We start from the raw sequence: 50,171 nt of genomic DNA on the forward strand, positions 1-50,171 counted from the left end.
CAGTCGGGTGTTTCATGAACGGTTTGGCGTGACACCGTCGCAATGGCGCATGGATAAAAACGCGGGAAATATTGCGATGCAGCACGCATAGCGGCGTGGGCGTGCACTGCGCGACAAGCACTGTGCACCCACAGACAAGCTGCGTGGCCGGGCCGTTGCTAACTTCTGTCGATTCCCATGACGACAGGAGACAAGCATGAATGCACCGCATGAGACGCGCGCCGAGATCCGCAGCGCGATGCTGATCGATGGGCAATGGCGTCAAGCCGCATCGGGCGAGACATTCGCGGTGTTTGATCCCGCCACCGGTCAAGAGATCGCCCATGTACCGACTGGCGCCGCCGCCGACGTCGATGCCGCCGTTGCAAGTGCCCGGCGGGCGTTTGGCAGTGCTGACTGGCGCGACATGATGCCGGCGCAACGCGAGCGGCTGCTGCTCAAGTTGGCCGATCTGATCGAACAGCACGCTGACGAACTCGCACGACTGGAGACGCTGAACAACGGCAAGCTGCTGGCTTTCGCGCACGGCCTTGATGTGGGCGGCAGTGCCCAATGGTTGCGATACATGGCCGGCTGGGCCACCAAGATCGACGGCCAGACCTTCCAGATCTCCATGCCCTTCCCGCCCGGCACCCGCTACAACGCTTCCACGCGGCGCGCCCCCGTGGGGGTGGTCGCCGCGGTCGTACCGTGGAATTTCCCACTGCTGATGGCTGTCTGGAAGATCGCGCCTGCCCTCGCTTGCGGCTGCACGGTGGTGCTCAAGCCCGCCGAGGAGACGCCACTGACCGCCATCCGGCTCGGCGAACTGGCACTCGAAGCGGGCTTCCCGCCGGGAGTTCTCAATATCCTCACGGGCGACGGTGTCGCCGGGGCGGCCCTGGTCGCCCATCCGGATGTGGACAAGGTGACTTTCACGGGATCCACCGAGGTCGGGCGCCTGATCGGCGCGCGGTGCGGCCAGGATATCCGGCGGGTCTCACTCGAGCTGGGCGGGAAGAGCCCGGTTGTCGTCCTGGACGATTGCGACCCGGCCACGGCTATCCAGGGGGCGTCCGCGGCGATCTTCTTCAATCAGGGGCAAGTCTGCACGGCCGGCTCCCGGCTGTATGTGTCGCGTCGCCACTATGACCATGTCGTCGAAGGCATCGCGAAGGTGGCCGAAGCGATGGTGTTGGGGCCCGGGCTCGATCCCGCCAGCCAGATGGGGCCGCTCGTCTCCGCGCGCCATCGCGACAAGGTGGTGGGCATGATTGCCACGAGCCGCCGGGAAGGCGCAGAAATCGTGGCGGGCGGTGCCGGTGTCGAGCGCGACGGCTACTTCGTGCGACCCACTGTCGTCGCCAATAGTGCCAGCCGTGACCTCGAAATCGTGCGCGAGGAGGTCTTCGGACCGGTGGTTGTCGCGATGCCCTTTGACGATCTCGATGCCGTGCTGGAGGCAGCCAATCGGTCCGAATATGGGCTGGGCGCCAGTGTCTGGAGCAACAACCTGGGTGCCGTGCATCGGCTGGTCGACGGGATCGAGGCCGGCACGGTCTGGGTAAATTGCCACAACGTCGTCGATCCGAACATGCCGTTTGGCGGGTACAAGGCATCGGGCGTCGGCCGCGAACACGGCCGTTCGGCCATCGAGGCCTATACAGAGTTGAAGTCGGTTTGCATGGCGTATTGAGTCGCACGGAGTGCATGGGAGCACGCAGGGAACGGCGTCTGGGCCATTCCCTGCGCAACAACAAGACGCACAGCACAAGAAGAACTTTGAGGAGAGAGACAAGATGACGCAACGCGCGAAGCGGCCCCGTTTGCATTTCTGCGCCGCAGCGGTAACCGCGGGCATGCTGGCCACATCCGTGGCTTATGGCGCCCCCGCCACCCCTACCCCCTCGGCCACCAAGTCAACCCCCACCCCGGTGGCGCGGATCCGCACGGCAACCGCGAAGGTCGACGGCAACTTTATCCAGGCCAATGCCAGCAAGACCCCCGACTGGCCCAGCTACGGCCTGGACTACGCGGAAACGCGGTTCAGTCGCCTGAGCCAGATCGACAGTCACAACGTCAAGGATCTGGGGCTCGTCTGGTCCTATAACCTCGATTCCACGCGCGGCGTCGAATCGACGCCTCTCGTCGTGGATGGCGTGATGTATGTCACGGCCTCCTGGAGCGTGGTCCATGCGGTAGATGTGCGCACCGGCAAGCGGCTGTGGTCGTTCGACCCGAAGGTGGACCGGGCGCTGGGCTATCGAGGGTGTTGCGATGTGGTCAACCGTGGCGTGGCGCTCTATCAGGGAAAAGTATTCGTGGCCGCCTACGATGGCCGCCTGATTGCACTGGATGCGGCCACCGGGCGCAAGCTCTGGGAGAAGGACACCATCATTGACCGCAAGTTCTCGTACACGATCACCGGCGCGCCGCGTGTCTTCAAGGGCAAGGTCATCATCGGCAATGGTGGCGCCGAGTATGGCGTGCGCGGGTACGTCACGGCCTACGATGCCAACACGGGGGACCAGAAGTGGCGTTGGTTCACCGTGCCGGGGGATCCCGCGAAACCGTTCGAGGACGAATCGATGGCGCGGGCCGCCAAGACGTGGGACCCGGCGGGTAAATGGTGGCAGGCCGGTGGCGGGGGTACGGCCTGGGATTCCATGACCTTCGATCCACAACTGAATCTTATGTACATCGGCACGGGCAACGGCTCGCCCTGGTCGCGCAGCAAGCGCAGTCCGGCCGGTGGCGACAACCTGTACCTGGCATCGATCGTGGCACTCGATCCCGACACAGGCAAATATCAGTGGCACTACCAGGAGACGCCGGGCGACAACTGGGACTACACGTCGACACAGCCCATGATTCTGGCGGACCTGACCATCGACGGCCAGCCGCGCAAGGTCATCCTCCACGCGCCGAAGAACGGTTTCTTCTTCGTGATCGACCGGACCAATGGGCAGTTTATCTCGGCGAAGAACTTTGTCGATGTGAACTGGGCCAGCGGTTACGACAAGAACGGACGGCCGATAGAGATCGCCGAGGCGCGCTCGCCCGACAAGCCCTATGACGCGATTCCGGGACCATATGGCGCCCACAACTGGCATCCCATGTCCTTCAATCCGGTCACCGGCCTGGTCTACCTGCCCGCCCAGCATGTGCCGATCAACCTGATGGACGACAAGGCGTGGACCTTCAATGGCGCACAACCGATGCAGCCGGGCGGCAACACGGGCTGGAATACGGCCAAGTTCCTGAACGCCGAGCCGCCCAAGAGCCAGCCCTTCGGCCGGCTGATGGCGTGGGACCCGGTGCAGCAAAAGGTGGCCTGGTCGCAGGAGCAGGTGTCGCCCTGGAATGGCGGCACGCTGACTACGGCAGGTAATCTCGTCTTCCAGGGCTCAGCAGATGGACGTTTCGCGGCCTACGACGCGAAGAGCGGCGACAAACTCTGGGAAACCCCGACCGGTACGGGCGTCATTGCAGCGCCGGTCAGCTATGAGGTCGACGGCAAGCAATACGTCTCCATCGCCGTAGGATGGGGCGGCGTGTACGGTCTTGCCCAGCGCGCCACAGATCGCCAGGGCCCCGGGACTGTCTACACGTTTGCGCTCGGCGCCAGGGCGAAGCTTCCTGACTTCGTCCAATATCGTAGCGATGGGCTGCTGCAGGGGGTGAAGTACGATCCGGCCAAGGTCAACGATGGCGCGGGCCTCTACGTCAGCAGCTGTGTCATGTGTCACGGTGTGCCGGGCGTGGACCGCGGTGGCAATATCCCGAATCTGGGTTTTGTGAGTACCGGGATGATTGAAAATCTCGACAAGATTGTCTTCAAGGGACCATTCATGGCGCGCGGCATGCCCGATTTCACTGGCAAGCTGACCCCCGAGGACGTCGAGAAGATCAAGGCGTTTATCCAGGGAACGGCGGATTCGGTCAGACCCAAGACGCAGGCCGGGCTCAAGTAGGCCTGGCCGGGTAGCAGATATTAAGCGAGGGCCGGTTGCGCTGCCGTATGTGGGGGTAGAGGCGGCTAATGGATGAAGCGCGACCGTCCGCTCGCTAGATCAGCTCTCGGTAAAGCACCGAGAGCGCTTCGCTGCCCCCAGCGCCGTCGCGCCACATGCGCGCGGCAAACGCGTCTTCGAACTCCTCGCTGCCCTCCTCGAACATTTCGTAGACGCTGTCGTGTGACAGCCCGCCTTCGAGCACTTTGAGTGCCGCCTCGACCGCCTGTTGTGCGCGCTGCGGAAGGCGTGGCTGGAGCGCTTTCAAGGCCGCGATCTCGGCGTGTACCTGTTCGTCTGTTTTCTTGGCCATGTCGTTCTCCCTTGAGTCGCCCTCACCTAGTTAAGGCTTGGCATCACCACGGCTTGTGCCGGTCCTGTCGACAAAGACTACCACTTTCAAAGTGCCGAATCATCAACTCGGCGTTTGGTGCGCAGAAAGCTCCGAATCGAAAACTGGATGTCTCGCCGTGAATCCTCGCGATCTGCCTGAGGGGGCTGCGCTGATTGTTGAGCTTACCAACTGGCAAATGCCTGGGACACGGGTTCTTTGTTGGGCAAGATGCTGCGCATTGACGTGCGGGGCAGCGGCTTCGGGGTGCCCTCGGATAATCCCTTTGCCTCCGGCAACGGGTAGCCGCTCAGAAATCTGGGCGCGCGTCGAAGGATCCGTATGTGTGGGGGCTTCAATGTGCGAAACGACCGGGCTCACACCGCCCGCGTTCGAGAACGACCATGCTGACGGAAGTTGCGCCATCTTGGGAGGCTTCGTCTACGGTGGAAATACCGTCCCGGAGATCAATGGCCGCTGTTTCCTCATGGACCTCGCGTGGGGCGGTTGAAGAGCATTGCGTATCGAGACGGGGCCGTGAAGGAATCGTGTGACTGGTCCCTGCTGCTGCCTGGGACGATGTATTCGTTCGGCAGGGATGCTGCGGGCGAGCGCTATGTGCTGGCCGAAACCGGCGCCGGGGGCAGGTACTGCGTGTGCAGCGCAGTCAATGGGTGCGGGAACACGAGGAGCCATCCACAGTTGCGCTGGAGTGCGAGACATTCAGCGGCCGAATTGTTTTCGCACTGCTCCCGCTTGGCACGCCCATCGCGAATCGCGCGGTGTTGTCTGAGCTGATCGGCCTGCTAATGTGAAAGTCGTTGTTGTCTTTTGGCAAGGAAATCTGCCGCGCGCATGGCCTCCGGAAGTTTTCGCTGATACACTCCGCCCCCGTCGAAAACCAATTTTACGGAGTTTGCCAACATGGCCATCAAGAAAGTCGCAGCAACTGCAGTGAAACGCGTAACCAAGAAAGCTGTTGCAACGCCCGCGAAGAAGGCAAGCGTCATCGATCGCGAAGTGAAGGCTGCCGAAAAGCAACTGGCTAAGTTCCGCGCAGATCTGGCCAAGCAAGTTGCGGCTGGCAAGAAGGCCATCGTCAAGGCAGCCGCCGACCTGAAGAAGCTGAAGGAATCGGCACGCGCCGCACACGCAGCAGAAAAGGCCGCCGCCAAGGAAAAGCTCGCTGCCGCCAAGGAAAAGGCCGCAGCAGCCAAGGCAAAAGCAAAGGCCAAGGCCAAGCCCGCAGTAAAGGGTTCCCCGGCCAAGAAGGCCGCTAAGCCGCAAGCTGAGAAGGTAGTGAAGGCCGTCAAGACGGCAAATGCCGCCAAGCCGGCTAAGACCGTCAAGGCGGTTAAGGCTGTGAAGGCTGTGAAGGCTGTGAAGGCTGTGAAGGCTGTGAAGGCTGTGAAGGCTGTGAAGGCTGTGAAGGCGCCCAAGGCTGCCGCACAAAAGCCCGCGGCGAAGCCGGCTGCGAAAGTCCGTCGCGCTAAGGCTGCCAGCGTGAAGCCGTCGGCAGCGCCCGCTACGCAAGCAGCGGCCGCACCGGCACAAGTGGCTACCCCTGCATCGGCTTAAGCGCGCGACCGCCTGCGCATTACGCAGGGCAAAAGACTGAGGCCTTGCGCCTCTCGCATGAGGTGTGAGTCTGACCGAAACAGCCCGATCGGCTTAAGTTGATCGGGCTGTTTTCTTTTGCCCCGCCGATCACTATGCGCATCGAAATGGATCTGCACTTGGCTTGCACGAGCCGGCCCGTACAACGTGGTTTATTCTCGTAAATATTCAATTTATCCGGGGATGAAAGCATGCAATCCACGAATATAATGCCGCATGGGTAAAGAAAATCTGCAACGGTTGATGGAACTGGCGCCGCGTGGCCAGCCACTGGATCCTGATCTACTTCGGGATATGCGTGTCTCCTCACGCGCAACGAGCTATTTGCTGGAAGCGGGCTGGCTACAGCGCCTGTCGAAGGGCGCATACCTGCTCAGAGGTGACAAGCCGACGCGCGAAGGCATGGTGGCATTCGTATCTCGCAAAATGCCGGGATTGCATATTGGCGGCAAGTCGGCGTTGACGTGGCACGCCACGCAAAAGGTGTCAGCCACCACCGAGCGCATTGGGTTGTGGGGGCCACGGCCTTACCGATTTCCTTCCTGGCTCGCCGAGCATCTGGATTTCATGTACCAGACCACCGATCTGTTTGACGGGCACCTTCCGTACGCGCAGGGTTTGATATCCGCGCCGCATGATCCCGGTGTGATGGTGTCTGTTCCCGAACGTGCGTTGCTAGAGCTCGCCAGCGACGCCGGAAAAACGTTGACAGTCCAAGCGCTGGAAAACGCGATGAGCCTGGCGAGCGATCTGCGCCCGTCCGTGCTCGATCAGCTGTTGTCTCACTGCACACGCGTGAAGGTCATCAAACTGGTTCGCGACATCGGACGGCGCGGGAGCTTTTCCTGGGCCGACACAGCGGAGCAGCATGTCGATCGTCTCGGAGCGGACAAGCGTTGGTCCTACGCGTCAAAAAATGGGGAACGACTGACGCTGGACTGAGGCCGAAGGCAGCTCGCCAAGCACTCACTTTCGCAAGAGTTTCCCTTGCGCCGTTGTGGCCTGCCATCTGACTGCAATGAATGATGGAAGCGGCCACACCTTGGCCTGCCGATGAGGACAGCAACACGCGTCCAACCGCGGATCTGCTAGAAACCCCTCAGAAAAGTGTCATAACTACTGACACTGATGGGGCGCTTTCGGCTACCCCGCCATCGATTGCGGCAGATCAATCAAGGGCCGGCGGCGAGCGACGAACATGGTCGCCAGCAACAGCGTTCCGGGGCTCACTGCAAAGTGCATGGTTCAACGATTGCCACACGCCCGTCTTGCGGGTTGGTCGCACGTGCCACTGCCATGGGGTATTCCTAAACCGATACCTCCAGTACTTCGCGATCGCTATCGAACCACCGCGCGGGAAGTGACACACCTGCGTGCTCATCGTCGACATGCAGGTTCCTCAGACCTCCGCGCTTGCGTGTTGTCGGTGAAATTGTGGCGGGTCTGGCGGGCGGCCGTGTACATGGCCAATGCAGCCGCGCATCGAACAACGCTCGGGATTCTCCGCCCCGACGTCGCCGCGTTGTTCCCGACTGCGCAGCCGTCTGACACCAGGCGCACAAGCGAGGTCCAAGCCTCCTCGCACTTCACAGGCGGCGCGTTACCCTGTCACGCGCCGCCTTTTTCTCGTTATGGGTATCTTGCCCGGACGCCGGCTCAACCCGTGACGGGTCCCACAGTTCGTCCCCCCGAGTCGTAGCGACCTGGATGCGTCGCCGGAAGGCTATGCATCGCCCAATGGACGATGTGCGCGCTGATTGAGGCGGCCAATGGCTCCCTGGTGTCGGGGCCCGATCATCGACAGCTGATGCGTCTTGTGATGCAAATCAAGTACCCGATGCTTTGCACTGCGCAAAATGACTCCAGGAACCAGACAGTCAGTTCCTTCGCTTCGTTGATGATCGCCAGGAGGCAACATGTTCCCCGAATACCGCGCCAAGATTTCCCGCCTCAGAATTGAGGACGCGCACTTTGGCAAACTGTTCGCACGCCACAACGAGCTCGACCACCAGATCAAGAACATGGAGTCCGGTGCCGTGCCGGCTTCGTGGCACGAAATAGAAGCTCGGAAAAAGCAAAAGCTAAAGCTCAAGGACCAACTCTACGCGGTCCTCAAAAGCCACGCACCTTGATCGATCACGACCGCTCGCGACCGCTCACCAATCGAACATGGCGACGCCAGGAAGGCTTCGGCCGGTTTCCGACGACTTCCCCACATTCTCAAGATTCCCGATTCCCCCCAAGAACTTGTCATGTACAAGCACATCCTTCTCCCTATCGATGGCTCCGACCTGTCACGCAAGGCGGTGTCGGCGGCAATCACCTTTGCCCGGAACACCGGGGCGAGACTTACGCCGTACTTCTGTATCGATGAGTATCCCTTCTCGTGGCGATCGGACTCATCCCACGAAACCAAACATACATATAGCGGGCGTATGGAAGCCTATGCCCGACATCATTTGGCTTTCGTCGAGTCAAACGCATCACTGGCGGGCGTGCCTTGCATTGGCCGGACCTCCACCGCGTCTTCACCATATCTAGGCATCATCGCCGCCGCGGAGGAATTCAATTGCGATGTCATCTTCATGGCATCGCACGGGCGAAGCGGCTTGTCTGGTCTTCTGATCGGCAGCGAAACGCAGAAAGTTCTGACGCATACAACGATTCCGGTTCTCGTGTTTCGCTAGCGCTACAGCGAGGCGCTGAAACAGCGGATAGCAACTCGTGCTTTCGGTGGCGGCGCAAACCACAGGTTCGTCACCGAAGCTCAACGCCCACGCTTGTCGCCCGCCCCGCCCCATCATTGCGCACTCCCGCCTACGCAACGATTCCACGCCTCTTTGTCCGATATCTCCAGCACTCCTTAGCTGAGCGCACTGCAGCATCCCACGACTGCCGTCGAACAAGTCCATTGAGAAGTTCCCCGCCGCGCATCGTCACGCGAAAACAACTTGATCTCGCACAACCGCAAGGCAATAAGACGAGATCCTATGCCATATCGGTCAGTTCCACATATCAACATTCCTAGCAGTCTTGGGTATCGTACGAACTCGAAAATGATCACTTTATAGGGTTTCGTACGATGGGATATGAGCAACTCGCAGAACTACGCAGCATGCTCGCAGAGAAAGCTCGGAGGCAGGCAGAAGAGAAGGCGTCACAGGATAGATCGCAAAAAAATGTCGTGGACGGCGACGCAAGCGTTCGCGCTATTGACATCCTCCAACGTCGTTTTCCGAAGGCCTTTCCAAGAAGTCCCGCCTCCAAAGTCCCATTGCAACTCGCCATACTCTCCAACCTCCTCGCAAACGCGGAAGATCTTTCCCTTAGCGAAGGAGACATTCGCGCCGCAGTCGCCACGTGGTGCCGTGAACCACGTTACTGGGCTGCGCTCACCGCAGGCGCCCTTCGACGGGACTTGGCTGGCAACCTAGTCGGCATCGTCACCGAAACGGAAGCAAGGCGAGCTCGATACTGGTTGCGCAAACATGCGTCGCCGACACCGAAGCCGGCGCTGACGTTGACGCCTGTCGGGATCCTTCAACTCCGTTACTGGATCTCTGATGACTGGTGAGGGCGAAGCCTCCAGGACGAGTGTGGATAGCGCAAAGCCTGATGGCGCTTGATGCTCAGGTGCAGGACCTGCAGAGAGGCCCCCGTTCTACAAGCTGACAACGAAAAAAACCCGGACTGCGAGGTCGCAGTCCGGGGTGCGGGAAGAAGCCGGATCGGGGAGTCAGGATCCGGCTTGAGCGAGGGCTCCAAGCATGTCGAAGCCAACTACAGTCTACTGGGACGTCGATGTTGAAGATATCGAGCCAGTACGAATGCAGGCCTCGGAGCGCTAGGATCCGTTCGGATCGTAGACAACGTATGTCGACGGACCATTTGATGACCCAACGGGGGCGTCCGGTATCAGGCCTGCGGCGGGCCGAGTACTGATGCCGGTGCCAATCCCACCTCGAGTGCATATTTGATGAGCTCGGCGTCGTTCGAAACGCCAATGCGCTTCATCGCATTGCTTTTCTGGGTGCTCACCGTTTGTTTGCTCCGGCGTAGATAGGTGGCAATGGCCCCCACGCTCATACCGGAGACGAATAGACGAACAACTTCAGACTCGCGCCGGGAAAGTTCAGCGATCGGCCTATTCTCTGGCACGCCATACTCGAAACCTCTCACAACCGCCGCCACGGCCGGTGAATGGTAGTGCCCTCCCGAACTCGCAATGTGAATCGCCGGCAGGAGGTGACTCGTATGGTCCGACTTACTGACAATGCAACGGATCCCAATCTTGATGAGATTGTGGATGACACCTGGATTGTCCAGCATCGTCAGGAGCACGATCCTCAAGTTCGGATACTTCCGAATGATGAAATTCAGCAATTGCATGCCGTCTCCGAATTCGCCACCCGGCATCGCATAGTCGGTAACGAGCACGTCCACCGCCTTGTCATCGAGGCACCGGATAATCTCCGTTGAGTTCGTCGCCGTGGCAACCACGTCGACCGTGTTCCCGGCGACCGACAACCTGACACCTTCGAGAACTGCGGGATGGTCGTCGGCGAGGACGACCTTAAGTCGGTAAAGCTCCATTCGATCACCTGCTTGTCTTACGTCGTTACCATTGCGTAGGCTTCGTGCGGTGGCAACTTTCCGGAAGCCACATCGGAGACGCCCATCGCTAGGCCTGCCAGACGCGAACACTCCCTGTCGAAATCGGCGGCGAACGCCGGTGACTAGCCCACGAGCGCTGGCGCTTATGAGCTGAATCCAGACAGGACGGTTGCCGATCTCTGGCAAATGGGGTCAATGGCGTACCACCGGCGTACCACCGCACGAAATGTGTGGTCGAACGAAAGTCTATGGGACGAGCGCATAGCCGGAGAATCGGACGCTCTCCAATTACGCTGATGGCCAGTCTGACTTATTCGAGAACAGGGAATCTCACGCAGATCCGATTCGAGCGTCTGGCGCTACAGAAAGCTCGGTCTGCAAAGGGCCCTGCAAGGGCCGCATGGGCGCAGCAAACAGTGTGCGGCGGAAGCGTTTTCGCCAGCATTCCACGACGCTGACTGGCGTTCGACTGTCTGGACTCGGGTCTCGAGACGTCTTGGAGCCAGTACCCATTCTAACGACGGCGTCGGATACGAAACAGGCCATCACGCATGGAAAGTTGCCGAACATCAAATCGCAAGTCGGACAGATGTCTTCTGCCCGAGGCATCGGATCATCTTCTCGACAGGTCGACAAGAACAACTCAGGGAAGTGATACGGCGACGGTACGCCCGAACCGCCAATGAAGGCGCTTCAACTGTGCGAACCACCTCGGCTCGATCTATCAGTCGTTGTCTCGCGCCGTGAGCGAGCTCATCGCCTCTGGGCGGCGTGGTAACGGGACATTCATCGTGATTGCCGATCGACGTGCGACGAAACAGCGACGATCCGCCTTTCCCAGGCCGGAAGACGTGACAAAGCAGACGTCATTGGGGCCGTCATCTGCTCAATGTCTTACACGTTGTGCAATCTCAACGACGCGCGACCATGACTGTGGCATCAATGTTTGTGTCGTTGACACCCTTACGGATGCTTCCATGTTCCCTCGTCTTCTTGATGCGCTTCGGTATCTATATGGACGGCTTTTCGACCCCGATAGGCCGGCAGGCAAAGCGTCTGCAACAGGCACCTCGCCAGTCGCTGCCCCGAGTCGCAGAGATCGGCGCCGACAGCGAATGGAGTCGAAGGCCGCGCAAGCAAAGATTCAAGCTTTCCTAACGTCGGTCAATCTTCGGCGTGGGCTGAACGAGAAACAGCGTCAGAAGAACGATGGGGTCGTCGCATACCGTTGGCGAACGGCCGGCGATAGATATGTCTGCGAGTACTGCGCCGCCAATGACGGCAAAGTCTTCCAATGGGACGATCCGCCGCCACTGACAGGCCATCCGGCATCTGGCTGCTGTTGCGCCAACGGCGTCTGTCGTTGTACTGCTGAGCCAATGCCTGGTGAAACCCGGCGAGACCTCGCCGGTTGAAACGAATCGCGCGCTGGAAAACAAGATGTCAATGTACTAATTTGTAAAAACAAATTGATACGTCTTTCCCTAAAATATGCGAGATATGCCAACGCGCAAAATAAGCTTATCAAAAATTTAAGTTAATTTGTTTGAAATCAAAGGGCGTGGAGAAGTGAATCACCAATCATGATGGCATCATTTTCATGGAGGCCCCGTCCCAATGCTCAATTCACTGACCAGCGATCAACTGAACGGTATGTTGCTCGCCCAGAGTGTTCTCATCTACGCCATTCTCCGAAGTCTGCCCCCGTCCGAGAGAGAAGCGATCAAGATCGCTTACGCCGCCGAGTCAGAGCGGTCGACTGAGGAGGTTGAGCACTGGCCGACTAGCCGAGCGTTTCGGCGCGGTTTCGAAGAACAGACCAGCGTCCAACTTGCGCGACTCTATTCGTTTCGGTCTCCCACGACCGTATAGGACATCACGGCCCGCATCAGCCTATTCCATGGAGTCCTTGTTCAAATGGAGTCTTACTCGGTCCTCGTCGACTACGATTTGGCATCTTGGCCAGCGCTTGGGTTGTTCGAGCAATATGGAAAGAACCCTGGATGGGCTCGGTCGGCGTGGACGCGCCCTCGAGGAAGGCATCTCGTCTTTCATTGCAACGCCATCCTTCCTCTGGGACAACGGCTCGTGCAACTCGAACTGCCTCTTGTCGATGACGCCAAAGGCAAGGAACCACATCGCCTCCTCGCCATCCCCTCATCGTTGATCATATGGATCGGTCACGGCGTCGCCGGATATCAGGCGCTTGGCATGTCGCCTCGCGGCCACTACTGGTGGCCGCCCTCGCTCTCCGAATCGATCCAAGCGTAGGCGAGTAAGGAAGCCAGGCTTGGTCAGTGCGCTTCACGCGCCCAAGCCGGGCTGCCTTGTCAAGTTCGTGCCGCCAGGAAGACGGGGTTCGACTTTCCCGTCCCTGCCAGCGCAATCGGATAGTCCGGACCCGAGAGACGACCCATTGCGCATTGATCAGCTGCCTGGCTCACGCGGGACAAAGCTTCGTTCCGTATGTTGGCACCTCGATCGATACCTTCCCTCGCTGCGCCACCCGAAACGACAGCCCGTAAAACGCTGACCAGCATCTCGCTGCCTCACCGAGCCGCCCTCTCTTCGCACGGGAAGATGACGTTCCTGCCGGCGCGGAAGAGTGCCCCCTCCCCTGGCGCACGGTGGTCGTTCCAGGCCCTAATTCTGAGCATGCTCATACATGTACAGCGGAAAGCTACGTTGTAGACGTGAGCTTTCTCCACAAAATCGATCGGCACTTGGAGAAACCTACGTTATAAACATGAGCTTTCTCGGAAGACATTCATAAAATCTAAGGCAAAATATGGGGATTGGATCTCGCCATTGGCGAGATCTGATGGATGCCGGTTCATCCGGTATTTCGTGTCTTGCGCACGCCGATATCCACCGGGAAGGTTGCCGGCTTCGCCCCCCTCTGCGCATTTTTACCACGTCGTTCGCACCCCGTTAGCTTGACTTATGTCAGGGCGACGACGAGTTTCATGTGTAGGAGAGTGTCTTGGGGAATCCAGCCAACAAAAAACCAGCTTCCGCAACGGTCTCGAAAGGCCGCCGCCGTCGGCCCACGGAAACGACGTCGGCGACTGCCGAGCCGCCGGAGGTGGCGTCAACAACAAGCCAGAGCGAGGCGCATCAGCGCCAGCTGCGTGCACTGTTCGCACTTGGCCGAGAGCGCGGGTATCTGACCCACGCCGACATCAACGACCACCTCCCAGACAACGTGAACCAGGCGGCGGCGATGGAGACCATCACCAGCGTCTGCAGCGATATGGGTGTGGCCGTGCATGAGCACGCGCCGGCTGCGCAGACACTTCTGCTCAATGACGCTGCGTCCGCGACGACATCTGATGATCAAGGCGACGAGGAGGCGGAAGCCGTCCTCTCTATCGCGGTCGCTGAATTCGGCCGCTCGACCGATCCCATTCGGATGTACTTGCGCGACATGGGCGCACGTCCACTCCTATCACGCGCTGGGGAGATCGAGATCGCGAAACGTATTGAAGGCGGACTCCAGGCGATGGTTCAGGCGATCGCCGTGAGCCCGTCAGTGGTACAGACCATCCTTGCCGATGTGGACCGCCTCAACGCCGGTGAGTTGTCGATCGATGAACTGGTTGACGGCTTCACCACTGCCGATGAACACAGCGAAGTGGTCGCCGAACCCGAGGATGCACACGCAACCGCTACTGGCAACACCGATGCTGTCGACGATGATCCGCAGGACGACGACACGGCGATCGCCCTAGCCGAGCCGGACAAGGACGACGCCGCTCGCCTTGCCCAACGTAAGCTCGATAGCCTTCTCATTTTCGGGCGCGTACGCGCGCTCTTCCAGTTGTTGCCGGCTGCGCCCATCACTGACGACGCACGAATGGCCGCAGCCGTTGCAACATTGCGTCGTGCCATCCAGCGCGAACTGGGCATCGTGAGGTTCGGCGCAAAAACAATTGACCGGCTATGCGCAACGGTGCGCAGCCAGGTCGCCGAGGTCCAGGCGATCGAGCGCAGCATTCTGGAGGTTGCCGTCGAACGCTGCAGCATGCCACGCGAGTCGTTTGTGGCCAGCTTCCCGGGTCACGAGACCGACCTTGCCTGGACCGAGCGTATCGCAGCAGCGTCACCGTCGTTCGGGTCGGCACTTCTCAGGCATCGACCAATCATTCAGGATTGGCAAGGCAAACTTGTCGCTCTAGAGGCCGATGCCGGGATGCCCCTCCGGCAACTCAAGCAGATCTATCGTGAGATGGGTGTCGCAGAGTCGACAATGCGACGGGCTAAGCGAGAATTGACTGAGGCGAATCTTCGGCTTGTCATTGCCATGGCGAAAAAATACGTCAACCGCGGCTTGCCGCTGTCGGATCTGATCCAGGAGGGCAATATCGGCTTGATGCGCGCCGTGGACAAATTCGAGTACCGACGGGGCTGGAAGTTTTCGACGTATGCCACCTGGTGGATACGCCAAGCGATCACGCGCGCACTTGCCGATCAGGCACGAACCATTCGTGTGCCGGTCCACATGACAGAGAACATTAACAAGCTTCACCGGATAACTGGCGAGATCCTTCAAAAAACCGGACGCGAGCCGTCTGTGGCTGTCCTCGCCGAGCGCATGGAAATGACGGAGAAAAAGGTGCGCTACCTGATCGAGATCGCACGCAAGCCTCTATCGCTTGAGCATCAGATGGGCGAGGCTGGGGATATGACGCTTGCCGACACGATCGAGGATGACGTGGCAAACTCACCGGAAGAGATCGCGAACCGGACGCATCTGCGCAAGGAGATCGAAGCCGCACTGGCAGAACTGTCGCCACGAGATGCCAACGTGCTTCGCATGCGATACGGCCTCGATACGAACGTCGAACTCACGCTTGATCAACTCGGTAAACAGTTCAACGTGACCCGCGAGCGCATCCGTCAGATTGAAGCGAGGGCGGTGCGCAAACTCGCACATCCCTGCCGCGCTGCCAGGCTGAAGGCCTTCCTCGACAAGTAAAGACTCGGCGAACTACCCTCGCCCTTTCGCCAGCCGGACTGTGCCAGCGTTCGCCGCAGCGATTCGGCCAGAAGAAGGATCGTTGTCGCTATCCATGGCGCGCTGCCAGCGCGCCATGGATAGCGCATCCGCGCTGCGCGGGCTTCGCCCGTCGAGAAGACTGTCTATATGGTTCCAGCCGTGGCGTGACGGCGAACCAGGAAAAACCTTGCGTTCATCCGCTGGACAGCCGGGGCCGTTTTCCGCATCCCTGCCTGTCGAATGCATGATGAACGTTAGACTGCGAAAACCCACCTAGTAGTACTCCACCGTGACGAGCATGGTCGCGCTGAACACACCAGCTGCCAACGTACCCAACCGGCGAGTCAGGCGAGCCCGATAAGCCTTGCTGGCGGAGGCGGTGTTCAGCAGGTCCACAAACGCCACGTAGGTACCGTCGAGCGGAACGGGTGTGCCAAGGGCGGCGTCCAGAATACTGATGCCGACACCATTATCAAGCGCATACATCGTCGCGTTTGAAACGACACCGTTAGGCGTGCTCGTCGTCGGCACGAAGGCGATATGAAGAGCGTAAGGGGACTCGCACGCTCGTGCTGCAGTGATCATGAACTCCCGCTCTACCGCGACGTTTCCCGCGGTCCCGACGGCTGGGATGCTCCCGAAATCGACCAGATTGCTTGGCTGAAAATTGAGATTTGCCAGACACTCAACAAAACGAACACTTCCGTTCAGTACATAATTAATATTGTAGCCTGGCGTAATATTTAGACCACTGCGCCCATCCATCTGGAAGACACGGAAATTATTGAATGTCGACAGCCCCCCCGTCGGTGAAGAACCATTTTTCAATACGACCACAGAAAATGTAAAGGGAAATGTCACCGTCTCCCCCATGCCGGCGGGGATTCTCTCATTGAGATGAATAGTGCCGCTCGTCTGGGTGTAAAGATAGCCTGCCCAACGGATTCCCACCGTTGTTCCGGCTGCGGGGCCACTGCCAGTCGGATTGACGTAAAGAAAGACATCTTCGGCGACGCTGGTCCAGTCGTGACTACACGTCACTGTAATCGTACGGGGGGTCGACTCCCATATCACCGCACCGTCGACAGCGTCGGCTGGCACCGGGATGTTGGTCGAGATGGTGCCCGCCACGACTGCCGAACCATTGGCTGCGTTCACACACCTCAGCGCCAGTGCTTCCTGCGACGCGATGAGTAGCGCCAGGCCAAATATTATCGAGATAACTCGTCGATTCATGTCAACACCTTCCGGTTCATTCCGCTGTGGAAGCATATTTCTGGGATTCAGCGAGACGATCGCCGTCGCGCCCATTTGAATCCGCAGAACCGATCGCACTCAGCTATCCCGGGCACAAACGGCATTTGCCTCTTGATACCCTGTCGCATCAGACAGAGGCGCGGCAGCAGGAAGATTCAAAGACAACGCACACATCGAGGCGGTGTCGTCTCCCCACTTGACGATCAGATCGGCTGCGCCGTTGGGCAGGTTAGCCAGGATTTTGCTTCCTTGACTGACCACCCCAATTCGCTGCCCGCCGGCATCCAGCACGGTGGCACCAAAGGGAAGTGGCTTGCCGTCGGTTAGTTTCGCGCGAATCAACACGACCGCGCCAAGGTCCTCGGTTTCGAATCTCGCGACAGTGACAGCGCCAGCCGTCGGACTGGTCAGCGTTGTCGTTGACCGCATGCCTACACTCAGGGGCAGACCCTTGGGATCAATTTCTATTTGGTTGCGCGCAAACGGAATCATGTTCGCTGCCACTGCCCGCCCCCACGGATCCAGCCGCAGGCCAGCGGCAGTCAGGACCTTGGCGCCTCCGGCGTCCTTTGCCTCGACGATCGTCATGGTCTCACCCATGATTGGCGTCAACACAATGCCACCGGAATATCCCACCACACCCCCTGCGATCCCAACACTGGATTGCGTATAGTTCGTGCCTTTGCTGACGCTTGCATTTACGGTGGTGAATGGCGACACATAGGTCGCACTGGCACCCACGGAGGTCGTCGTTGGGTGACCCTCGCCAGTGCTGTGAGCCGCATTGAGGGCATAGCTGACGCGATTGTCTTCACCTAGCGTTCCCGAAACGGACTCACGCAGATTCGTTCCCCCCGAAGAGATGCGCTCGATGGAGGTCACCGATTGCGGAGCGTGGGCGCGCGTGCCAAGCGGAATCCCGGCCGTCAGCATGACGCGATTCACCCATCGGTTCCGTGAGACGTCCAACTCGCGGGATGCCACGACGCCGTAACTGATACGCCGGTACGCGTTGCTGTATCCCAGCGTGAATTGCGTATCGCGTCCGTTCCGATTCCAGTAGTGCTGCGTCGACCCGGCAACAAAGAAGCGGCCCCAATCCCGGGGCAACGCTTGGTTGAGCGTAATCTGGACACGCCCGCGCTGGATACCGCCCATCCCATGGGCTACGTGACGCGCGTCCAGATCGCGGAGTGCCATGGCATCAGCCAGCCCAAGATAGCCCTGGGTGGAGTAGCGATATGCAGCCAACGTCAAATTGGTACTCGTTGGCGCGACCAACTTTGTATAGCTGATCCGGTAGCTCTGCCCGCTGCGGCCGGGTTGGTGTGCGAGCTGGGTCCGTGCATGCGTGACGTCCGCACCCAGAGCGCCAAGGTCGGTGTTCATCGCCACGCCCACCAACCCGGCGGTGTAATCCTCCGCCAAGGTTGCGCCGGCATAGCCGGTGAACAGATTGGAGAAGCCGTGCTGAACCGTCGCCTGTATCAAAAAAGGGTTGCCGTCGGTTTCCGTACTGCGGTACCAGCCGCCCGTGACGCTATAGCGCGTCCTGCCCGGCCGAAGCGCGTTGACGGCCGCGGCATACGGCACCTTCGAGGCATGCACACTGCCATCCGCTTCTGTGACCACAACCTCGAGGTCGCCCCCGTAACCTGTCGCGTACAGATCATTGATCTCGAAAGCGCCGGGCTGGACAGTCGTCTCGTAGATGATATTGCCGTTCTGGCGGATCTGAACGCGTGCCGTCGTCGAGGCGATGCCGCGAACCGTGGGGGCGAAACCTCGCAGGGACTCGGGATACATCCGATCATCGCTTGCCAGTTGCACACCCCGAAAACCGACTGCGTCGAACAACTGGCCGTCGGTGAAGCCATCTCCAAGCGTCAACTGACTCTTGAGCGGCGTGATTGCGCGCTTGAGGTTGGTCTGCATCGCTTGATACCTGCCGCCGGTCCCGTGAGCCTGACTATAGCTACCCATATGATTGAACCGCCAGGGCCCGATGTTCATGCCGCCATTCACGCCCACATAACTCTGGGAATATCGGCTGCCAACGCTCTCGGCGTGATAAACGTTGGCGTTGTACTGCAACTTGGCCGCATAGACACCATCATCCCAGAACCTCGGGTCGATATAGCCGCGGGGGTTCCGAAGCAAGGCGGCCTGCGGAACAGTAATGTTCAGACGTTGCTCGCCGTGGTCAAACTGCGCTGTAGCATTGGGTATCAGATCCTGAAGCGCCAGACAGTCACCGGATGTCAGCGCCGACAGTGCCTCGACGTCCAACGTGGTGAAATCCACGCCGATTCGCTCGAGCAGGCCCCGGTTCATGCAAGGCAGTACGTTCACCTCGTCTTCGCCAAACTGACGCATGGAAACGTCGGTGCGCCCCAGCCACATCTCATTGACAAACAGTTCGGCGCGGTACTGCCCTGGGGGCGTGACATTGCCTTTGTTAAACCGACTGATGTCGAGATTCCCCACCAATCCTTTGTGCATAAAGCCGTCGTTGAACTGCACCTCGGCAATCACAGATTTGTTGTCGTCGGAAGGCAGGGTGGCGGCGAATGCGGAGGTCGCGCCGAGAATCATCATCGCAGCTGTGCTGATGGGGCACAAATTCGGCTGCAACGATCGAGGCCGGGTACGCTTATGCATGGTCGTCAAAGAATTCTATCTACGCGTCCAATCCTGCGACCTGGCGGCCGCATCCTGAGGGTTCGATGTTGTGTTGCCGGGCGTAAGCGGGATCGCGCCAAATCGGACGCCGTTTGTGTCAATTACTGCTTCAATGACATTGCATTGCGGTGGGCGCCACCATAGTCATTGATTGCATGGAATCGGACCGTCTTGCCTGCACCGCCAGACAGTTCACCGCTAAGCGTGAATACTTTCGACGCGCCGGGATCTACCATGCCGACGGTTTCCGCTTTCACGTTCCGCCCGCCGGCAGTAACTTCAATCGACGCGAAGGAAACGTGATATGCCGTCGGGTTGCGCGCCTCGATGCCACCCGGCACCAGCGTCCACTGGATCTGATCCGGTGCATCGACAGCGCTGCCCTGAATCCCGGTCGGGCGGAAGAACAACTTGATACGGGAACGGAAGGCCAACTGCAGTTTGTTCGCTTCTGTGCCGTCGCTCGTCTTGGGAGGAATGTCCAGGACGTTGAGCCAGAACACCAATTCTTTATCCTCGGCAAGCGGCTCGCCGGTATACACGATGCGAAGCGTCTGTGCCTTGCCAGGGTCGATACGAGAGACAGGTGGAGACACCGTGAACGGCGCGTCGATCAAGGATGGATCATCATTGACCTCTCCTCTATCAATCCAGACTTGAGTGAGACTCGGTGTCTTGCCTTCGTTGGTCAACTTGATGGTCGTCTCGCTCTCCTTGGCGTTGTACACCACACGCGTACCTGAAATCACCACCGACGCGTGCGCCTGCATCTGCGCTGCAGCGCCAGTGAAAAGCATCGCGGCGCACAGGACTGTGCGACCAAATCCCGTCGTGTTCATCGCTTATTCCCGGAAGGATTCTGTGGCTACTGGCGCGGAGATGGCGCGAGGCACCATCTCCGCGTGACCTGGCTGGTCATTCGTAGGCCATCGAATACGTGACGTAGGTGTTGACAGTACCGGCGGTAGCTGAGGCAGTCGCGTAGTAACGACCAAAGTACGGCAGCGTGGCGGAACCTGACGCAATGGTGGTCGGATTCGAGTTCTGCGAAGCAACCGAATCGCCAACCTTGATGACGGACTGATCGCCGTTAAGCAATTGAATTTCGACGTTGGTCGCCGTACCGGTCTGCTGCAACAGACGACCGTCAGCATTGACGGTCGAACCCGCTTCGAAGTGTGTACGGACGGGGCCGCTATCCGGCGTACACCTACTCAGCAAGATCGAAAATGCCGTGTCGCCAGTGGTGGCACCACTGGTTCCCAGTGTGGACGCAGCCACTGTCGGGAGCACCACGGTAAAGTTGTTACCGCCCCCGGTACTATTGACCGTACAGGTCTGCGCGGTGATTTCGCCAGTAAATGTAATGGTCCCATCCGAAGCCCATACCTCTGATGCCCATACCCCTGATGCAATGACGAATGCGCCGGCAGAAATAATGGCCGACATGCGTTTCTTTTCCATGTGATTTGTCTCCAGGACGTAGCAAGAAATGTTCGAATTGGCCACTCGGCACGAGAGATGGCTTGCCTTACAACGGCGAGGCAAGTCAGCCGGCGTGGCTGGTTCAGGCAGGATTCTGGAGTCGTCGACGCTGGATTTGAATCGGACGCGTACGATTTTTGATGCCATGCTTCCGGATACTGCGGTTTGCGCTGCGCTATCGGAGCTGCGCGTGCGATTCGTTCACGTCGGCGGTCCTATAGGGGCGAAAAATCCTGGCGCTGTCGTTGCTTCGAGACCTGACGCGCTTGATGACGATGGCAAGCGATGCGTAGACCGCGCTACAGTGCCCGTCCAGTGGGACAGGCAATCGTGAGAAATGCGCGCGAGACCGGCGAGTGCGTTGCGCGCGCTTGCATGCCCGCTTGCATGCCCGCTTGCAAGGGACTGTCGTGAATATCTGTCGAGCCGGGCGAACGTGTCGGCGCCCCCACGCCACCATAGATCAGCGTGCGCTCGATTCCCTTACTGCGCGCTGGAGTACCTGAGTGCGCTTTGGCGTCTGGCGGGCAATGAGCCGGGTTGTGTGTCGTCGCTGCCGACATCCAGCCAAGGACCGCCGGCCCGCTGTGCTGCAGCGTTCATTCACACTGCTGGCTACATAAGCGCGGCCTCAGCAGCGCGCGCTGTCTCAGCGATCATTTCGCGGAGCCAGGCGTGCCCTGCGTCATCGTCTTCGCGGCCATGCCATACCGCGCGCAGGACCTCTCCTGCCGACGGGTAGGGCAAATCGCGGCGGATCAGATCTCCGCTCTTTGCGAGAGCCACGGCCAGGGACGCTGGGACGATGGACAGCATGTTGGTCTCGTGAAGCAAGGCTGGAATGGCCAGCGAATGTGGGACAGTGACCCGAATCCTGGGCGCCTCGTTCAAATTCAGGAGCGCTGCTTCCAAGGCCCGCCGATCAAACATCTCTGACTGACGGGCAAGGCCGCGCTCGACGATGAATCCCCCTACCGCCCCTTCCTCTTGCCCGCCGACGGACAAGGTAACAAGCGGATACTTCGCCAGATCCTGTAACTTGAGCTTTCTGCGCGACGCCGGATGCCCCTTTCGCATCAGGATAGACTCTCCTTGCGACATCAGCGTTTGGGAATGCAGGCGCGGCGGCACCTCGGAGAAAATACCGATCGCCAGATCGATACGTCCAAGGTCAATCTGCTCGGCGAGGTCCAGCCGGGTTGACGGCCGGATGATGAGATCAACGTGTGGCGCAACCTTCTGAAGGGTGCGGGACAACGGTGCCAGAATCACGGCCGTGATGTGGTCATTTGCCGCGATTACGAATCGTCGTCGGGAGATGTCGGGCGAGAACGGCTCGACGCCCAGGGCATATTCGATACGGCGCAGCGCATCAAGCAGGATAGGCGCCATGGCCGTCGCCCGTCCGGTCGGCACCATGCCTTTGCCCATGCGTATGAACAACTCGTCGCCGACGAGTTCACGCAGTCTTCGGAGTGCGTGGCTTACGGCGGACTGGGTGAGATGCAGGCGTTTGCCTGCAAGCACCAGATTCCGATCCTCGTAGACAGCCTCGAATACCCTGAGAAGGTTCAGGTCCGTGCGACCGATGCTCATGATGGCACCTCATTCATTGAATGGCGTTCATTATGCCGTTGCACAACCATCAATTCCATTCAATTCACACCCAGCGCATCATGGTGTCCAACCATCCCTCAGGACACGACACCATGCACCCCGAAACATCGAACCACGACAGGGAAGCGCTGATCACCCAGTGCATTCCCTTCCTCGAAGACGTCAAGGACCTGACAACTAGCGCCAACGTCGAACGCTGGCTCAACGAAAAGTACGGGCCTGACAGCGCATTTTACGAGACGCTGTCCTCCTTGGTGACGAAGGGCGTAGAGGACGGGTGGGCAGCGAACATCGAAATCGAGGGTCCGGGCTATCGCCGTAGCCGAATTGCGGAGCCATCCGAACGAACGCTTCATTTCAGCATCACCGCTGTGTACATGGATAGCACTGGCAATCGTCAGGGGCATGCCGATCACCGCTTCCGGGGCCAATACCACGGTCATCCGTATGGCGAGTTCAACATGGTCGTCCCGCTCAATCCCGGCGCGGCGCTGAACGGGCCGAACGGATGGTGCACGGGCGGGTGGACGGCGCCTGCCCCGGGCAGTCATCACTATCCGGAAGCAAAGGGTGGCGCCGTTATCGCGCTGTTCTTCCTGCCTTCGGGGCGCATCTCGTATCACAAATCCCCGCAGGAGCCACAGTCATGACGCCCACGTCCAACGAATGGTCGCAAGACGCCATCGCGCAATGCGTCGCGTCGGTCGTCAGTTCACGCCGGTCGGTACGGGCCTTCACACCTGAGTCATTGGGACGACACACCGTGGAAGCGATCCTGGCGGACGCCGCCAGTGCGCCAAGCGGGGCGAACATTCAGCCCTGGCGAGTCTACGTCGTTACCGGCCACGTCAAGGACGAACTGACCCGCACGCTCGTCGCGGCCTATCGCGACGGGATCGCCCCGGCGCCAGCGCACTTTCCGGAGCCGTTGCCCTCCACGTTTCGCACGAGGTTGATGGACTTTGGGGCGCGTTACTACGCGTCGCTCGGGATCGACCGTAACGACACCCCGGCACGTATGCGGCAGACCGAGCAGAACTTCTCGTTCTTTGGCGCTCCGGTGGGTCTGATCCTCAGCATCGACCGAAGGTTGATGCCACATAGCTGGATCGATCTTGGCCTGTTCGCGCAGAACCTGATGATTGCCGCGAAAGCACGGGGTATCGACACCTGCCCTCAGGTTGCCTTCGCGCCCTTTCACGAACAGATCGCGTCGCACCTGCATATGCCCGCCGATGAAGTGACGGCGTTCGGTATCGCCATGGGTTACGCGGATCCGCAAGCCAAGGTGAACCAGTTGGAGATGCCACGCGAACGCGTGCAGAGCTTCGCCCGCCTGATGGGGTTTCCAACCGCGCCTTCGGCGTGACCACCTACCCCAACCTGCTGCGGGGCCGACACGCCACGCGCTTATCTGCCCCTTATTTCGCCCTTACTTCCCCCAACTCCCCGCTCCCTACCGCACCACCTAAAGGTAAAGCTAGAGGTAAAGATGTTCCCACGCTTGCATTTCCAGACGCCCGGGCGCAATACCAGGCTGATTCTCCAACTGTCCATGGTATGGATCAATGTCACCGCTGGTGCACTGCCATCCTTTGCTGCGTCGACTTCCATTGCCGTAGAACCGCCTGCGGCCGACCGTCGCATCTCGGCGGATGACTATTTTCATACCGGTGCGGGCGCAAGATATCTACGCCGCGCCGACGCCGACCTCGTAACCACCCCTCTACGTGACAATCTCGTCGTGCTGATGGGTTCAGGCGGAAACATTACCGTGCTATCGAGTACGGAGGGAAAATTCCTGGTCGACGCAGGCATCAGCAAATCGAAGGAAAAGCTACGGGCGGCGCTCGACGGCATGGGACCGGGGCCGCTCCGATACGTAGTCAACACCCATTGGCATTGGGACCACACGGATGGAAACGCCTGGATGCACGAGGCGGGCGCCACGCTCATTGCGCAAACGCATACGTTCAGGCATTTGACCGAGACGACCCATGTGAATGCATGGAACTGGACGTTCGCGCCGGTGCCCCCCGCGGCACGCCCTGGTCTTCTGATCGATGACCGACAGACATTCCAATTCGGGGGCACCACCATTGATGTCGAGAACTTCGGTCATGGCCATACCGATGGCGATCTGTGGGTCTACTTCCGGGACGCAGACGTACTAGTGCTCGGCGACACCTTCTGGAATGGTTTTTACCCCTACATCGACAACGAAGACGGCGGCAGCATCGATGGAGCGATTAAATGGGCGAACCTGGCGGTAGCGCGGACGACGGACCACACGATTGTTGTCCCCGGCCATGGTGCGGTGGGTACACGCACCCAACTGATTGCGTTTCGCGACATGCTGGTGAGCGTTCGAAACGCCGTGGCTGCCTTGAAGCATGAAGGAAAATCACTGGACGAGGTCATTGCCGCCAAGCCGACCGCCTCCTTTGACCACGTATGGGGAAATTTTGTGTTCAACGGCGATCAGTTTACGAAGATGGTCTATGTCGGTCTGTAGGTCGATCGGGGCGACGCCGCGATGCCGATGCAACTTTGGACTACGCATTCTTGCTTGCCCGCTTTCCCTCGCGGGCATTCTCCGGGGCCGCACCTGTTTGCAACGCGACACGGTCAATATGAAGTGGTGGGAGCTTCCTGGCGGCTAATTGCATTTTATCGCCTCGCGCAGCCGTTATGGACCGTATATACGTTGGCGACTGGCGCTCGGCGCTGGCGGGCACTCCTCCCGCCTTGCGCCCTCCGGATCGGTAACAGTGGCAAACCCACGGATGCGCCTAACCATCGTGTCAGACAACGTCTGGTGCCGGATCAAATCGCGCCCCGCTAAGCTGTCCGCAAAGCAAGACGAGAGGCCGGGAGTTGGTATGTCACTCATCCGCATCAGGCGCAGCACCGCCTGGGTCGCCGTCATCGTGTTCCTCATGACGGGTGTTGGTGCGGTCGTTGCCTATAACTTCGTTGGCAGCGAGAAGCGTATCGAGCACCGGCTCACCCGCGAGTATTCCCTTGATGACCCGCGCTTTGCTCGCGAACTGGGCGTCCTCCTTGGCCCGCCCATTCTCGAAGGAAATCGCTATCGCGTCTTGCTCAATGGCGACGAAATCTTCCCGTCTATGCTGGCTGCCATTCGCAGTGCAAAAAGCACCATTAACTTCGAGTCGTACATCTATTGGTCTGGCGCGATCGGCGAGGAATTTGCCCGCGCGCTGTCAGACCGGGCGGAGAATGGGGTGGCAGTGAAGGTCCTGCTGGACTGGGTAGGCAGCGCGAAAATCGACCCAGCCATCCTGGACCAGATGAAGCGCGCCGGCGTTCTGGTCGAGCGATACCACCCGATTCGCTGGTATACGATCGGCAAGCTCAACAATCGCACCCATCGCAAGCTCCTCATCGTAGACGGGATGGTGGGTTTTACCGGCGGGGTCGGTATTGCCCCGGAGTGGACCGGGCATGCCCAGGATCCGCAGCACTGGCGCGACACGCATTTTCGAATCGAAGGACCGGTCGTCGGGCAAATGCAGTCCGTCTTTCTAGACAACTGGATCAAGGTGACCGGAGACGTGCCGCATGGGGAACGGTATTTCCCTGCCCTGGCCCCGGTCGGTGAGGGGCGCGCCCAGATGTTCAGTAGTTCGCCCACTGGCGGCAGTGAAAGTATGGCGCTCATGTATCTGCTCGCCATCACCGCGGCAAGCCACACCATCGACCTGTCGGCGGCGTATTTCGTGCCAGATGACCTGACCCGCAAGGCCTTGCTCGCCGCTCTTGAACGCGGCGTGCGCCTGAGAATCATCGTTCCCGGCACGCACATCGACTCCGAAACGTCTCGTTCGGCGTCTCGCAGTACGTGGGGCCCGCTATTGGCAGCTGGCGCGATCATCGCCGAGTACGGCCCCACCATGTATCACTGCAAGGTCCTCATCGTGGACGGATTGCTGGTGTCCGTAGGCTCGACAAACTTCGACAATCGCTCGTTCCGCCTCAATGATGAAGCGACCCTCAACATTCTGGACCGAGCGTTTGCCGCCCAACAGACAAAGATCTTCGAAGACGACCTTGCCCGTTCACGTCAGGTCTCGTTCGCCGCCTGGAAGAACCGCCCGTGGCGCGAGAAGCTGTCGGACCGCCTGACCGCTTTGCTAAGTTCTCAGCTATGACTTCGATCTTGGACAAAGATCAGAGATGTTACCGCCGCCCGGCCGCCCATCAATGCATCTGCATGTCAGCCCTGTAGGCAAGCACGTCCCCCAAGGCTTCACAGTCCACGAGATTGCCATAGTCGTCGGTCACGCACACGTCGCACTGGGCAAGGAATGGCGTACGGATGATGGTCAGGCCGAGCATGTGCAGCGGCTCGACGAACGTCAAGGCATGGATCTTCATGCGTCGCGGATGGAAGCCTGGCTGTCTTACGTTAAGGGCGTTAAGGGGCCGGTGGCTTGCTGGATCGGGCGTTTTTCAAGCATGGGCCGAAATGCACAGGCGTTCGGTGCGCTACCCCTCCAGAAGGACAGACCACGATGGCGCGTCGCATCCGTGCCGGGGGGGCATCCCTCCAGGGCACACATCGGCCAATGACCGGCCAATAAAACGCCAAAAATGGTCAATGAAACGGCCTATCCGACAAGGCGGGGCGAAGCCGTGCGCGCCGAGTGCGTTGGCGTACGCCAGCAGTTCTTTCGGGGCGCCGCAGGCGCGTCAAATGCAATGCATTCGGGTAGTGCCGCGCGGCGCCGTTCAGCCTGCACCCAGTACGCTGACGAGTTGGTCAAACACCAGCCGGACGCGCGGCGCGACGGGGCCCCGTTGCGGGCGGTACACATAGAGGTCCCATGGGTGTGGCGCAAATTTCTCCAGAACAGGTATGAGTCTGCCTGCGGCGATATGTTCATCCGCAAGAAAGCCGGCAATCTGGCCGAAGGCGAGTCCCCCTAATACGGCATCGCGCTCGGCCTCGGAATCGTTGCTGGCAAAGGTCGGGAGCGACGGCGTGTACTGGCCTTGCACGAACCACCAGGGCCATGGGCGGCCGGTGGTCACGTCGTTCATGACAGTCGTCGGGAGCCCCTCCAGGTCCTGAATCTGTGTCGGCTCTCCAACCCGCGCGATCAGTGCCGGCGTACCGACGACATGGAACGCGTAGGTCGCCACTTTGCGGGCAATGAACCGACTGTCGCGAATGGCGCCGAATCGGACGCCGATATCGATCCGTTCGTCCACCACATCGGCGGGCGTATCGCTCAGGCCCAAGTCGATGCGTAGCCCTGGATGCGCAATCGCCAGATCGGCAAGCAACGGCAGAATCCCAAGCCGGCCGAGCGCCTTGGGCGCAGTCAGACGAACGATGCCCCGGAACTCTTCACTCGGCAGCCCTTTGCGCGGCACAAACAGTGCATCGATTTGCGAGAGGCGGTCGCGCGCGCGTTCGGCAAGTTCCTCGCCAAATGCCGTAATGCGCACCTGGCGCGTGTTGCGATGGAACAGCAGGTCTGCCTGGATGCGTTCGAGCTCCTGCACCGCCCGCGTCACGGCCTGGGGCGAAATGCCCAGGCGAACCGCTGCGTCCTTGAAGCTGCCCGTGTCGGCGGCGGCGAGGAAAATGCGCAGCATTTCCAGTCGGTTGAGCATACCAATACTTCCGATATTTGGAATTGTTAAATCTTAACATTTCCATTTTATGAAACTGATGGACCGCCCATACTTGCCCCATCGCATCAGTTTTCATCACAAAGGAGATGGTCATGAGCGCAAATATCGAAGGCAAGGTTGTTGTGATCACCGGTGCCAGCAGCGGTCTGGGAGAAACCACCGCGCGCCACCTGGCTGCCCGTGGGGCCGCAGTCGTACTGGCAGCTCGCCGGGTCGAACGACTGAACACGATCGCCACCGAGATTCGTGCTGCCGGGGGCAAGGTCGAGGTGGTTCAGACCGATGTCACCCGCCAGGACGAGGTCCGCGCGCTGATCGACACCGCCGTGCGAACGTTCGGCAAAGTGGACGTCCTAGTGAACAACGCCGGCCTGATGTCCATCGCGCCCATGAGCGAGACCAAAGTCGACGAGTGGGACCGGATGATCGACATCAACATCAAGGGCGTGTTGTACGGTATCGCCGCGGCGCTCCCGGTGTTCCAGCAACAGGGCAGCGGGCACTTCATCAACATTGCCTCGGTGGCCGGCATCAAGGTCTTCAGCCCGGGCGGCACGGTCTATAGCGGCACGAAGTTCGCGGTGCGCGCGATCTCCGAGGGTCTGCGCCACGAAGTCGGCGGCGCCATCCGGACGACGACCATTGAGCCGGGTGCAGTCGATTCCGAACTGAAGCTGGGCAGCAGTCATGAAGCCAGCGCGGCCTTCGTCAAGGACTTCTACAAGATCGCGATCCCGTCCGAGGCCGTCGCACGCGCCATTGCCTACGCCATCGAGCAGCCGGCTGACGTCGACATCAATGAAATCGTGCTCCGCCCGACGCAGCAGGAATTCTGATTCCCCGCAGGTCTGCACGATGGCTCGACGCGATCCGGTATCGTCCGGATCGCGTCGTTGTGCGTTTGGCCGATGAGGGCAAAACGGCGGCAGGGCTCGCCTGGCATGACAGCCCCCTTCCACCTTCTCCACGGTTTCCACCTTCCCCCCCCGTTTCTGCCTTTTTCCCCTTGCCGCGTTTCCCTGCACAGCCACTCCGCCCGTCCCGATGTGGGGCGCTGAGCTGTCGAACGTGCGGCCGGCATGCCGGTCGCCTACAGTGGGGAGCAGGTGCGAACAAATAAGGAGCGAACAGTATGGCGAGCCTGACCCTGTCCAGCGGATCGACGATCGACGAGATTGCAAGCCGGATCTATCGCATCGCCACCCCGGTTGCGCTCCCGGATGGGGGCGCATTCTCATTCAACCAATACCTCATCGATGACGACGAGCCGCTACTGTTCCATACCGGCTTGCGCCAGTTGTTTCCTGTCGTCAGCCAGGCCATCGCGCGGGTGATGCCGATCGATCGCCTTCGCTACATTGGTTTCTCCCATTTCGAGGCCGACGAATGCGGTGCACTCAACGCGCTGCTCGCCGTGGCGCCTCGCGCAGAGCCACTGTGCGGTCAGATCGCGGCCATGGTGTCGGTGAACGACTTTGCCGATCGCGCACCGCGGGCGCTGGCGGACGGCGAGACGGTTTCCCTCGGACAGCACAGCGTGCGCTGGTTCGACACCCCGCATCTTCCCCACGCGTGGGAATGTGGCTTCCTGATGGAGACGACATCGGCCACCTTGCTTTGTGGCGACTTGTTCACGCAACCCGGCTCGCATCATCCCCCGCTCACCGAGCACGATATCCTCGGCCCCAGCGAGGCCTTTCGCCGCGAGATGGACTACTTCTCGCACACCAAGCATGCCCGGGCGATGTTGGAGCGCCTTGCGGCGCTACAGCCCACCACGCTTGCCTGCATGCACGGCAGTGCGTGGCAGGGCGACGGTGCAGCATTGCTACGCGCGCTCGCAGACAACGTCGAGCGTGGCTAGGCACGTGACTGGCCCAAACTGCTGGGCGCCCGTGCGGCGCACCCATTGCTTGGTGACGCCCTAGCATGACATTCCTGCAAGACCTACCATGGCAGGTATACGTCGCGACAAGGTCGGAGGCGATACCATGCACACGCGATCTCTTTGCACGATAGCCTGCACTGGCGTCGTCCTCTGGTCCATCGGCGCCTTGGGCGGCGTTGCTAATGCCCAGTCCACCCAGTCCAGCCCGGGAGACGGGCCTCCCGCCGTTACCCATGCCGCATTGATCCAGGAATTGCAGGCACTCAAATCCGTCGGATTCGACGTCAATGACGAAAACTATCCCAATTCACTGCAGCAATCCTTGATCCAGCTGGCGGCGAAACAGCAAGCCGGCGCCGGCATGGTCGCTCCCGGTCTGTCGACCGCACCATCCCTGCCACCCCCACAATTCCGGCCATCCACGCCCCCAGCACATTGACTGGCGGCGTCCCCCGCCCCTCCTCCCTACCCATCGACGATGGCGTCGTACCGCGCATGTGAGCCGGATCGCGAGTTGTTGCATACTCTGCCCATCCGACCATATAGGGATCGCGCCATGTCAAATGTAGGGCGGCTCGTCCGCAGCGCTACGCTCAACGGCTACATCGAGCTGGTGCAGTCGCTCGGCCGCGATCCCGCGGCCCTGCTGCGTGCGGCCGGCCTGTCGGCTCGGCTACTGAAAGATCCCGAAACCCTCATTCCGAGCAGTGCCCTGCGCGAATTGCTCGAAGCCACCGTCCATGCGACCGGCATGGAGGATTTTGCGCTACAGATGGCCGCACGCCGGACGTTCTCCAATCTGGGGCCGATCAGCCTGGTGTTGAAAGAAGCGCCCTCGCCGCGCCAGGCACTCGACACACTATGCCGATATCTGAAGTTACTGAGCACGTCGCTCGTCACGCATGTCGAGGACGTCGGTCAGACGGTGATCATTCGTGAGGATTTGCTGCCAAGTCCCGGCCATGCGACACGCCAGGCCATGGAATTGGCCGTCGGGATGATGTTTCGCATCCTGCGCGAACTGATCGGACCACAGTGGCGCCCATTGCAAGTGTGCTTCACCCACCGACCGCCAGCCAGCCTGACCGCTCACCAGGCGTTCTTTGGCCGCCAGCCGATGTTCAATCAGCCGTTCAATGGCCTGGTGTGTGCCAGTGCCGATCTGCAGACGCCCCGCACGCCCGACCGATCGGGTGCCGCGCAACTCGCGCGCGACTATCTGGAAATGGCACTACGGAATCGCGGTGACGGCACGCGCGAATCCTGCCGGGAGCTGATCATGGCGCTGCTCCCGGGCGGGCGTTGCACAGCCCAGCAGGTCGCGCGCCATCTGCGCGTCGATCGTCGCACGCTGCATCGATATCTGAGTGCCGATGGACAGACGTTCTCGGACCTGCTCGATGAGGTGCGCGCAGAGTTGGTGATGCGCCACCTGGCGGAGAGCGACCAGCCGATTGGCGAAATCGCCAGCCTGCTGGGGTTCTCGAACCAGAGTAGTTTCAGCCATTGGTTCCGCGCCCAGTTTGGCTGCAGCGTGACCCAATGGCGCCGGCAGCAGCCAGTGGACGCGGGATCGCCCACTGCCGCGACCGGTCTTCGTCGCCGCCGCCCCATCCCCGACACTGCCGCCACCCCCGGCACTGCCGCCAGCCCCAGCACTACCGCCACGCCCGCCGTCAGTCGGCCGTAAGCACAATCTTCCCCATATGCTGGCTGCTGGCGATATACGCGTAGGCGTCCGCGATGGCATCCAGGGGGAAGGTCCTGTCGATGGGCAGGCGCAGCCTGGCCGCGCGAAAGTGCGACAACAGATCTCGCGCGCACGCCTGGATACACGCGAGCCGTTCCGACTCGGTACGCGTGCGAAACGTAGCGCCCATTAGTTTGAGCCGATTGAGCCAAAGCAGGTTGATATCGGTTCGCCCGAACTGGCCGCCGCCGAGTCGCGCAAGGTTGACCAGCCGTCCTTTCACCGCGAGGCAACTGACATTCTCCTCGAACACCGTGCCACCGATCATGTCAATGATGACATCGACGCCCCGCCCCTCCGTGGCCGCCATGATGACCTCGCGCTGAGCTTCACGCGACGCGTCGATGCCCACGTCCGCCCCAAACCCGGCCAGGCGCTCGAGCTTCTGCGCTGAGCGCGACGACACGATGACAAGCCGGGCGCCCAGCGCTTTCGCTGTCATCGTCGCTGCCATGCCCACACCGCCCGATGCGCCGTTGATAAATACTGTTTCGCCCGCTTTCAGTTCGCCATTGCTGACCAGCGCATCGTGGGCCGTGATGAACACGTTGGGGAACGCTGCCGCATCGACCCAGGAGACGTCCTCAGGCACTGACATGAGCGCTAGCGGGGATGCCACGACATACTGTGCATGGCAACCACGGCCATGACCCATCACCCGGTCTCCTGCTCGCCAACCGTCAACCTGATCGCCGACATCCACCACTTCGCCGGCGAACTCGACACCGGCGGTCATCGGGTCGCCCGTCCGGTGCTCCCGCAGATACTTGATCTCCCCCAGGTTGATGCCCGACGCGCGTACCCGAATCAATACCTCGTGGTCGCCCGGGATGGGCATGGCGATGTCCTGGATGGCCAGCCGGCCGCCATCGGCGCCCGGCCATACACGTGCTGCTTTCATTTGTTTCCTCTCCTGGTCTGCCATCATTGCGCGGTGAAATGCATGGAACGCAGCAGCTTGCCCTGACGCTCGTGGGACGCGCGAACATCCGCGGCAAGCTCGTCCGGCGTGGCGGTGGTGCCAATCTCCATGCCCAGATCCTGAATCCTGCGTCGCAACTCGGGCGATTGCAGTGCGCTGAGTGTCACTTCACGCATCTTGGCGGCCACCGCGGGTGGGACGCCCGGCGCCGACCAGAGCCCCATCCAACCCACCTCATTGAGCTCGGCGTAACCCAGTTCGGCGAAGGTCGGCACGTTGGGGAGCGCAGAGATTCGGCTCGGAAAAGCGACCGCATAGGCGCGCAACTTCCCCGACTGGATGAACGGCAACGATGTGGCCGGACCATCGAACATCAGGGGAACCTGCCCACCCATCACGTCCTGCAGCGCGGGGGGCGACCCCTTGTAGCTCACAGCCCCCGTCTCCAGCCCAGCGAGCCGATTGAACTGCACCCCAATCGTCTGACCACGCAGGCCGATACCGAAGTTCGCGTAGTCCAGCTTTCCCGGATTCGCCTTGATATAGCTGACCAGGTCCGCAAGGTTCTTGGCAGGCAGCGTGGGATTGCCAACCAGTATCAGTCCCTGGCGCGTGAGTTGCGCGATGGGCACGACATCCCGAAACGGGTCGTAGGACACCTTGATGGCCAGTGGCACTTCCGAGGCAATCCCCTTCTGGATGAGCAGGAAGGTGTATCCATCACGCGGCGCGGACAGCATGCTCTGAACCGCGATGGTGCCCGCGGCGCCCGACTTGTAGTCGACAATCACCGGTTGCCCGAGGGGGCGCTGCAATGCATGGGCGAGCAGGCGGGCGACGATGTCCGCGGTCCCCCCGGGCGGCGCGCCGACAAGAATGCGGACCGGCTTCGTTGGCCAGTCGGCGGCATGGACGGCGCTCGCGGCAAGCAGCGCCGCACCCAGCATTGCCGCACGCTTGAGAATGCGGCGCACGTGGATAATCGTGTCTGTCATGACGGTCTCCTTGTCATCGGCTGCGTCAGTTCACTGCGTTTTGTGCAGGAAGCCCTGGTTGCCGCCCTTGCGGTTAGGTGCAAAGCCATTGGCCCGCAAGGATTCCTCGACGGAGTCATGGAAGACGCCAATCTGGCAGATTTCACGTGCCTGCCTGGCCGTGGCGATCTCTCTGCCCATTTCGCGCGCGATACGCACTAGTTGCTCGATTTGGCTGACAGTGCCCTGCTTGGCCGTACGTCGTGGGTTCCAGAGGACATCCTCGGTGCCGCAGCGCACGTGCAGCCCCATGGCGATCCCCATGACATTGACCGGCAACACGTTGCGCACGTTGCTCTCCACCGTGACCACCGCACCATCTGGCATGGCGCGCAAAAAGTTGGCAAGGCTATAGATGCTCGGCGTATCCATCCCGCCGCCAATGGCAACCCAGTTCAGGACCAGCGGCCCCTTGTAAAAGCCCCGGCGCATCAGTCGCTCGACCGATTCGAAGCTGTTGATGTTGTAGCACTGGAACTGGCTCTGAATCCCGGCGGCGGTCAGGCGCCGTACGTGCTCCTCCACCCAGCCCGGATTGGCAGGGACAGTCATGTTCTTGTAGGCATTGAACAACGCCATGTCCTCGCGCGAGGTGCCCCGGAAATCGGCATCCTCGGCGTGGTCGGTGACGTTCATCTGCGCCGTGTTGACGGTCACTGTCACTTGATCTGGCTTGGGATCCAGGTCCGCGAGCATATGGCGGGTATCGTCAGACAGCCACTTGGCAGCCTGCCCTTCGTCTTCCGGGGCGAACGAAATAGAGCCCCCCACCTGGATGATCATCTCCGGCACCGCCTCGCGTACGCCGGCGATGAGTTCGTTGAACTTGGACAACCGCTTGCTGCCCTTGCCGTCGAGTTCACGCACGTGCAAGTGCAGCACGGTTGCGCCGGCGTTATAGCAATCCACGGCTTTCTGGATCTGTTGCTCCATCGTTAGCGGGATGTCCTCGGGAAAGTCCGAGGGCGTCCAGCCAGGGGCATAGGGCGCGGCGGTGATGATCAGGGGCGGCTGGTTTTCGGGAAAGAGGTGACCGTCGAGAAAATGCATGTCGATGCTCCAGGTAAGCGCGTCGGGGTGCGTGAGGGCCCGCGTCAGGGCCGTCAGGGCGCGTGAGGGGCGCGCCAGCGCTCAGTCGATTCAGTAGGGAATGTCGCCCACGATGCCAGCGCGTTCCATCTTGCGTGGTGCGGGCCAGTAGTCGTTCAGGGCATAGTGCTGCGTGCAGCGGTTGTCCCACACCGCCACATCGCCCTGCTGCCAGGACCAGCGCACCTGATACTCGGGGATGGTGGCGCGGCTGATCAGGTAGTTGAGCAGCAAGGACGCACCCGGCGCCTTGTCGATGCCATGACGCACATTGGCCGGGGTGCTGTAGTTGGTGAAATGCGTGCTGAAGCCCGCCCCGACAAACAGGATCTTCTCGCCGGTTTCGGGATGGGTGCGCACCACTGGATGCTCGACTGAAGGATGCTCCTGCGCCAGTTTCGCCCGCGCCTCCGCAGTCATGACGGCGCCAAAACTGTGCTCGATGCTCGCCCTGGCACGCAGGCCAACGATCTTCTGCCGGATATCCTCGGACAGCTCCTCGTAGGCCTTGACCATGTTGACCCAGATGGTGTCGCCGCCGATCTCGGGGCATTCGATGCACCGCAGTACCGCACCCATGGCCGGATTGGGACGCCACAAGCCATCGCAGTGATAATTGTTCTCGTAGCTGTGGGGGTTGTCGCTCCGGTAGATGCGCACGAGGCCCGGGTGCTCCGGGTCGCTACCCGCCACCGGGTGGTCTTCCAGCTTGCCAAAGCGCCCGGCGAGCGCCACATGCTCGGCGCGCGTGATGTCCTGGCGACGAAAGAACAGCACCTTGTGCGCGAGGAGCGCGGCCTTGATCGCGGCGAACAACGACGGATCGCGCGACGCCTCGCCCAGATGGACCCCAGAAATTTCGGCCCCGATGGCCGGGGTGATTTGCCTGATCTTCATTATCTTGTCTCCTGCACAGTCCGATGAATCCGCGGGTTGGTTCACCGTGTTCTGTGCATCCAGTATCTGCCGCGCCAGGCCATCTGACTTGCTTATCTGGGACATTCATTTGCTAATTTGGGACACAGGTAAAATGCTGGCTACCGGACCAAAACGGACCGGAAAGGTCCAGGGAGGCTCGAGCGTCTGACGCCACCGGCGCACCGCCTGGAAACGTCTGGCGCATGAGATCGGCCCCGTATCATGCGTAGGTGTCAACGATCAGCATGGGTGACGCCTTCCACAACTCACCACAGTTGGCGCAAAATGTGGGGCTTAGCGTGCAAAGCACATCCTGCCCTCAAGGAGAATCCTATGAACACCGCCGTCCAACCCACCCTATCCATTGAACAGAGTGGGAATCCCGTATCCTCGACCGAGCGCGAACGCTTGCTCGAGAACCCGGCGTTTGGCCGCGTGTTCACCGATCACATGGCCACCATCCGCTACACCGAGGGCCAGGGATGGCACGACGCCAAGATCGGTCCGCACGGCCCCATCCAATGTGATCCGTCCACGTTGGTGTTCCATTACGCGCAGGAGATTTTCGAGGGACTGAAGGCCTACCGGCTCCCGGACGGTGGCGGGGCACTGTTCCGCCCGGATGCCAATGCGCGCCGGTTCCAGAATTCCGCGCGGCGCCTGGCGATGCCCGCGCTGCCTGAGGAACTGTTCCTCGAGTCCGTGCGCGAGCTGGTCAAGCTGGATCGCGCCTGGATCCCGTCCGGCCAAGGCTCGGCGCTTTACCTGCGCCCGTTCATGATCGCCACGGAAGTGGTGCTCGGCGTGAAGCCTGCCGCGGAATATCTGTACTGCGTGGTAGCGTGTCCGGTCGGTGCGTATTTCAAGGGCGGCGCCTCGGCAGCGGTCACGCTGTGGGTGTCCGACGCCTACACGCGCGCCGCGCCCGGCGGCACGGGCGAGGCCAAGTGCGGCGGCAACTACGCGGCCAGCCTGCTCGCCCAGGCCGAAGCCACGCGCGAGGGCTGCGACCAGGTGGTGTTCCTCGATGCGGTAGAGCGCCGCTGGATCGAGGAATTGGGCGGCATGAACGTCTTCTTCGTGTTCGATGACGGCACTCTGCAGACACCTCCGCTCACCGGCACGATCCTGCCCGGCATTACCCGCGATTCGCTGATTACCCTGGCCCGTGACCTCGGCCTGACCGTGCGAGAAGAACCGTACGCGATCGACCAGTGGCAGGCCGATGCCCAGAGCGGCCGCCTGCGTGAAGCCTTTGCCTGCGGCACTGCTGCGGTGGTGACGCCCATTGGGAAGGTGAAAGGACGCGAGTACAACTTCACCATCGGCGACGGCACCGCGGGCGAGACCACCACGCGTCTGAAGGCGGCTCTGGTCGACTTGCAGCAAGGTCGTGCAGCGGACCCGCATGGCTGGTTGAACCGCTTGTTCTGACTGACTGGTATTGCGAGGATGCCGACCCAGTCGGCTCACCGGGCATAGCGTCAGATCAAGGCACGACGTGCCGTGGCGGAGGGTTGAAGGACTCCGCCCGGCTCGGTCTGCATCTCGGCCCCGACACAACCGTGAGAGCTGACACGCGTCTTACGGCATTCCTGGACCAGACGAAAAGAAGGTGGAACTGCTCGATGAGATCGGCCGCCCTATCATCGATAGCCGCGCAACAAGGACGGCGACGCACAAGTTACGGCGAATAGCTGATCCTCCGTCTCTCCACCGACTCGATCGCTCTATACGAGCACGGCTTTAGCTGTCGCGCCGACGCTCCGGCGCATCTGCCAGGTAAGCTTCAAAAACGTCCAAGTAACGAGGAGTCCGATGTCCATTCCTTCGAGCATATTCACGATGTCCGGCGACATCGTGGAATCCACCGTGCTGTCGCGCGGGCCGTGGAATCCCGACGCTCAGCATGGTGGTGCGCCAGGTGGGTTGCTCGCGACGCTCGCCGACCGCGCCATGGCGAAAGAGCCAGGCTGGGCGATGGTGCGCCTCACATTGGAGTTCGTCCGCCCCGTTCCCGTCGCACCATTGCGCGCCGTGGTCACGCCGCAGGCGGGTGGGTCCGTTCGACGCGTGCGGTTAGAATTGCTACATGAGGACGTACCTGTTCTGCAAGGCACGGCGGTCTACATTCGACAGCAAGATCTCGACCTCCAGTCCACGACGCAGCCCGCCACGCTCCCCCCACCGGACGCATGCCACACGCCTATTCTGATTCCGGGCATGCGCCCGCAAACATCGTTTCACTACACGGCGATGGAGAGTCGGGTCGCAACGGGAACGGTCACCGAGCCTGGGCCGGCCGCCGTATGGTTCCGCGTGGCGGTGCCGTTCCTTGACGATGGCCCGATTTCTGCCGCATCGCGCGCCATAGCTGCAGCGGATTTCGGCAACGGGATCAGTTGGGCTGTCCCCCTGAATCGCTTTGCGTTTGCGAATGCCGACCTGACCGTCTATCTGCACCGCCTTCCCCAAGGCGAGTGGGTGGCAGCAGAATCTACAACAATCGTGGAGCAGAACGGGATCGGGCTCACACGGACCACATTGCATGACGAGCACGGGCCGATTGGCGTGGCGCAGCAAGGCTTGATCTTCAAACCCGTGCGGGCATAGCACGCATACGCACGCGTCACTGCCCTCCAGGCAGCCGCTGAGGCGCGATTCATCTGACCCGCGCCTAGCCTGGGCGCGCGTTTTGCCATCTTGATCGCGACATATTGCGGACTATAGAGCACTTCAGCCACACTAGTTGGACGATGGCCTACAGACGCCGGCAGGCCTCTCGCTGCGTAAGCGGCGAGAGTGTTCGTGCGTGTTTCTTCACGAACGTTTGGACCCATACCGGATCCTGACGGGCGTAGTCGCGCAGCGCCCAGCCGATCGCCTTTCTGATAAAGAACTCCTGTTCGGGGGCGAGGTGGAGCGCGTATCGGCGCAACCGGTCCAGGTCGGTATCCGTCCGCCACCCAAGTTGGTGCAGCATTGCCGCGCGCCTGACCCAAAAATCGGGATGCTCGAGCCAATGGTCCATCGATGCTTGAGCGATGCCTCCCTGTTTTCGGTCGCTCAGGACGATCTTCCCGATCACGGCATTGAGGCTGTCTACCGTTTCCCACCACGCATCCCGCCGCATCCAGCCCTGCAACATGTCGAGATGGGAGGCGTCGAGTGCCTTGTGATGGTGCCGAAGCAAGTCGATGGCGGTATATCGCAGTTCCCGCTCTGGTTGGTCCCACAGCGCAGCGGCGGTCTCGATGAGTGCTTCCGCTTCACGGGGATGCCTCAAGATCAGGTCTCGTACCGCCGCGCGACGAACGGGTGCCGGCAGGCCAAGAAAAAGGAACTGATCGCGTAAGTAGGCGCGCATCGATGCCGCGACTTGCGCGTTCGCCAGGGCGCGAAGACGGTCCGCCAGAAGCGCAGCCGCCGCCGGCGCGGCCGTTGAAGAGGAGGCAGATGTGCGTGCTGGCATGAGATCGTTTTGTTGGGACGCCTTCATCCGTCAAAGCCAGTAAACACCGGGCGCCCTGTGGCATTGCCTGCCGCATCCAGCATTTCCAGCGAATTCGAGATAGCCTCGAGCACTACGCGCCTCCGACGGATACCTTCCCGTTCTTGTTTATGACAGAGGCGGCAGGCCACCAAGGTCGGTTTGGACGGCCGTCCCTCACCCGCCAGACTGAAGATCTTCGAAGATCTGCTCCGCAAGAAAATCGCAAGGGGGACGCCTGGACTTAGTACTTCGGGCCAGAATCAACTCCAGGGGCGGCAAGTCTGGTAATCCGTGCGACCGCCCGAGAAGCGTGAGGTGCGCAGGAATGGCGCATTTAGCAAGCGCGGCAATCGCCAGGCCCGCATCCACCATGCTCAACAGCCCCAGCAAGCTCGGGCTTTCATACGACGTCCGATGGGGAATCTTGGCACGGTCGAGGCTGCGGATGGTGTTTTCCCGGGCGACACTTCCCGGCATGAACACCGCGATCGGCAATGGCCGGTCCTCCCAGATCTTTGGCCCGTTCGCCTTGGCCGCCCAGGCCATCGGCTCGTGTCGCAAGAAATCACCCGATAGCCCCTTGACCCGTGTGCCGCAGGCCAGGTCAACCGTTCCGTCTTTGACCAACGGCCCCAGGGCACTACTCGGCAACCCCATGACCTGGATTTCTACCTTCGGGTAGGAAGCCGAGAATTTCTTCAGCACCGAGGGCAACAGCGAGGACGCGTAGTCGTCGGGGACCCCGATGACGACTTTGCCGGTCACCTCGGGGCGCACCACCGCCGCCCAAGCTTCGTCGCGTAGCGACAACATCCGCCTGGCAAACCCCAGCAGGACCTCGCCCTCGTGGGTCAACGCAACACTACGTGCCCGCCTCACGAAAAGTTGCCGACCCAGGGATTCCTCCAGGGCCTTGATCTGCATGCTGACGGCCGACTGAGAGCGGTTGACCGCCTCCGCAGCCCGGCTCATGTTGCCGGTCTCTGCAATGGCGACCACGGTGGCGAGCACATCATGATCCAGCGACTTCATAGGTATCAGGAAAACTGAACGTAACGATCAATATTATGCGTTTTTATTGTCGAAATGCCCATGCGATATTGCTCGCACGGATGCGTGGACAGGAAGACGCGACCCAGCCCTTCCGCTCCGCCCATTTGTTCGACGCTTTCGCTCAACATCAAGCGCAACCCGCATGGATACTTCTGGCAAACCGGCCACCCTACTCGATCATCCCCTGCGCGCCTCGCTGGCCGCGGAGTTGCACGCCCGTCCATTCCTGCGCCTGACTGGCAGCGCCTCGGTCACGCACTACGCCATCTACACCGAGAGCGACCCAGCGGTGCATGAGCGCCTGCTACGCGCGCTATGCATCGAGACTGGCATGGCGTCGCCGACGCCAGGCGCCCGGCACTACGCTGCAGAGTCTGCCTTCGGATGGCACCTGAAGTGGGAGCGACACACCGAATTCTCTACGTTCACGTTCGCTGCGCCGCGCAGCGACCGAGCGTACTTCGACGATCTCGCCATCCGGGGCGTGCCGCCGCAATGGCTAGAAATGCTTGGCGGCATACGCTTTCATGCCTTGCGCATGGAATTGCTATCGGCCGGCGCAGGCGAAGCCGTCTGCGCCCATCTTCGGGACTGGCTAGCAGGACCTACCCTCGTCGGCAGCCGCGTACTGGATGGCGGCAAGGTGTTCAGCGACTGGCGTATTGGTGCGGATGGTCATATGCGCATACTTGCCATTGATGACGACTTCCGGGAAGAGCAAGGTGGCAGGCTCCTGCAACGGCTTTACGAGATTGAGACCTACCGGATGATGGCGCTGCTCGCCCTGCCGGTTGCTCGAAGCATGGGCGGTGAACTTGACGAGATCCATGCCGCGCTCCAAGCGCTCATGCGTAACATGAACACGCAACGCGCAGGGGACAACGACGCAGAACTCCTGGTCCAATTGACGGACTTGGCGGCGCGCGTGGAGTCCCTCGCGGAGCATGGCGGGCGTTTCAGCGCCTCATGGGCCTATGAACGGCTCGTTCTGGCGCGCATTCAGGAGTTACGAGAGCAGCGGATCGAAGGCATGCCGATGATCTCCGAATTCATGGAGCGACGCTTCGCGCCCGCGATGGAAACATGCAAGAGCGTCTGGATGCGGCATGAACAGCTTGCCGCGCGCATTGCACGCGCCGTCGATTTGCTGCGCACCCGGGTCAATCTGACCCAGGAGCGCGACGTCACCCGATTGCTCGCCGGACTGGATCAGACCTCCCGCAATCAACTGCACCTGCAGCACGCGGTCGAGGGCCTGTCCGTGGCGGCCATCTCTTATTACGTCCTGTCGCTTGCGGCGGCCGGCTTCAAGGCGTTGCACGTCATGCACCTGCCGATCGAGCCCGAACTGGCAGAGGGGCTGCTGATCGCGCCGGTGGTTTTGGCCGTCTTCTTCATTACCAAGCGCAGCCGGACGCGGCATGCCCAAGGCGGCCGATTATCCCATGCCGGCGGCGCCGTCCGAGCAACGGCCATTCAATCGGCACCTACCCAAATTCTCTAATACCATCCAATCGCTTTGGCACACCTGAGATCATGTTCACTGCCCAATTCCCCGCCAGCGCCGCCACCAGCACCGCCACCAATCCGTTCGCCAGCACTATCCCTTTCCCGGTGCGCCCGCAGACGTCGGGCTTTCGCCCGCCCTTGTCCCTGTCTCCCAGAACACATCGGACGCCGACCGAGGTGTTGATTGACAACTCAAATGATCGACCCGATATCTCGTCTATTGCCGTCCTGGGCTACAACTGATGGCCGACTGACGCAAGGCCGTGCTCGGCGCGGGGGCGCGCCGTAGCACTCCATCGGCATCCAGTAGTCAATCCTGATCGGTCTGCAGGAAAAACTCGACCCGCTCATCGCTGGCGCCGGCTGCCTCACCAAATGTCAACCACCCGTGGCGCTGCAATGCCACCTCGTCACGACGCAGGACGAACGGCGCCTCACCGTCGACGCTGACATGGGTGCCGTTCGAGCTTCTGTCGACCAGCACATACCGCCCCGCGCGCGGTTCGACGACGGCCTGGAAGCGCGAGGCGCGGCGATCCGACACGACAATGGTCATGCTACCGTCGCGCCCGACGGTTACAGGCGCCGACTCGGGGGTCATTTCGACCAACGTGTCGCGATAGCGCAGCGTGAGAAAGCCGCATGCGACGATTCCCTGGCTCGGACCGGCGACCAGAGTGAGGTCAGTCCCCTCTTGCCATATCGCTTCAAACAGTTCCACGGGCTGATCCCGCCCGCGCACCCGGATTGGATAGAGACTGCGGGTGCGCTGTTGCACACTGGTGGACAACTGTCCCACCGTCTCCTTGCTGGTGATGACCTGCCCTCGCGACGCCAGGGTGGTGAGTCTAGCGGCCAGGTTAACCGTGTCGCCGAACACGTCTCCCGACGCCTCCCGCAGGAGCGGCCCATGGTGCAGCCCGATATGGACGGCCATCACCACCCCCGAAACGGGTGCCAGCTCCGAGACGGCCAGTTGCATGTCAATGGCTGCGAGCAGCGCCTTGTCTGCCGAGGGAAACATGAGCATGAGCTCGTCGCCGATGGTCTTGATGACCTGCCCCTGCCAGGCGTCTGCACAAGACGTCATCGCCCGGAAGCAGCGGCCGATCGCCGCGAGGGCCGCCGCGTCGCCTGCCAGTTCGTACAGCCGGGTACTCCCGCTGACATCGGCAAACATGACCGACCCCAACGAGGCATCGCCTTGCGCTTGTTGATCTATTCCCGCCTGGTCCATGCCGGATCTCGTTCTGGTCCACGTCGTTCGACATCCATGCCGCGCCGTTATGCGCCGCAAGGGGCCCGCGCCAACCTATGCGACCCTGTACGAGAATTTTGGCACTGCGATTCAGCTAGCTCAACCAAAAAACGCCTGTCGCCTTGCTCGCGACGCGGATCCCGCGTCTAATGAATGGATGCGGAGCATGCTGGTGGGAGGCAATATGCACTGCGCCGAATGCGACTTCGATAACCTTGCAGGCGCGAAGTTTTGCGAGGCATGCGGGGCGCCGCTTGGACGGCGATGTCCGCACTGTGGCGAAAGCGCCAGCCCCACCGCGAAATTCTGCCGGGCCTGTGGTACCCCGCTGACCAACGCGCAGGCCACCGCGCAAACCACCGCAGCCCATACCAGAGATTCCCCCGACACCGTTGCCGCCAGCGCCGCAGTCGAGGTCCCCGCCACGGGGAGAGACAAGGCTGACAGTACCGGCGATCTCGCCCCGGTTCACTACACGCCACCCCATTTGGCGCAGCGCATCCTTGCCGAGCAGGCGGCTATGGAGGCCAGAGGCGGCATTGGCGGCGAGCGCAAGACCATCACAGCGCTCTTTGCGGACATGGCGGGTTCCACGGCACTGATCCAGGATCTGGACCCGGAAGAGGCGCGGCGCCTCATTGATCCGGTGATCACGTTGATGATGGAAGCGGTGCATCACTACGAAGGTTACGTGGCCAAATTCCTGGGTGACGGCATCCTGGCGTTGTTCGGCGCACCCATCGCCCATGAGGACCATGCGCTGCGCGCCTTGTACGCCGCGCTCAGCATGCAGGAGGCGATGCGCCGCCACAGCGACCGCGTACGCCTCGAGCAAGGCATACCGTTGCAGATTCGAGTCGGCATTCACACCGGTGAGGTGGTCGTGCGCTCGATCCGCAAAGACAATCTGCATACCGACTACGATCCGGTGGGGCATACGATCCACATCGCGTCCCGGATGGAGGGGATCGCTACACCCGCGTCGATCCTGGTGAGCCCCTCCACACACAAGCTCGCCGAGGGATATTTCCAGTTCAAGGCGCTTGGCACCACGCAGGTCAAAGGCGTCCGGGATCCGCTGGGGGTCTACGAGGTCCAGGGGCTCGGCCCCATGCGTACGCGGCTGCAAATCGCGGCGCACCGCGGTCTGGCACGGTTCGTCGGCCGCGAAGTCGAGATGCAGCACCTGAACGACGCCCTGACACGAGCCAGGTCTGGGCAGGGGCAGATTGTCAGCGTGCGCGGCGAGGCCGGGGTAGGAAAGTCTCGCCTCTTCTATGAGTTCAAGGCGCGCTCGCAACAAGGCTGCCGGGTGCTGGAGACCTTCTCTGTCTCGCACGGCAAGGCCTTTGCCTATCTTCCCCTGATCGAGCTTTTGAAGAACTACTTCCAGATGACCCCGCAGGACAGCGAGCGCAGCTGCCGTGAAAAGGTGACCGGCAGACTGCTCACGCTGGACCGTTCGCTGGAACCGCACCTCCCCTACCTGCTCTATCTGCTCGGTGCGAGCGACCCGGACGCGACGCTGGCCACCATGGATCCGGTCCTGCGTCGCCAGCGCACCTTCGAAGCCATTGCGTACCTACTGGTCCGGGAAAGCGTCAATGCACCGTTGCTGGTGCTCTTCGAAGATCTTCAGTGGCTGGACGGTGAAACCGAGACGTTTCTCAATCTGCTCATCGAGCATGTACCGGCGGCGCAGATTCTGCTCCTGGTTAACTACCGCCCGGAGTACGTGCATGACTGGGGCACCCAGCCTTGCTACACCCAACTGGCTCTGGAACCGCTGGGCCCAGCGGAAGCCGAGGGACTGCTCACCGCGCTGCTAGGCGATGACCGTAGCCTCGTGCCGCTCAAGCGCCTGGTGCTGGAGAAGACTGAAGGCAACCCGTTTTTCATGGAAGAGATGGTGCAGACGCTCGTCGAGGAAGGCACGCTGCTCGGCCAGGCCGGCGGCTACCGCATCGCGCAGGCCCCGGGGCTCTTGCATATGCCGACCACAGTCCAGGGCGTCCTCGCCGCCCGGATCGACAGGCTTCCCCTCCCCCAAAAGGCGCTCCTGCAAACGCTCGCGATCATCGGCAAGGAATTCCCGCTGAGCCTGGTCCGGCTCGTGAGCGCCACGGACGAGCGCCAGTTGCGTCCGCTCCTCGCCGACTTGCAGGCCGCAGACTTCATCCACGAGCGCCCCGCCTTTCCCGAGGTCGAGTACGCCTTCAAGCACGCCCTCACGCAGGAGGTTGCCGCCAACTCATTGCTGATCGAGCGACGTAGTGCCTTGCACGAGCGCACCGCCCAAGCGATCGAAACCCTGTTCCCGGAGCAACTGAAAGACCACTGTGGCGAACTGGCCCATCACTACAGCCTCAGCGGCAATGCACCCAAGGCGATCGAGTATCTGCACGCTTCGGCCCAGCAAGCGCTGCAACGGTCTGCCCAACCTGAAGCCATCCACCATCTCAACACGGCGCTCGACTTGCTCAAACGCTTGCCTGATACGCCGGCGCGCGCCCGCCAGGAGCTCACGCTGTTGCTGACGCTTGGGCCGACCCTTATGGGCATCCGTGGCCAGGCTTCCCCTGAGGTTGAAGCCACCTACCGGCGGGCGCTGGCCTTGTGCGAGCAGGGCGAGCAAAGTACGTACTTCTTTTCCGCACAACTTGGGTTGTGGGCCTTCTATCAGCTACGGGCCCAATACAACGTCTCGTCCCCACTGGCAAAACGGCTCATCGGGATGGCGTTACGATCACAAAATCCCAATCAGCTGGCAGAAGGTCATCGCGTTGTCGGCGCGACGGCCTTTCGGCTCGGCCAGTTGGAGCAAGCGCGTTCGCACATGGAACAGGTGTTGGCCCTGCAGCGACCCGAGCCGCCGCAGTACGACTACATGATGGGATATGGCCGGGATCCGGCGGTCCATGCCACGAGTACGCTTGGCTGGATCCTGTGGCACCTGGGCTTGCCAGACCAGGCACGCGACCGCTGCCACGAGGCGCTCGCGATGGCGCGTCAGCGACCCGACACCGTCAATCTCGCGCTCTGCCTGATATTTGCTGCAGAAGTTCATCGGCGCCGCGGCGAGCCCCCACAAACCCGCGACTATGCGAACGCGGCGATCGCTGTGGCCTGCGAACAGGGGTTTCCCATTTACCTGGCCTGGGGGACGGTGCTGCAAGGCTGGGAGATGGCGATGCTTGGCCACCCCCAAGATGGCGTTGCCCAAATCCACCAGGGCCTGGCCGCGTACGCCGCCACCGGCGCGTCGCTCGGCCGCCCGAATCTGCTGGCCATGCTGGCTGAAGCCTGCGGCAAGGCCGGAGAGCCTGAGGTTGGCCTCGCAACGCTCGCCGAAGCCCTGGAGTTTGTCCAAGAGACGGGGGAGCACATCGATGAAGCCATGTTGCACCGCCTGCGAGGGGAAATGATGCTCCAGTTGCTCAACCATGAAGCAGAAGCCGAGGCTTCGTTCCGGCAGGCCGTGGCGGTGGCACGCCACCAGGGCGCCAAATCACTGGCGCTGCAGGCCGCCCTGCGCCTGGCCCAGTTGTTGCAAAAACAAGGCAAGCCGGACGCGGCGCGAGAGGTCTTGACCCCGATCCACAGCAGCTTCACCGAGGGCTTCGATCTCACCGACTGGCAGCAAGGCAAAGTCCTGCTCGATCTATCGCACGCGTAGCAACATGGCACCCCCCCCTCCGCCCGCCATGGCACCCCAGACAGCGAATGCGCTACGCACGCGGTTCCTGGCGCTGTGGTCGCGCGCTGGCGGCAGGCAGGCCGAGGCGGTCTATGCCGCGCTCGCCGACCGCTATGCGGAACCCGATCGGCACTATCACACGCTGCAACATGTCCGCCGCTGCCTGCGCGACCTGGACTGGGCACGCAGCGCAATCGCCGACCGCGACGCCGAGGCCGTGGAGTTGGCGCTCTGGTGTCATGACGTGGTCTATACCGCTGGTGCCTCCGACAACGAAGCGCGCAGCGCGGAATGGCTCCGGCAATGGTCAAGCGCTGGGGCTGAAGCCCAGACCAACGGTAAACAGGGGGGCGCGAACGGCATGACAGAGATCGAGCGCGTTGCGCGCCTCATCCTCGACACGTCGCATACCCACACGCCGTCGGACACTGCGGGCTGCTTTGTTGTCGACATTGACCTGGCGGTGCTGGGTTATCCGCGCAGATGGTTCTGCGGCGATGCGGTGCATCTGCGCGCGGAGCGCCCAGATCTCGATGCCATGAGCTACGACCGCGGCGAACGGGCGTTTCTCGGTACATTGCTCACCCGCCCGCGCATCTTTCTGACTGAGCCGTTTCACACGCGCTACGAAGCCCGCGCCCGGCGCAATCTGGCTTGGCGTCTGGACCAGCCGTCACCGCCGGGCCTGTCATCGCCGCTCAGAGGAACTCTGCCTTGATATCGATACTCGAGCGCTGGCCAATGCTTTCATAGTTCCGGGCAAGCCATGCTTCGGCCTGCGCCCGGCCCTGGTCGCGCAACTGAGTCAGGAAGGACCAGTCCCCGTTGTACTTGCTCGACACGTGCAGCGCGGCCATGGTCTCGTCGGAACGAATCGAGTGGATCAACATCTCCTTCATGTCGTTCCCTTCCACGCGGCCCTGCTGGATCAGGGCTGTCACAAACGCAATCGCGCGCATTTCGCGCATCAGCGACGAATTGAAGCTGACCTCATTGAGCCGATTGAGGATGTCGGCAGCCGTGGTCGGCACGCCCCGGCGAATGATTGGATTGATGTGGACGATCACCACGTCCCGCGTCTGGCATTCGTAGATCAGCGGAAATATCGCTGGATTACCGACATAGCCGCCATCCCAGTAATACTCACCATCGATCGTCACTGCCTGAAAAAGCGTTGGCAGGCAGGCGGAAGCCAGCACGGCCTCCACACACACATCCGCGCCGGAAAAGAGGCGAATCCTGCCGGTCTCGACGTTCGTCGCGCACAAAAACAATCGAATCGGACATTCCTGGCGCAACCCGTCGAAATCCACCTGTTGCTCAAGCACGTCGCGCAGCGGGTTCATGTTGTAAGGGTTGAACTGGTAAGGGGACAACACGCGCAGTGCCATGTCGGCCACGGCATATAGTGGCGAATAGTTCAACCCGAAACTATGGCTGTTCTTCAGCCACGGAATCCATCGAAGTGGACTATACCGCTGCGCCGACTCGGCAATGGCCTGCCAGAACGTATGCAAGGCCTCACGCGCGGCCGCCTCGCCACCCCGCCGCAACCCGTTGGCCAGCACGACAGCGTTCATGGCCCCAGCGCTCGTGGCGCTCACGCCCTCGATGGCGAGTCGGCCATCCTCCAGCAGGCGGTCGATGACGCCCCACGTGAAGGCGCCATGCATACCACCGCCCTGCAACGCCAGGGCTACCGGCTTTGCGTTCTTGCCGTCCATTGCTGCCCCTCCCGCCCTAGCGGCGTGCCACCGCCCGCCTTCGGCGGCGTCTCCGCTTTGCGTTTTGTGTTCAGCGTTTTGCGTTTTGGATGTTGTACAGCACTTGTGCGGGCTGCACCGACCACTGACCCCGATGGCCGCTATCCTGAAAGTGTAGTGAAGAAGTACCGCCTGCTGGCGCTCATCGTGCCCACTTGACCGCCGCGGGAACCCCGTCGGGACATATTGCACCGCAACACCGCAACCAGTATCATGCGCGATTCGAAAATTTTGCGCACACTGGTGACTGCGGGAGGCTAGTCTCGACAGTCCAGGTGCCGGTCTGTGTGCCCTCCACGATTGGTCCGCACCCGAACCCGCACCCGTAGGCACAACGCCAGTGTTATGGCCGCGGCAATTGTCGGCCATCTGCCCAGGAGCACGTATTGACTCATCCGGATCGCGACCTTGAACCCTCCAGCTTGACCCCGGCCGGCGCGAAGCCCTCCCGCCGCCGCCCCGCGGGCAAGAACCAGGCTGCGGGCCCGCTGTCGGACAAGGCGTCCATCGCCCGACAGGACGCAGAGCGTCAGGGCCAGATGCGCGCACTGATCACGCTCGGCCGTGAACGCGGTTACCTCACGCATGCGGATATCAACGACCACCTGCCGGATAACGTGACGCCGGCAGCCATGGACATCATCGTCAGCACGTTCAGCGACATGGGCGTGGCCGTGTACGAGCAGGCACCGGACGCCGAGACGCTCCTGTTAAACGATGCCGCTACCACGACCTCCGACGATCAGTCTGACGAAGAAGCGGAAGCAACGCTCTCGACCGTCGATTCGGAGTTTGGTCGCACCACGGATCCCGTTCGACTGTATATGCGCGAAATGGGCGGCAGCGAATTGCTGACGCGTGCCGGCGAGATCGCCGTCGCCAAACGCATCGAGAGCGGCCTGCAGGACATGATCCAGGCCATCGCTGCGTGTCCGTCGGTCGTCTCGATGATCCTGGCCGATGTGGACCGCATCGTCGCCGGTGAACTGCGCATCGACGAACTAGTCGAGGGCATTACCGAACCCGCGGAGGGCGACGCCGCGGACGATGGTGACATGTCCGATGACGCCGCGGCCGTTGCCGACGATGCGGACACCGACACCCCGGACGACGCCGACGAGGCGTCGGACGATGAAGACGAGGACGCTGGCGGCGGGGATTCTGAAAAAGCGAACGCTGCCCGCCTCGAACAGCTTACGACCGACAGCCTGGCAATTTTTGCACGCGTCCGCGCTCTGTTCGAACAGCTTCCCGAGGGCCCCGTCACGGGCCAGGCCCGCACCGCCGCCATTGCGCGCATGCGCGAGGACATCCAGCGCGAACTGGCACCAATCCGCTTCACGGCCAAAATGATCGACAGCCTGTGTGCCAGCGTGCACAACCAGGTGGCCGAGGTACGGACCCTCGAACGCAGCATTCTGGACATTGCCGTCGAACGCTGCGGGATGCCGCGCGAGGCCTTTATCAAGTCCTTTCCTGGCAACGAAACCGATCTGGATTGGACGCACCGCACTGCGGCGACGTCGCAACAATTTG

Annotated in this window: 42 protein-coding genes (1 of these 42 only partly in view); 25 read left to right on the forward strand and 17 right to left on the reverse strand. The window is 61.3% G+C overall.

Annotated features, from left to right (window positions below; all coding sequences use genetic code 11):
• From CYJ10_RS12480 to CYJ10_RS12490, 3 genes are all read left to right on the forward strand, one after another.
• Positions 1 to 91, forward strand: the 3' portion of a protein-coding gene (locus CYJ10_RS12480) for a helix-turn-helix domain-containing protein (RefSeq protein ID WP_101681803.1). The gene continues 905 nt to the left of window position 1, outside the view; the window shows 91 of its 996 coding nt (coding positions 906–996); the start codon falls outside the window, past its left edge; the stop codon is at positions 89 to 91.
• A gap of 105 nt (positions 92 to 196) precedes the next feature.
• A complete protein-coding gene (gene styD, locus CYJ10_RS12485) occupies positions 197 to 1,675 on the forward strand; it encodes a phenylacetaldehyde dehydrogenase StyD (RefSeq protein ID WP_101681804.1) in 1,479 nt (492 codons plus the stop codon).
• Between the two features lie 103 nt (positions 1,676 to 1,778).
• Positions 1,779 to 3,953 carry a PQQ-dependent dehydrogenase, methanol/ethanol family gene (locus tag CYJ10_RS12490; protein ID WP_257993278.1) on the forward strand — a complete coding sequence of 725 codons (2,175 nt, stop codon included), beginning with the start codon at positions 1,779 to 1,781 and terminating at the stop codon, positions 3,951 to 3,953.
• A gap of 94 nt (positions 3,954 to 4,047) precedes the next feature.
• Here the strand turns inward: CYJ10_RS12490 and CYJ10_RS12495 are convergent, their stop codons facing one another.
• A complete protein-coding gene (locus CYJ10_RS12495; protein WP_101681805.1) occupies positions 4,048 to 4,305 on the reverse strand; it encodes a hypothetical protein in 258 nt (85 codons plus the stop codon).
• Positions 4,306 to 5,247: 942 nt separating this feature from the next.
• Here CYJ10_RS12495 and CYJ10_RS34115 point away from each other — a divergent pair.
• The 5 genes from CYJ10_RS34115 (at position 5,248) to CYJ10_RS35195 (ending at position 9,514) form a co-directional block, all read left to right on the forward strand.
• Positions 5,248 to 5,901, forward strand: a complete 654-nt coding sequence (locus CYJ10_RS34115; RefSeq protein ID WP_180862912.1) for a hypothetical protein — start codon at positions 5,248 to 5,250, stop codon at positions 5,899 to 5,901.
• A 255-nt stretch (positions 5,902 to 6,156) separates the two neighbouring features.
• A complete protein-coding gene (locus CYJ10_RS12505; protein WP_101681806.1) occupies positions 6,157 to 6,882 on the forward strand; it encodes a type IV toxin-antitoxin system AbiEi family antitoxin domain-containing protein in 726 nt (241 codons plus the stop codon).
• A 974-nt stretch (positions 6,883 to 7,856) separates the two neighbouring features.
• Complete coding sequence (locus tag CYJ10_RS12510; protein ID WP_101681807.1) at positions 7,857 to 8,072, forward strand: YdcH family protein; 216 nt, start codon at positions 7,857 to 7,859, stop codon at positions 8,070 to 8,072.
• Positions 8,073 to 8,192: 120 nt separating this feature from the next.
• Positions 8,193 to 8,627, forward strand: a complete 435-nt coding sequence (locus CYJ10_RS12515; RefSeq protein WP_101681808.1) for a universal stress protein — start codon at positions 8,193 to 8,195, stop codon at positions 8,625 to 8,627.
• A 428-nt stretch (positions 8,628 to 9,055) separates the two neighbouring features.
• A complete protein-coding gene (locus CYJ10_RS35195; protein WP_180862913.1) occupies positions 9,056 to 9,514 on the forward strand; it encodes a ProQ/FinO family protein in 459 nt (152 codons plus the stop codon).
• Between the two features lie 341 nt (positions 9,515 to 9,855).
• Here the strand turns inward: CYJ10_RS35195 and CYJ10_RS12525 are convergent, their stop codons facing one another.
• A complete protein-coding gene (locus CYJ10_RS12525) occupies positions 9,856 to 10,533 on the reverse strand; it encodes a response regulator transcription factor (RefSeq protein WP_101681810.1) in 678 nt (225 codons plus the stop codon).
• 1,136 nt (positions 10,534 to 11,669) lie between these two features.
• Between CYJ10_RS12525 and CYJ10_RS35200 the strand changes: the two genes are divergently transcribed.
• From CYJ10_RS35200 to rpoD, 3 genes are all read left to right on the forward strand, one after another.
• On the forward strand, positions 11,670 to 11,969 hold the full coding sequence (locus CYJ10_RS35200) for a phage minor head protein (RefSeq protein ID WP_180862914.1): 300 nt from the start codon (positions 11,670 to 11,672) through the stop codon (positions 11,967 to 11,969).
• A gap of 673 nt (positions 11,970 to 12,642) precedes the next feature.
• On the forward strand, positions 12,643 to 12,825 hold the full coding sequence (locus CYJ10_RS33740; RefSeq protein ID WP_146002032.1) for a hypothetical protein: 183 nt from the start codon (positions 12,643 to 12,645) through the stop codon (positions 12,823 to 12,825).
• A gap of 712 nt (positions 12,826 to 13,537) precedes the next feature.
• Positions 13,538 to 15,532: an RNA polymerase sigma factor RpoD gene (gene rpoD / locus CYJ10_RS12545; protein ID WP_101681814.1), complete on the forward strand. Its 1,995-nt coding sequence runs from the start codon at positions 13,538 to 13,540 to the stop codon at positions 15,530 to 15,532.
• 294 nt (positions 15,533 to 15,826) lie between these two features.
• On the opposite strand, the gene CYJ10_RS12550 is transcribed toward rpoD, so the two are convergent.
• From CYJ10_RS12550 to CYJ10_RS12570, 5 genes are all read right to left on the reverse strand, one after another.
• Positions 15,827 to 16,888 (reverse strand): fimbrial protein, encoded by a 1,062-nt coding sequence (locus CYJ10_RS12550; protein WP_101681815.1) that lies wholly within the window; start codon positions 16,886 to 16,888, stop codon positions 15,827 to 15,829.
• Entirely contained in the window at positions 16,889 to 19,408 is a 2,520-nt protein-coding gene (locus CYJ10_RS12555; RefSeq protein WP_257993279.1) for a fimbria/pilus outer membrane usher protein, read from the reverse strand. It lies immediately after the preceding gene.
• Between the two features lie 185 nt (positions 19,409 to 19,593).
• On the reverse strand, positions 19,594 to 20,331 hold the full coding sequence (locus CYJ10_RS12560) for a fimbrial biogenesis chaperone (protein ID WP_101681816.1): 738 nt from the start codon (positions 20,329 to 20,331) through the stop codon (positions 19,594 to 19,596).
• Positions 20,332 to 20,407: 76 nt separating this feature from the next.
• Positions 20,408 to 20,956, reverse strand: a complete 549-nt coding sequence (locus CYJ10_RS12565) for a fimbrial protein (RefSeq protein WP_101681817.1) — start codon at positions 20,954 to 20,956, stop codon at positions 20,408 to 20,410.
• 636 nt (positions 20,957 to 21,592) lie between these two features.
• Positions 21,593 to 22,573: a LysR substrate-binding domain-containing protein gene (locus CYJ10_RS12570; RefSeq protein WP_101681818.1), complete on the reverse strand. Its 981-nt coding sequence runs from the start codon at positions 22,571 to 22,573 to the stop codon at positions 21,593 to 21,595.
• A 113-nt stretch (positions 22,574 to 22,686) separates the two neighbouring features.
• Here CYJ10_RS12570 and CYJ10_RS12575 point away from each other — a divergent pair, with 113 nt between their 5' ends.
• From CYJ10_RS12575 to CYJ10_RS12590, 4 genes are all read left to right on the forward strand, one after another.
• Entirely contained in the window at positions 22,687 to 23,244 is a 558-nt protein-coding gene (locus CYJ10_RS12575; protein ID WP_101681865.1) for a 4-hydroxylaminobenzoate lyase, read from the forward strand.
• Entirely contained in the window at positions 23,241 to 23,963 is a 723-nt protein-coding gene (locus CYJ10_RS12580; protein WP_101681819.1) for a nitroreductase, read from the forward strand. Before CYJ10_RS12575 ends, CYJ10_RS12580 begins: the two co-directional genes overlap by 4 nt.
• A gap of 123 nt (positions 23,964 to 24,086) precedes the next feature.
• Entirely contained in the window at positions 24,087 to 25,109 is a 1,023-nt protein-coding gene (locus CYJ10_RS12585; protein WP_257993280.1) for an MBL fold metallo-hydrolase, read from the forward strand.
• A 367-nt stretch (positions 25,110 to 25,476) separates the two neighbouring features.
• On the forward strand, positions 25,477 to 26,769 hold the full coding sequence (locus CYJ10_RS12590; protein ID WP_101681867.1) for a phospholipase D-like domain-containing protein: 1,293 nt from the start codon (positions 25,477 to 25,479) through the stop codon (positions 26,767 to 26,769).
• A 49-nt stretch (positions 26,770 to 26,818) separates the two neighbouring features.
• On the opposite strand, the gene CYJ10_RS34120 is transcribed toward CYJ10_RS12590, so the two are convergent.
• Together CYJ10_RS34120 and CYJ10_RS12595 are read right to left on the reverse strand one after the other, a co-directional pair.
• Positions 26,819 to 26,995: a hypothetical protein gene (locus tag CYJ10_RS34120; RefSeq protein ID WP_180862916.1), complete on the reverse strand. Its 177-nt coding sequence runs from the start codon at positions 26,993 to 26,995 to the stop codon at positions 26,819 to 26,821.
• Between the two features lie 354 nt (positions 26,996 to 27,349).
• The gene (locus tag CYJ10_RS12595) at positions 27,350 to 28,240 is read right to left on the reverse strand and encodes a LysR family transcriptional regulator (RefSeq protein WP_101681820.1); all 891 of its coding nucleotides are present in this window, start codon (positions 28,238 to 28,240) and stop codon (positions 27,350 to 27,352) included.
• Positions 28,241 to 28,353: 113 nt separating this feature from the next.
• Between CYJ10_RS12595 and CYJ10_RS12600 the strand changes: the two genes are divergently transcribed.
• The 4 genes from CYJ10_RS12600 (at position 28,354) to CYJ10_RS12615 (ending at position 31,839) form a co-directional block, all read left to right on the forward strand.
• Positions 28,354 to 29,097 carry an SDR family oxidoreductase gene (locus CYJ10_RS12600; protein WP_101681821.1) on the forward strand — a complete coding sequence of 248 codons (744 nt, stop codon included), beginning with the start codon at positions 28,354 to 28,356 and terminating at the stop codon, positions 29,095 to 29,097.
• Between the two features lie 296 nt (positions 29,098 to 29,393).
• Positions 29,394 to 30,125: an MBL fold metallo-hydrolase gene (locus tag CYJ10_RS12605; RefSeq protein ID WP_101681822.1), complete on the forward strand. Its 732-nt coding sequence runs from the start codon at positions 29,394 to 29,396 to the stop codon at positions 30,123 to 30,125.
• A gap of 127 nt (positions 30,126 to 30,252) precedes the next feature.
• A complete protein-coding gene (locus CYJ10_RS12610) occupies positions 30,253 to 30,588 on the forward strand; it encodes a DUF4148 domain-containing protein (RefSeq protein ID WP_180862917.1) in 336 nt (111 codons plus the stop codon).
• A gap of 117 nt (positions 30,589 to 30,705) precedes the next feature.
• The gene (locus CYJ10_RS12615; protein ID WP_146002033.1) at positions 30,706 to 31,839 is read left to right on the forward strand and encodes an AraC family transcriptional regulator; all 1,134 of its coding nucleotides are present in this window, start codon (positions 30,706 to 30,708) and stop codon (positions 31,837 to 31,839) included.
• On the opposite strand, the gene CYJ10_RS12620 is transcribed toward CYJ10_RS12615, so the two are convergent.
• The 4 genes from CYJ10_RS12620 to CYJ10_RS12635 all read right to left on the reverse strand — a co-directional run bounded on the left by CYJ10_RS12620 (position 31,826) and on the right by CYJ10_RS12635 (position 35,841).
• Complete coding sequence (locus CYJ10_RS12620) at positions 31,826 to 32,800, reverse strand: quinone oxidoreductase family protein (protein WP_101681823.1); 975 nt, start codon at positions 32,798 to 32,800, stop codon at positions 31,826 to 31,828. The two genes, CYJ10_RS12615 and CYJ10_RS12620, sit on opposite strands and share 14 nt — an antisense overlap.
• Positions 32,801 to 32,823: 23 nt before the next feature.
• Positions 32,824 to 33,816 (reverse strand): tripartite tricarboxylate transporter substrate binding protein, encoded by a 993-nt coding sequence (locus CYJ10_RS12625; protein WP_257993281.1) that lies wholly within the window; start codon positions 33,814 to 33,816, stop codon positions 32,824 to 32,826.
• Positions 33,817 to 33,846: 30 nt separating this feature from the next.
• Complete coding sequence (locus tag CYJ10_RS12630) at positions 33,847 to 34,905, reverse strand: BKACE family enzyme (protein WP_101681824.1); 1,059 nt, start codon at positions 34,903 to 34,905, stop codon at positions 33,847 to 33,849.
• A gap of 90 nt (positions 34,906 to 34,995) precedes the next feature.
• Positions 34,996 to 35,841, reverse strand: coding sequence for a TauD/TfdA dioxygenase family protein (locus CYJ10_RS12635; protein WP_101681825.1), 846 nt, complete (start codon positions 35,839 to 35,841; stop codon positions 34,996 to 34,998).
• A gap of 354 nt (positions 35,842 to 36,195) precedes the next feature.
• Here CYJ10_RS12635 and CYJ10_RS12640 point away from each other — a divergent pair, with 354 nt between their 5' ends.
• Both CYJ10_RS12640 and CYJ10_RS12645 read left to right on the forward strand, forming a co-directional pair.
• Positions 36,196 to 37,296, forward strand: coding sequence for a branched-chain amino acid aminotransferase (locus CYJ10_RS12640; protein ID WP_101681826.1), 1,101 nt, complete (start codon positions 36,196 to 36,198; stop codon positions 37,294 to 37,296).
• A gap of 384 nt (positions 37,297 to 37,680) precedes the next feature.
• On the forward strand, positions 37,681 to 38,475 hold the full coding sequence (locus tag CYJ10_RS12645; protein ID WP_101681827.1) for a thioesterase family protein: 795 nt from the start codon (positions 37,681 to 37,683) through the stop codon (positions 38,473 to 38,475).
• A 148-nt stretch (positions 38,476 to 38,623) separates the two neighbouring features.
• Here the strand turns inward: CYJ10_RS12645 and CYJ10_RS12650 are convergent, their stop codons facing one another.
• Both CYJ10_RS12650 and CYJ10_RS12655 read right to left on the reverse strand, forming a co-directional pair.
• The gene (locus tag CYJ10_RS12650; protein WP_101681828.1) at positions 38,624 to 39,361 is read right to left on the reverse strand and encodes a DNA alkylation repair protein; all 738 of its coding nucleotides are present in this window, start codon (positions 39,359 to 39,361) and stop codon (positions 38,624 to 38,626) included.
• 168 nt (positions 39,362 to 39,529) lie between these two features.
• The gene (locus tag CYJ10_RS12655; RefSeq protein ID WP_101681829.1) at positions 39,530 to 40,387 is read right to left on the reverse strand and encodes a LysR family transcriptional regulator; all 858 of its coding nucleotides are present in this window, start codon (positions 40,385 to 40,387) and stop codon (positions 39,530 to 39,532) included.
• Positions 40,388 to 40,550: 163 nt separating this feature from the next.
• On the opposite strand from CYJ10_RS12655, the gene CYJ10_RS12660 reads away from it, so the two are divergent.
• The gene (locus CYJ10_RS12660; protein ID WP_101681830.1) at positions 40,551 to 41,912 is read left to right on the forward strand and encodes a DUF3422 family protein; all 1,362 of its coding nucleotides are present in this window, start codon (positions 40,551 to 40,553) and stop codon (positions 41,910 to 41,912) included.
• 315 nt (positions 41,913 to 42,227) lie between these two features.
• On the opposite strand, the gene CYJ10_RS12665 is transcribed toward CYJ10_RS12660, so the two are convergent.
• Positions 42,228 to 43,154: an adenylate/guanylate cyclase domain-containing protein gene (locus CYJ10_RS12665; protein ID WP_257993282.1), complete on the reverse strand. Its 927-nt coding sequence runs from the start codon at positions 43,152 to 43,154 to the stop codon at positions 42,228 to 42,230.
• 205 nt (positions 43,155 to 43,359) lie between these two features.
• Between CYJ10_RS12665 and CYJ10_RS12670 the strand changes: the two genes are divergently transcribed.
• Together CYJ10_RS12670 and CYJ10_RS12675 are read left to right on the forward strand one after the other, a co-directional pair.
• On the forward strand, positions 43,360 to 46,851 hold the full coding sequence (locus CYJ10_RS12670) for an adenylate/guanylate cyclase domain-containing protein (RefSeq protein WP_101681870.1): 3,492 nt from the start codon (positions 43,360 to 43,362) through the stop codon (positions 46,849 to 46,851).
• Between the two features lie 28 nt (positions 46,852 to 46,879).
• Positions 46,880 to 47,590, forward strand: a complete 711-nt coding sequence (locus CYJ10_RS12675) for an HD domain-containing protein (protein WP_101681831.1) — start codon at positions 46,880 to 46,882, stop codon at positions 47,588 to 47,590.
• Here the strand turns inward: CYJ10_RS12675 and CYJ10_RS12680 are convergent.
• On the reverse strand, positions 47,571 to 48,596 hold the full coding sequence (locus tag CYJ10_RS12680) for a patatin-like phospholipase family protein (protein WP_101681832.1): 1,026 nt from the start codon (positions 48,594 to 48,596) through the stop codon (positions 47,571 to 47,573). The genes CYJ10_RS12675 and CYJ10_RS12680 overlap by 20 nt on opposite strands.
• Positions 48,597 to 49,021: 425 nt before the next feature.
• Between CYJ10_RS12680 and CYJ10_RS12685 the strand changes: the two genes are divergently transcribed.
• Positions 49,022 to 50,171: RNA polymerase sigma factor region1.1 domain-containing protein (locus CYJ10_RS12685; RefSeq protein WP_374703258.1), on the forward strand; the 1,150-nt coding region annotated here is incomplete at its 3' end.

Source organism: Cupriavidus pauculus, assembly GCF_002858765.1.
GTDB classification, from domain to species: domain Bacteria; phylum Pseudomonadota; class Gammaproteobacteria; order Burkholderiales; family Burkholderiaceae; genus Cupriavidus; species Cupriavidus pauculus_B.

Excerpts from the sequence above, each read along its gene's own strand:
- CYJ10_RS12515 (WP_101681808.1), top strand. The coding sequence starts at position 8,193 with ATGTACAAGCACATCCTTCTCCCTATCGATGGCTCCGACCTGTCACGC.
- CYJ10_RS12555 (WP_257993279.1), bottom strand. The coding sequence starts at position 19,408 with ATGATGATTCTCGGCGCGACCTCCGCATTCGCCGCCACCCTGCCTTCC.
- CYJ10_RS12660 (WP_101681830.1), top strand. The coding sequence starts at position 40,551 with ATGGATACTTCTGGCAAACCGGCCACCCTACTCGATCATCCCCTGCGC.
- CYJ10_RS12610 (WP_180862917.1), top strand. The coding sequence starts at position 30,253 with ATGCACACGCGATCTCTTTGCACGATAGCCTGCACTGGCGTCGTCCTC.
- CYJ10_RS12505 (WP_101681806.1), top strand. The coding sequence starts at position 6,157 with ATGGGTAAAGAAAATCTGCAACGGTTGATGGAACTGGCGCCGCGTGGC.
- styD (WP_101681804.1), top strand. The coding sequence starts at position 197 with ATGAATGCACCGCATGAGACGCGCGCCGAGATCCGCAGCGCGATGCTG.
- CYJ10_RS12565 (WP_101681817.1), bottom strand. The coding sequence starts at position 20,956 with ATGGAAAAGAAACGCATGTCGGCCATTATTTCTGCCGGCGCATTCGTC.
- CYJ10_RS35195 (WP_180862913.1), top strand. The coding sequence starts at position 9,056 with ATGCTCGCAGAGAAAGCTCGGAGGCAGGCAGAAGAGAAGGCGTCACAG.
- CYJ10_RS12510 (WP_101681807.1), top strand. The coding sequence starts at position 7,857 with ATGTTCCCCGAATACCGCGCCAAGATTTCCCGCCTCAGAATTGAGGAC.
- CYJ10_RS12655 (WP_101681829.1), bottom strand. The coding sequence starts at position 40,387 with ATGAAGTCGCTGGATCATGATGTGCTCGCCACCGTGGTCGCCATTGCA.
- CYJ10_RS12615 (WP_146002033.1), top strand. The coding sequence starts at position 30,706 with ATGTCAAATGTAGGGCGGCTCGTCCGCAGCGCTACGCTCAACGGCTAC.
- CYJ10_RS12595 (WP_101681820.1), bottom strand. The coding sequence starts at position 28,240 with ATGCTCAACCGACTGGAAATGCTGCGCATTTTCCTCGCCGCCGCCGAC.
- CYJ10_RS12670 (WP_101681870.1), top strand. The coding sequence starts at position 43,360 with ATGCACTGCGCCGAATGCGACTTCGATAACCTTGCAGGCGCGAAGTTT.
- CYJ10_RS34115 (WP_180862912.1), top strand. The coding sequence starts at position 5,248 with ATGGCCATCAAGAAAGTCGCAGCAACTGCAGTGAAACGCGTAACCAAG.
- CYJ10_RS35200 (WP_180862914.1), top strand. The coding sequence starts at position 11,670 with ATGGAGTCGAAGGCCGCGCAAGCAAAGATTCAAGCTTTCCTAACGTCG.
- CYJ10_RS34120 (WP_180862916.1), bottom strand. The coding sequence starts at position 26,995 with ATGAAGATCCATGCCTTGACGTTCGTCGAGCCGCTGCACATGCTCGGC.
- CYJ10_RS12675 (WP_101681831.1), top strand. The coding sequence starts at position 46,880 with ATGGCACCCCAGACAGCGAATGCGCTACGCACGCGGTTCCTGGCGCTG.
- CYJ10_RS12495 (WP_101681805.1), bottom strand. The coding sequence starts at position 4,305 with ATGGCCAAGAAAACAGACGAACAGGTACACGCCGAGATCGCGGCCTTG.
- CYJ10_RS12625 (WP_257993281.1), bottom strand. The coding sequence starts at position 33,816 with ATGACAGACACGATTATCCACGTGCGCCGCATTCTCAAGCGTGCGGCA.
- CYJ10_RS12650 (WP_101681828.1), bottom strand. The coding sequence starts at position 39,361 with ATGAAGGCGTCCCAACAAAACGATCTCATGCCAGCACGCACATCTGCC.
- CYJ10_RS12600 (WP_101681821.1), top strand. The coding sequence starts at position 28,354 with ATGAGCGCAAATATCGAAGGCAAGGTTGTTGTGATCACCGGTGCCAGC.
- CYJ10_RS12580 (WP_101681819.1), top strand. The coding sequence starts at position 23,241 with ATGACGCCCACGTCCAACGAATGGTCGCAAGACGCCATCGCGCAATGC.
- CYJ10_RS12490 (WP_257993278.1), top strand. The coding sequence starts at position 1,779 with ATGACGCAACGCGCGAAGCGGCCCCGTTTGCATTTCTGCGCCGCAGCG.
- CYJ10_RS12525 (WP_101681810.1), bottom strand. The coding sequence starts at position 10,533 with ATGGAGCTTTACCGACTTAAGGTCGTCCTCGCCGACGACCATCCCGCA.
- CYJ10_RS12590 (WP_101681867.1), top strand. The coding sequence starts at position 25,477 with ATGTCACTCATCCGCATCAGGCGCAGCACCGCCTGGGTCGCCGTCATC.
- CYJ10_RS12635 (WP_101681825.1), bottom strand. The coding sequence starts at position 35,841 with ATGAAGATCAGGCAAATCACCCCGGCCATCGGGGCCGAAATTTCTGGG.
- CYJ10_RS12585 (WP_257993280.1), top strand. The coding sequence starts at position 24,087 with ATGTTCCCACGCTTGCATTTCCAGACGCCCGGGCGCAATACCAGGCTG.
- CYJ10_RS12640 (WP_101681826.1), top strand. The coding sequence starts at position 36,196 with ATGAACACCGCCGTCCAACCCACCCTATCCATTGAACAGAGTGGGAAT.
- CYJ10_RS12630 (WP_101681824.1), bottom strand. The coding sequence starts at position 34,905 with ATGCATTTTCTCGACGGTCACCTCTTTCCCGAAAACCAGCCGCCCCTG.
- CYJ10_RS12575 (WP_101681865.1), top strand. The coding sequence starts at position 22,687 with ATGCACCCCGAAACATCGAACCACGACAGGGAAGCGCTGATCACCCAG.
- CYJ10_RS12570 (WP_101681818.1), bottom strand. The coding sequence starts at position 22,573 with ATGAGCATCGGTCGCACGGACCTGAACCTTCTCAGGGTATTCGAGGCT.
- CYJ10_RS12560 (WP_101681816.1), bottom strand. The coding sequence starts at position 20,331 with ATGAACACGACGGGATTTGGTCGCACAGTCCTGTGCGCCGCGATGCTT.
- CYJ10_RS12605 (WP_101681822.1), top strand. The coding sequence starts at position 29,394 with ATGGCGAGCCTGACCCTGTCCAGCGGATCGACGATCGACGAGATTGCA.
- CYJ10_RS12620 (WP_101681823.1), bottom strand. The coding sequence starts at position 32,800 with ATGAAAGCAGCACGTGTATGGCCGGGCGCCGATGGCGGCCGGCTGGCC.
- CYJ10_RS12680 (WP_101681832.1), bottom strand. The coding sequence starts at position 48,596 with ATGGACGGCAAGAACGCAAAGCCGGTAGCCCTGGCGTTGCAGGGCGGT.
- CYJ10_RS12645 (WP_101681827.1), top strand. The coding sequence starts at position 37,681 with ATGTCCATTCCTTCGAGCATATTCACGATGTCCGGCGACATCGTGGAA.
- CYJ10_RS12665 (WP_257993282.1), bottom strand. The coding sequence starts at position 43,154 with ATGGACCAGGCGGGAATAGATCAACAAGCGCAAGGCGATGCCTCGTTG.